Consider the following 57671-nt stretch of genomic DNA (forward strand, 5'->3'; position numbering starts at 1 on the left):
AAAATAAATATGAGCTCCCTATTTACTATCGAATAGCGGGAAAACTAAACATGCACAAGCTAATTCCACCTAGAATACTAAAAAGTTCAAATCCTTTAGCCGCCTATCTTTTTGGAGTAACTACAAAAGCAGAAAAAGCGCTATTAAAAACAATACTACACGATACAGATCCGCTCTTTCTAGCTTGGGCTATTGACCAAATCGTTAAATGGAAGCGTACTTCTTATTCGGATGCCATTATTCATATTCATGGTACTAAAGATAAGATTCTTCCCATACGAAATACAAAACCCTCCTATCGTATTAATCAAGGCGGTCATTTTATGACGGTTAATAAATCCATTGAAATTGAGAACCTACTCTTACAAATCATTGCCTAAACTAGCTCTACAAAGGCTTTATAGCAGCTATAGTATCGAATTGAACGTATAAGGCATCTAAAATTTGCTCGAATAAAGCTTTCAATGCTACAAGTTCTTCTAGTGTTAACCTAGATTGATCTAGATAGATCGAAATTTCATATTGATTTTTGGGCAAGGGATCCCCCCAGATTCCATCATACGTATCAATAAACATCCCTTCTATGGATAAATCAATTAGCTTTTGTCTAAGCGTAGAATGGAATAAACCTAGAATCTTAGGATGGGTTGCATGGATATGAAAGCAACGATCAAACTTACGATCCTTCGTTTTATACAATTGCCCATTGAATAAATTGACTAAACGATTGAATAAACTGGCTTTTTCTATTTTAGCCTTTAGAGGTTCACGATAGGTAAACTTAGCATATACCCTAGTTATAAAGGACTCATGACTTTTAGCCCCCACCGTACTCGTGAAATAATAAGTATCGAATACTACTTCCAATCCCTTGTATTCATACCTAACTTTGGGAGAATGCCAATACTTTCTTTCAACAAAATCGCCTTTAATCACTGCACCAAATGCACTCCAATAGGTATTGTCCTTTTCTGTAAACATACGTACTCATTTGAATCATTGTAAAAATAGGAACTCTTAGCCTTTATAGCAAAACGAAGTATTTAATTTTATGGGATGGGAAACAGAAACGGAGAAAGAGGGAAATAGGAAATAGGAAACAGGAAATAGGAGCATCCCATAACTTTTAACCTTCACTTTTAACCTTTTACCTAACCCCTAAAAATATAAAAGAGGATCTTGGGCTAACTAGATCCTCTTTTACTTGGGTGTTGCATTATTTAAACTCCTACAACAGGGATCGAAAAAAAATATCTTATTTCTATCTCTACCTAAGAAGAGTGAAATAGAATTAAAACAAAAATAACGTATCTTCTTGTTTAAATATTACGTAAGTAAAGGAATTAATTGCAATTTTAACAGATTAGGGTGCTACAATTTTCCACAATAAGGGTAAAATACGCTGCTAAGCTTGCGTTTGCGCGAAGTATCTGCAGTAAACTTGATACATCAAAGCTGTTTTCTATATTTCAAAGGCGGGATAGAAACATGTCTTTTAAAAAAATTACTGAAATGTGCTGTTTCAGAAAACCCCAAGCAGTAACTAATTTCTTTAATGCTTCGATTCGAATTATCCAGTAAAAATTTGGCTTCAGCAATGGTTTTATCGCGAATCCAAATAGACACAGTCTTCCCTGTTCGCTCTTTAATAACACTATTCAAATGATTAGCGGTAAGATTCTGTTCTAAGGCATAATCCAATACCCGAAAGACCGTATTTACCTTCCCTGAAACCAATTGGCGGTAATGTCTATCTAAAGTTTGTTTAAAATTCTTTACTATCTGTGAGCTTCTATCTTTGGTGTATAGAAAATCATAATCTTCTAAAAATGAATGCTTAATGCGATATAATAAAAGGGCAAACAAATGGCCAATCACTTTTAATTTATCTTTAGAATCACTTGCATACTCCTCTTGAATAGCCAGAAAAAGAGTGTTAATTATCGGATAGGTATTTTTATTTAATTTTTGTGGTGCAATAATTTCGGTTAGTAAAAATGGAAAAGAGTCATATACATTTTCTCCTACATACTTCAATAAGAATTTTTCATCAAACGCAATCAAGCATATATCTTCGAAATCTGTCCAACTAAACATGCTGTTTTTACAAGGAATGGTAAAATAAATGGATTTAGAAAATACTTCAAAACGATGTCCATCAACCACATAACTCCCTGCCCCTTTGCGAATTAAGGCAAAAGAGAAATAATCAGGATGAAAAACCGGCGAAGTGTAGGGTACAGTAAATCCCAATTCTTTAAGACTAAGTATGGTAAAAACCTCAGTGCTTAACATATTGTAATTAGAAAGCCCTAAGTATTCACATAACTCATAAAGAGATTTGATTCTGCTTTTTACTTTCGTCAAAATTTAACATATTTAGTTTATTTTTAATTTCTATCAAACAAAAATACTTACATTCAAACCTTATAGAATTGCGCCAATCAGGGTAATTATTGTAAAAATTAGTTATTCGAAAGTACTAGCAACCTAAGAATCAAATTCTATACCTTTACTTGGATTGAATTCAAACTTTAACAAAGTGGAATCGTTAGTTAATTGATTTGTGAGAGAGGAATTTTAACGATAGAGCATTCCTTAGGGACAAAAAAGAATCGGGGAGTTTAAAGGGAGTCTCCTTCTTAGCGAATGGCTAAATTTTACGGCTATTTTCTACTACAAAAAATGCCCCAAAAAGACAGAAACTTTTTGGGGCATTTTGGATTTATTTTTTGCTTTACTTGTTTTTAAGAGAAGCCATATCAATTACAAAACGATATTTCACATCCCCTTTCAATAAGCGATCATAGGCTTTATTGATATCTTGCATTTGAATAAGCTCTATATCAGAAGTAAGGTTGTGTTTACCACAAAAATCCAACATTTCTTGCGTTTCCGCTATTCCGCCAATTAGAGAACCTGAAAAGCTTTTGCGATTCATAATCAAACTAAAGGCAGCTACAGGTAAAGGATGTTCGGGTGCACCTACAAGGGTAAGTGATCCATCTCTTTTTAATAGGCCTAGGTAAGCGTTAATATCATGTTGAGCAGAAACACAATCTAAAATAAAATGCAAAGTGCTTGCATTCGCTTTCATTTGTTCAGCATCCGTGGATAAAATAACCTCATCCGCTCCTAGTCGTTTTGCATCCTCTACTTTAGACTGAGAAGTCGTAATTACCACTACATGAGCTCCCATGGCTTTTGAAATTTTTACAGCCATATGCCCTAAACCTCCAATTCCAACGATACCCACTTTTTTACCAGGTCCTACATTGGCATGGCGCAAAGGAGAATACGTCGTTACACCTGCACATAATAAAGGTGCCGTTGCTGCTAAATCTAAGTTTTCTGGAACACGCAATACAAAATCTTCATCCACAACAACGGCTTCAGAATAGCCCCCGAAGGTTTGTTTATTTAAGTGAATATCGAAACTGTTATAGGTTTGAATGTTGCCTTTTTCGCAATATTGTTCTACGCCTTCTTTACAGCTTTCACACTCGCGACAGCTATCAACCATACAGCCTACACCTACTAAATCCCCAACTTTGTACTTGGTCACTTGATCGCCTACTTGGGTTACACGTCCCACAATTTCATGTCCTGGAACATTGGGATAGGATGTTCCCCCCCACTCGTTTCTAGCAGTATGTAAATCGGAGTGACATACGCCACAATACAAAATATCAATGGCTACATCTTTTGCTGTTAACGCTCTACGCTCAATGTGCATCTGTTTTAAATCTGCTTCTGGTGCTTCTGTACCAAATGCTTTTACACTTGTTGTATTCATTTTCATCCTTTTTTATATTTGTACTCTATTCAATCTCTATGCTTATTTCTGCTAGCTATCCCTTGTTAGTTACCTCATCAAGAACTTCTTTTTCCTCTTGCATTCTCCTTTTCTTACGTTTTGTAAAATTAAGCCTTACACCAAGTAGTTGCTTTACTCCAACGTTCAACTTTCTTTACTCTAAAGCTCAAATACTTTAGATTGCTGTAGGGGGTAATCCATACTGCTTTTTAAAGGCTGTAGAAAAATGAGAGGGGTTTTTAAAACCAACTTCCCAATACACATCTTGTACTTTTGCTTTTTCTTCTTTTAAGCGCGTATAGGCCGCTTCTAAACGCTTTTTAATAATCCACTTTTGAGGCGTTAGGTTGCTTATTTTTTTGAAATCTCTTTTAAATGTGGCCAGACTTCGACCTGTATAAGTAGCGATTTGTTCAAGGGTTAAATCATCTTTGTAATGCTCATTTAGAAAATCGAAAATATCGACTTTCCACGGTTCCGTAAAATCGAAAAGCAAAGGATAAAAACTAGCGGAATTGTTTAATAAAGCATAAATCCCCTCTAATAGTTTGAGCTGAATCACCGCCTCACTAGGCTGAATATTTTGGTCAAAATAAGGCGTAAGCGATTCAAATAAACTGGTAATATCTACCTTTTGTTCAATTGGAAATACACTTTTATCAGAAACCATTACGGCTTTAGGTAGCTTTGTTTTATTCAATTTACTGTAAAATTCTCGGAGTACATTGCGATTAAAGGTGAGAGAAATTCCCTTGTAATGTTCCTCACCACAACTGTTTTTATGCATCGTTAATTGATGGTTGCGTCGAATAAATACACATTGTCCCGCTTTTACTACCGTACGTTTATTTCGGTCTTCAATAATTTGCTCTCCGGAATAGACATACACCAATACATGTTCAGGGGTAGCATGAAAACATTTCTCACTATAATCGGAATAACAAGAAAGGAAAATTCCCGAATAATTGAGGGTCTTTAAAGTTTTTTTGGGTTTCATTTTCGAATTATGTATTTGATATTTATAAAGATACATAATCGTGGGGTTATAATTTTACTGTAAGGCTCATTTTTATTTACTGAGAAGCTCATTTTTACCTCGAGACGCAGAGTAAAAACGACAGAAAGGGACCTTGAGCGAGGTAGGCTTCTGCCAACGCATAAAAAGTTTCTCGAATTTTATACGTTATAACCCTAATAAAATAAAGAAACCCTACTGCTATAGCAGTAGGGTTTCTTCTTTACTATATTGGACTTAGATTAGTCATTCGCTAGCCAATCTTCTTTTGACAAGCGACTAACGTAGGTTGTACGATAATCATTCATAAGTGAATTGAATTCATTTTCAACAACATGCGAATGTATAAATCCTCTTTTCTCTTGTACTTTTTTCGATTTCTCATTGCCTTCTAAATAGCCACACCAAAGCGTTGTAAGCTTTAAATTTTCAAAAGCATGGGCGAGAATAACCTCGAGTGCCTCTGGAATTAATCCTTTCCCCCAAAAGGGTACACCGATCCAATACGCTACTTCTCCTTGATCTTCAGGAATTGAAAAATTACTGTCCTTCCCTAGTAACAATCCTATACAACCAATAGCTTGGTTATTCTCTTGTAATGCTACCGCATAAACCTCTGGTTTAGAGAAAACACTTTCAATAATAGCTTTACTTTCTTCTACGCTTGTATGAGCAGGCCAACCCGCTACTGGGCCAATTCTTTCGTCTTGCGCGTATTTAAATAAATCTGCTGCGTCTGATACGTCCCATGGTCTTAAAATCAATCTATTAGTTATAAATTTCATGTGCTTGCTTTTTTATTTATTTCTTGAGACAAAAGTAAAGCGTCTTCTACGTTTTTCCTCTACACAAATTAGAGCACTTTGGGTACTTTTGAAAAGTATTTTAGATAGAAAAGGAGAATTATCTCTATTTTTGATTCAAATTCAAAAATAATTCAACATGGATATCTCCCTTTTTACAACTACTTCATTGGGTCTGTCGTATGGAATAACGAGCTTTGATCATCAATTGGGATATCCTTTACAACTTTCTTACCTCGTTGTACTTTTGGGTCTAGAAGGCGAAGCAACCCTAACCCTTAATTTTAAAGAATATGCGCTTCATCCACAGACGCTCTTGGTTTTATATCAAGATGATTTAGTTATACTCAAAAGCAAAACACCTAATTTTAAGATGCAAGTTTACAGCATTGAAAGATCCTTAGCTAGTGAAATAGCTTTTGATTTGCCGCATGCCTTGTTTGGGTACTTGCATGACTATCCTCTACAAGAATTAACGCAGGCAAAGCAACATCAAATTACCCTATGGGATGCACAGACACGCTATATGCTCACACAGGCAACTCCATATCTTCAAAAGATGATTTGCAATCACTTTCAAAATCTTTTTTTAGCTATCGCTGCGTACATGGATAAAAACACCACTTTTAAGAAAAGACAATTCAGTAGAAAAGAAGAGTTATGCTGGAAATTTTGGGACTTAATTGGTCAATACTCCAATCAATATCGCACAGTAGCTTTTTATGCGGAAAAACTTCATATTACCCCTTTTTATTTATCGCAAATTTCAAAGGATTTCTTAAATGATTCACCTAAGGATTTAATTCACAGACAAGTTATTCTCCAATTAAAAACCGTATTGAAAACAACGAATTTAAGCATTGGAGAGATTGCAACTCAACTCCATTTTGAAGATCCTTCGTATATGGGTCGGTTTTTTAAAAGAGAAACGGGGGTTTCTCTTACTGCCTTTAGAAAAAACTAACCCCTCTGAGCGCTGGTACAGGTATACGTCGAAAGTTCATTGTATTGGAAACTAGCAGTATAAAAGGGTAATTCAAGCGATTCTTATACTTTCCATTTCTCTTTTAGCAACGTTTGAAGTTGCGCAATCTCTTCTGCATACATTGTTTTTTTTCGGGTTCCGAAGTACAGTATATTTTCTAAAGGAGTCGTTCCCTCCCAGACTATCTTTATTTTATTTTGAGCATGCACATCCATACACAAAAAATCAGGTACAATAGCAAATCCTGAACCACAACTCAAACAACGCACAATGGAACTAATATTAGGCACAATATAATTCGGACTAAAATCAGGATGTACACCAAAATGAGTGAGCCAAAAATTCTTTAAATGCTCCATATCCGCGGCTGTACTATACCACAACTGTTGTTTTAGTGCTTCAACAACTTCTTTGATTTTATTTTCGGCAAGTAAATCTTCAATGACCTGGGTATCTGTTTCACTACCTGCAATTAGCACCAGTTTTTCTTTTGAAAAAGCTTTATATTCAAGGTTGGGTTGATTTCCTTTTTGTGGGGTAACGATTAAGTCTAACAAGCCATGATCCAAATCCTGTTGCATCTGTGGATATTCACCAAACTTAATAATTAGATTAAAAGGCAACTTGGCAATGTGTTCCTCTAGTGTATATTGAAAGGTTTCAAAACACATTCCTACACTAATTGTCGTGCGGTCTACTTGAGAACGCTTGTGAAAATGCTGTTCTGCTACTTCCATTTTAGTCAAAGGCTCTAGTACACAATTGTATAAGATCTTGCCTTTTTCTGTAGGTACCATCTTTCTTGCTGAACGATCAAAGAGTTTGTATCCGGTATAGGCTTCTAGAGAATTAAGATGCAAACTTACACCCGGTTGTGAGATAAACAATTCTTGAGCAGCCGCAGATAAGGTACCCGTTTCATATATCGCTTTAAATGTTCTAATCCATTCTAAGTTCCAACGCATATTCTATTCTTTTATTCCTACAAAAATAAGATTAAATTAAATAAAAATGAGTTTATTACTATAAGTATTCTAATACACACCTATTAGATAAGTTATTTAAATAATAGAAATAAATAATAGAACTTTGCCCTATCAATAATTAAAATAATACAAATGAAAAAGATATTCATCCTAAACGGTGGGCAGACCTTTGCCCATTCTGGTGGTTTATTCAATACAACCTTAGCCCAGTGGACCCAAGAGACTTTGCTGGAACTCGGGTATGAAGTTCGTCAAACTAATATCAATAATACCTATGATCCCGTCACTGAAGTAGAGCATTTTAAATGGGCGGACCTTATCATTTATCACACGCCAATCTGGTGGTTTCAGGTACCAAACAGACTCAAGCAATACATCGATGAGGTATTTACGGTAGGTCACAATAACGGTATTTATGCCAGTGATGGCAGAAGTAGAAAAACCCCAGACCTCAATTATGGTACGGGTGGATTAATGCACGGGAAACACTATATGGTTACAAGTTCATGGAATGCACCCAAAACAGCTTTTACCTTAGCCAATGAATTTTTTGATGAACATTCGGAAGATGAAGGGGTTCTCTTTGGGTTTCACAAAATGAATCAATTTGCAGGTTTGACTAAAATTGAGGGGTTTCACTTCCACGATTTAGAAAAGAACTGCACCGAAGAGCGATTAAATGCCTATCACCGCGACTATGTGCTGCACCTAAAAAATCAATTTACTAACTTAACTCATGCGTAATGAATATCTATATAACCGCTATCGTTCAAGCTAAACCAGAGTATCAAAAAGAAGTGCAAGCCTTCCTTCTGCATATGGTTGAGGAAACCCGCAAAGAAGACGCGTGTTTGCGCTATGATTTACACCAAGATCTCACCGATAAAAACACTTTTATTTTCTATGAAATATGGGAAAATCAACAAGGATTAGACGTGCATAATCAACAAGTCTATATCCAAGAATTTGGTGCCTTAGTAGAACGTCAATTGCAACAAAAACCCAACCTTTATATCACACGTAAAATTTAATACAATGGAATACAGAAAATTAGGAAATACAGATTTAGAACTATCCACCATCACCTATGGCGCTTTCGCCATTGGAGGAACGATGTGGGGGGGCAATGAACAAAAAGATTCTATTGCATCCGTAAAAGCCTCGATCGAATATGGGGTTACTACCCTAGACACCGCTCCTTTTTACGGTTTTGGACTGAGTGAAACCCTAATCGGACAAGCCATTCAAGGCTATGACAGAAGTAAAATACAGCTTTTGAGTAAATTTGGTTTGGTCTGGGACGGTAGTAACCAAGGCAAAGGGGATTATTTCTTCGACGCAGAAGAAGCAGGCAAGAAAATGCCCATTTACAAATATGCCTCCAAAGCGAATGTTATCAAAGAGGTCGAAGAAAGTTTAAAACGCCTGCAAACGGATTATATCGATCTATTGCAAATTCACTGGCCCGATAGCACAACGCCAATTGCAGAAACCATGGAAGCCTTAGAACTTTTATTACAGCAAGGTAAAATACGCACTGCAGGAGTAAGTAATTACAGCGTTGATCAAGTCAAAGAAGCCCGAAACACCTTAAATATCGCGAGTAACCAAGTTGGATATAGCATGTTAAATAGAGGAATAGAACAGGATTTGGTTCCCTATGCCTTAGAAAACAACTTGGGGCTTATTGTATACAGTCCCATGGAAAGAGGCTTGCTAACAGGCAAATACTTTACCGATGGGCGTCTGAAAGAGAACGACCACCGAAACGGTTATTTTCAACAATTTGACTTGAAAAAAGTAGAGGCCTTCTTACATACCCTCCAACCGATCGCAGAGGCTAAAGGAGCTACTTTAGCTCAACTCGTCTTGCGATGGACGAGTTTGCAACCGGCTATTACCCTTGTTCTAGCAGGTGCTAGAAATGCAGAACAAGCCATAACGAATGCCAAAGCCATGGAGATTCATCTTTCTGCGGAAGAGGTTAACTTCATTACTACACAATTGGCTCGCATTTAAAATAAATAAATTAAAATGTTCATCTTTAAAAAGTACGTCCCTATTTTTAAAAACTTCGCGATACACCTGATTTACAGATTACTTTTTTACATTTTGTTAGTAGTAGTGTTGTTTGTTATGCCAAACAACACTACCCTATTTTACAACCGTTTACGAATAGCATAATCTCCATGAATACCCTATATTTTGCCTCTGAAAGTCCAGTTGATATACTTTAACTGCAAGATTAAGACGCTTTATAGTTTTACAAGAGGGTACTGAAAACTATATTAATTACAAGAAAAGAGCATTTTTACAGTAAAAATGCTCTTTTCTATTTTTATCATCTCATTGAAAATCAACAATATGAATTCTAGTTAATTCAAAATAGTATTATATTTTCTTCCAAAAAAGACTTTTTCAGTGCCCTCATTTTACAACTTAATGTTTTTTACTTACTTAATTAAATACGAGCGTTCATATGGAGTAACTCCATAATCTACGTATTTAGGTATAAGAATTCTAAAATAACATATAAAACCTAGTGTTAATTTATAAAAAAAACAACTAAATATAAAGAATAACTAAAATAAACTTAAAAAACACTTTTAACATTTCATTTCCTAAAACAAAAAACTAAAATAAAAAATAAAATATTATAATTAAATATTTTAACATAATTTATGGTTTTTATTTTTAATATTAAATAATATTAATATATAAATATCAAATAATTAAAATATTTTAACTCAATTTATTATAATTATATTTGATTTTTCAGAACTTAATACACTGTAAATCAGTAAAAAAAAATTAGGTATTTATAAAGACAAATAATAATTAAAAATGAGTAGCTGCAAAACATATCTTCTCTTATTTATCTCGGTGTTTTTCTTAAGCAAGGTTACACATGCACAGCAGTATAATTTAAAAGGAAAATTAATCAACGATATGCATCTACCTAATGAATTTGCTTATACTTATTTAGTAAAGAATGATTCAATTTTAGTTCAACAGACTTATACAGATAGTCTCGGAATTTTTAATTTAATCGCTGAAGCAGGGCTTTACAAGCTCAAAATAGAACAGTTTGGGCAGGAATTGTTTACTAAAAATATTGATCTAACTAAAAATATTGATCTAGGTATTTTAAAAATTGATAAATCTATACTGTTAGAAGAAGTAACTATAAACACCGTTAGAAATTTTGTCAACCACGAAAGAGATAAGCTAATTTTCACTATAGAAAACAGCCCTCTTGCTAAGGGATATAATGGATTAGAAGTTCTTCGGAGAAGCCCTAAACTTCAAATCAGTACTGATGGTTCCATTCAATTGAAGAAAAAGGAAGTACAGGTTCTTGTAAATGGCCACAAAATTAATATGACTCAAGAAGATTTGAATAGCTATTTGGGAAGTTTAAGCTCCGAGGATATTAAAAGTATTGAGATTCAAGATGTGGGAGGTGCGGATGCAGAAGCCTCTAATAGCGGCGGGATAGTGAATATAGTGCTCAAAAAAAGAATCTATGGCTTCAGAGGGATTGTAAAAGCGGGCACTAACCATTATGACTCAAAATATAATATTTTTTCTGGAGATATAAATCTAACCTATGGGCACGATAAATGGAATACTTATTTCATCTCAGGAATTAGTAAAAGTAACTCTAAGGGGAGCTATAAGAATCAATTCGATTATTATAGTGAGTCACGTCGGCAACAACAGAATGGAACCTTTTTTCAAAAAAGTAAATCCTATAATCTAAGAACTGGAGCCATGTTTTACCCTAATGCAGAACATGAGTTTGGCGTTGAGTTCTTCTTAGGGCATGGAAAAGATAAGTTTACAGATAATCAATTACTTGAAATTTATAACCCCTCTTTAGATATAGAAGGGCAAACCAATTCACTAACTAATGATAAGACAAGTATTTGGTACTTTACAATCAATTACAAGTATACACTAGATACGTTAGGTAGCTATCTTAAGTTTATTGGAGATTATGGTAACAATAAATTGAATCGCAATAATACAGGAAGCATTAACTATGAATTGGGACAGATAGAAAATAGCACTTTTTTATTTGATACTACTGCTCCGTCCATCTATTATACAGGGCAAGTCGACTGGTTACAAAATCTGAAGTCAAATTGGCAACTATTCTCAGGAGTTAAACTTAACCGCATAGATCGCAATAATAAATTAGATAGTTTTGAAAAATTCAACCAAGATTGGCAATTGATACAGAAGGATATTCAAGATTTTAAAAATACTGAGAATATTTTTGCCATTTTCTCATCCGTAGAGAAATCGTTTAATGAAAATAACTATCTAAAAGTAGGACTAAGAGGAGAATTTACATCAATAACAGGGCTAAATAAATTAAATAGTGAAGATGTTACAAGGAATTACTTTAACTTATTCCCTTCCCTTTTCTATAAGTATAGCACGGATAGCAAACATTTTTTCTCGTTATCCTACCGGCGTAGTATTAATCGACCGTCATTCAGAGATTTAAACCCTTTTATTATAAAACAAAGTGATTTTTTGTATCAAAAGGGAAATCCGAATCTAAACCCACAATATAACCAACGAATCGATTTTACCTATGGGGTTAACAAAAATGAATTTTCTCTATTTACAAGGTTTTCTAAAGATATTATCCAACAAATTTACTTTGTAGAAAACAATATTAACTATGTGCAACCACTGAATTTTGGTAAAGAAAGTAATACTGGAATTGACTATACCTATTCTGGGAACATCAACAAGTGGCTTTATACCAATGTTTCGTCAGGCATTTATTACTATAGTTTTAGATCGGATAAATTACAAGAATCTCGTCCAACCTTTTATAACTACGTCTATTTACAAGCAAAGCTTCCTGAAAATTTCATACTCGAACTATTTAACAATTATGATTATAAATCCCAGTATAGAAACACGCTTGGAGCATATCAATATGGATTAGATCTAACTGTTCAAAAGACAATGTTAATAGAACAGCTAATTGCCAAATTTTCTGTAACAGATTTGTTGAATACACGTAGAGATAAAAACGTATCTGCTTATACGGATTTCACATTTAACTTTTATCAAAAACGCTTAACCAGAGGCTTCTCACTTTCTATCCAATATACCTTTAAAAATCAAAGCAAAACTAAATACTCCAATGTCAAATCTGATAATCAAAGCAGAAATAGACTATAATATATTGTTGGCCACAATTACAGGAGCAAGCCGAAAATCCTTAAAAGAGTAGGTTTAATTCAATAACTTTTCAATTATGAATCATTCAAAAAAAAATCTTGATCAATTAGCAAAGAAAATGGAATTGTTAAATGACATGGAGCAAAATCAATTAAAAGGTGGATTTGCTGCATTTGGAACTCAAAAAAGAAAAGAGCTAGAACACGAAGGTTCAGTTTCTGTTACCGTTTCTGGAAACTGCGGATGCTCATGTGAAGTGAGAAACTAATAATTAGCTCAAAGGGAAACCTAGTGAAGGGAGAGTATTCCACTCTCCCTTCTTTTTAATATTAACAATATTTTTTTGAATTATGAAATACAGTAAATTTAATACTATTGTCCCGTTTGAAGATAATTTTGTATACCACAACTCCTTTACACAACGTTTTTTATTGCTTAAACCTTTATTGATTGATTTAATTGAAGCTTCTAAGTCTGAAAACAATATTGAGGAGCTAAAAATAATACATCCTGATTTATTTAACTCTTTAATAGAAAATGGATTCCTTGTACCTAAAGAGCAAGATGAAATTCAGAAAGTTCAAAATATGATGCAAAAAATAGATGGAAGAGATGATTCTTTTTATTTAATCGTCAACACCACCATGAATTGCAATTTCAGCTGTTGGTACTGTTATGAATCTCATATTAAAAATTCTAAGCTTGACAAAATAAATATCAACAAAATAAAAAAGTTCGTAGAAATTACTTTTGCAGAAAAGTCCAATCTCAAATTGTTTACGCTTTCATTTTTTGGAGGTGAACCTTTATTATTTTTTGATGATGCAATCATTCCTGTAATTGAAAACACAAGTCGAACAGTTCAAAAATATGGAGCAACCTTACAAGTTGGATTTACCACAAATGGGCTTCTTATTAATGAAAGAATAATAAAAGCACTGTCGAAATATAAAATTAGTGGATTCCAAATATCATTTGATGGTAATAAGGAACATCACGATCAGACTCGTTTCGTTTCCAAAAGCAGAGGATCGTATGATGAAATCATGGCTAATGTTAAACTAATTGTTAGAAACGGTATGTCTGTCACCTTAAGAATTAATTATACCGCTAAAAATTTGCCTGAACTTAGTGGTATTCTCATTGACTTGGATGAGCTAAAACAAGTAGAAAAAGATCGAATTGTTATTTCTATGAATAAGGTTTGGCAGGAAGAGAACAGAAATCTCTGGGGATCAGTCAAAGAATTTTATCAAAAAGCAGAGCAATATGGACTTCATTCAACAGATGCTTTGGCAGGTGATACAGTTAGAAATTCTTGTTATGCTGATAAGATAAATGAAGCAGTGATTAATTATAATGGAGATGTATATAAATGCAATGCTCGTGATTTTAAAAGTGAGAATAGAGACGGTTACCTTGCTGATAACGGCTCGATAAGCTGGGGAAAAAATATACAAAACAGACTAAATATAAAGTTAAAAAATAAACCATGCCTAGATTGTACGATTATGCCCATATGTGGAGGAGGTTGTACTCAAGTGGCATGGGAAAATAGAAATAGAGATTATTGTGTAAACGACTTCGATGAAAGCCGCAAAAAAGAAATTGTCTTAGAGATGTTTCATTCTAAACGTTTAGAATATGTTTAAACTCATCCGTCAACATGATCAAATGGATTGTGGTCCTGCTTGCTTAGCAATGGTTTCAGCTAGTTATGGGAAAAAGTATAGCCTTCAATATTTACGTGATTTATCCTTTATTTCTCGTGAGGGAGTTTCTCTGCAATCTATAGGTCATGCAGCTGAACAAATTGGCTTTACTAAATTTCCTGGGAAACTTTCTATTGATGATTTAATAGAAAATGTTGATACATTACCTGCTATACTACATTGGAACCAAAATCATTTTGTAGTACTTTTTAAAATATCTAAAGGCGGAATGAATAAAAAAATTAACTTTAAAATTGCTGATCCTGCACATGGTATTTTGAATTTAAGCTATGAGAATTTAACTAAGCATTGGATAACTACGGATAATAAACGTGGAGTTGCATTATTTCTACAACCAACTTCGGATTTTTTTAATAAAGAGATTCCAAAAAAAAATACTCCTTCACTTAGTTATTTACTAGCGTATTTGGTTCCCCATAAAAAATCAATGCTATGGATGTTTATTCTTCTAATTATTGGAACTTGCTTATCACTTGTTTCTCCTTTTATAACGCAAAATTTAATAGATAAAGGTGTTGTTGAAAAGAATCTAAATTTTATCACTCTAATTTTAGTAGCACAATTAGCTCTATTTGTTGGAAGTCTAGTCGTTGAACTTTTTAGAAACTGGACGGTTCTAGTCGTCGGAACGAAACTAAATATAAATATTATCTCTGATTTTTTTAAAACCTTGTTAAAGCTACCTATAAAATACTTTGACACTAAACTTATAGGGGATTTTACTCAAAGAATTCAAGATAATGAGAGAATCGAACAATTCTTGACCTCTCAAAGTCTTATCACTTTATTCTCAATTATTACATCGAGTATTTTTTTTGGAGTCCTTCTTTATTACGATTACACTATACTCGTAGTATATTTTGTATTGACTTTTATCTCTATTCTTTGGACTTTTTTTTGGATGAAGAGAAGAAAATCTTTAGATTATTATAGATTTCTAAGACGCAGTGAGAACCAGGAAGCAATCTATGAAATTATAAATGGTGTTTCAGAGTTAAAACTAAACCAATTCGAAGAGGTTAAGCGTAATGAGTGGGAAAGAATTCAACAAAAATTATTTAAGACGAATATTCAGATTTTAAAAATTAACCAAATTCAAATGTCTGGATTCGAATTCATTAACCAAACAAAAAACATCTTGGTAACTTTTCTTGCTGCTACTTTGGTGGTGAAAAATGCACTTACCTTAGGAGAGCTTTTAGCGATATCCTACATTATAGGGCAGCTTAACTCCCCAATTAATCAATTAATCTCTTTTTTTCGCTCACTTCAAGATGCTAGACTGAGTTTATCCAGGTTGAATGAAATAAAACAACATCAGGAAGAAGAACAAGTAGATCAGAAGCAGTTGCAACTAAAAAACGATGACAATTTAACTAATGGAAGAAAAAGCGGAATTTATTTCAAAAACCTCTCATTCCAATATGGAGGTCCTAAATCATCATTTGTATTAAAAAATATCCATTTTGCTATACCAGAAGGTAAGATTACGGCAATTGTAGGAGCTAGCGGAAGTGGAAAAACAACACTTATGAAGTTACTTTTAAGATTTTATGACCCCAGTACTGGTAGTATTCTATATAATGAAGATGATATAACAAGCTTATCACCAAAAAGTATCAGAGAAAATTGTGGTGTGGTTATGCAAGATGGTTATATCTTTTCTGATACTATTGAACGTAATATTACCACTGGTGATGAATACATAGATCAAAAAAAATTAAATCATGCAATTAAAATAGCTAATATTGAATCTTTAATCAAAGAATTACCTTTGGGTTTTAATACCAAAATAGGGGTAGCAGGAAATGGGATTTCAGGCGGACAAAAACAACGTATCTTAATTGCTCGCGCAGTATATAAAAATCCTCATTACATTTTTTTTGATGAAGCGACTTCTGCACTCGATGCCGAAAACGAAAAAACAATTCACGACAACCTACAGTCCTTTTTCAGCGGAAAAACTGTAATGATAATAGCTCATCGCCTTTCTACAGTAAAACATGCAGATCAAATAGTGGTTCTAAAACTTGGTCAAATAGTTGAACAAGGAACACACAAAGAATTAGTTAGCTTAAAAGGAGAATACTATAACCTTGTTAAAAATCAATTGGAATTGGGATCCTGAATTTTTATAAAGTGTTGAAAAGAAACTATTTTTTTAATGATTCAATACTGAATAAAAATAATTTCCTCAACTGCTTTCTCTCTCTCTCTCTCTCTCTCTCTTTAAAAAAACTATTAGATCATATTGTAATCAATAAATTTTCCCTTGCCCCTGTCTCCCTTTAGAGTCCAACTAAAATTTCCATAAACATACATATCCCTCAAAATTTAAAAGAGATAAACCCTAAAACTAGTTGGTTGCGTTTCAAGAGCAATTGCCAAAAGGCAAAAAATGAGGGTTGTCAAAAAACAACCCTCATCAAAAATACCTTATTGTTTTTTTCCTTCAAAGAAAATGCGTTTTTGATTTTCCATTATTTTTTTTCCAGAAAATTTAAGCGTTTTCGAATCGGCTGAATAAACCAACACACCCGCTAATTCTCCTGTTTGATGCATTACATCCTGATGGTCTGTATATTCAGATACAAATTGAACGTTCATTTCTATTGGTGTTCTATCATTACCACTCATTCGAATCTTGTTGTTTCCTAAATCTTCAACAAGTAAAAGCTTATTAAATTCACTTGAATCATAGGCTCCCATATAAGATCCCGCCACTGTAGCAGATGCAGATCCCTTTTTTATACCTCCACCACCATTATTGTCATCACTACTACTACAGCTTGTTCCTATTAACAGGCTACCCATTAATACGAAAGAATAAATTGCAATTTTTTTAATCATGATTTCCTTTTTTACTATTAATTATAAAACAAAAGTAGTAAAAGAACTTATCCATATTAAAAAAAACTCAGTAAAATACCTACTAATAATACTATTATTCAATAAATTTACTACATTTAACACAATATAAAAGAAAACAATACTTATATTCACTTTTAAAATATATAGAAATTTTAAAACGAAAGTCTACAAGCCTCATACTGTAGCTAAACAATTTCATTTATTCCAAAATTTGAGATTTAAGTACTTTAATTTCTAAATAAATTCACTTAATTGGAATTTTAATTGCTATTTAAATCAAACGCATATTGATCTAAAAATTGCATTTTTCGCAATTCCTCATCTTGTATTCTCTAGCCATCACCTGTAACAATTGCCCTGCAAAAATACCATCGTCATTATCGCAAAAGACACATCCTATTTTTGTGTATAAATGAGGGAAAATATAGGTTAACTCAACTCATTGTGCAGACAGAGGTTACTTATCTCAAGTAAATCTGTTTCAAACGGTATATATCTAAATTAGAAACACCAAAAGAGCGAATCAAAAGATTATAAAACACAACCTTATACCTTTAAGAAATTAGGAAAAAGAATAGCAACGTTATTTTCACAAGTATATAATCCATTCAAAATAATTATGCTAAACGTTTAAAAGTCTTAAAATCCGAATTTTAGCCAAAAAACAAACTAGATCATCTATATTAAAAAAAAGACTATTGGGTAGCTTTTTTGTTTTAACGAAATACAACCGTCTCGATTACCTCTTTGCTTTTTCGCTCCTTTAAGAGCACTGTTTTTTTGCTTACTTCTTGCTTATCCGTTCCAAAGTATTTATACACTTCTATATACGCTTTGGCTGCCGATTTCGTACGTCGATCACTTTCTGCAAAATAATTCAGTGAAATTTCATATTTTCCTGCTTTCGCTTGAGGTAAAATATACATTTCAGGACCAAATCCACGGGTCACATCTTCAGATAGTATCCCACCTAATTTGGTTCGTTTATTGTTATAGGAACACTCCTCATTCGAAGCCTCTTTGATGTGCAAATCAATATCCGTACTATCCAAATTCCAGTACACCAAAACAACGAGGTCGCTGGTATAATTTGCCTCATAGTACGAAGCATAATCCTTTTGCGCTTGGGCTTGCAGCTGCTGGAAAAACATCTTTTCCTTGACCGATTCGCGTTTATTTGTCTTGGCCATCTCTTGGAGAAATCGGTTTGCAAACAAGCCGTTAATTGCGCGAATACTGCCGTAGTTTGTTGTTTTAAATACAGCCGAACTACTGATATAATAAAAAATGGCCGCTAATTTTGGATTGCTTTGCTCTAAAGCGCGTGCCATATTGAAATAAACCAAGCAATCGTTAATTCGCGTATCCAGTATCTTTTGTCCTAAATAATAACTGTCATAGCCATAGTTGAGATTCAAGGTATTGGTTAGCAAATCACGTAAAACATCCACATCACTTCCATTTCTTTCTATGATAGAGCTCAATAATTTTAAAGCATCTGCTTCAGCATGCGTTTTAGCGCGTTTTGCTGCTAAAACCTGTAAAGCATCCAAGGTCATTTCTTCCTTAGCAAGCAAATCAAGTTCTTCTTTGGTTTGTTTTTTCTTCTCCCAAACCTGGAATAGCGATTGTGGCTGAATCACAAAATCTGCATCCGTCATTTCACTGATAAAATTCGCCAATACAGCGTCCCCACTTTGGAGAATCTGTTGTTTTTGCAACAGCGTAATCCACTGTTCAAAGCTCTTTTTAGCCGTTAAAGCCTCGGTTTGTATAAATGCTTTCAACAACTCCGTTACTGTAAATGCTTTGACAAATTTTTCCGCTACATCCAGGCTTTTTACTTGGTACCTATCGTAGTCGGCTTGTGTTTCTAGCATTAAAAAAGAAGTATACGCACTCAATACCTGGTAGTAAATGGAGTAATCTACACTCGCTGATTTTAAATCTGATCCAATCTGATCCAATTGCGTTAAAGCAATCTTTCCATACATGCGCGAAGCTAAGGCTGAGTTTACCTGATGTACGGGCTTAAATTCAATTGTTTTCGCTTCAGAACCCGCAGTTACTTTCAGTTGAATCGGTTTATCTAAATTACCCCTTGCTGCCAATTGTAAAATTTGTCCATCATAGAGTTGAGTAACCCCTCCTGCTAATAAAATATCCGTTGCTGTTTCGCCAAAAACGCTGGCTAACTTCCACGTTTTATAGCGCAAGGCTTTGGCACTTTCAATCAATTGAGCCTCACTATTTGCGGTAAACGAACTTCCACCAGTTAAGGTGCTTAAATAGTCAAGCAAATCCGTATTGGTACCAGACATTCCCGTTTTATAGGTATATACCTTATCCCCTTTATAGAGGTAATTGGCTAATAGCTCACGGTGGTTAACCCCCCAATTCAAATCGCCATCACTCAATAAAAATAAACTCTTCGCCACCTGAGGCTTGAGCCACGTAGGATGAGAGGCCTCTTGCAAGGCTCTTCCTAAATCGGTTGCCCCTTCCAAAGCCAAAGTATTCATATAGCGCACTAAATCATCCCTGTTTTTAGCGGTATTGCTCATCCATTTTTCTTGGTACCACTGCGTTCCCATATTGAAGTTCAAAAGGGCAAATCGCTCAATGACCCCTTCATTTTGCGCTAATATTTCTTGCACTAAATTCACCCAAACCCCAAATAAAACAGGATTTGAACTCAGAGAAGTATCCAGCATAAAAACCGCCTCTTTGGCCATCGTTGCATCTACTTCACGCGGCAATTGAATGCGCATTGTTCCCGCAAAATAGTCTCCTTCTTTGTCTTGTTGAAGTAAAGCCAAAGGCTTTGCGCTATTCCATTTTACATTGATTTCTTTTGCCGTTGGATTGAAATACGTCAGGTATTGTTTTTCTTTGTTTTTTTGGCTAATCGCCTCTTGCTTGGGTGTAATTACATACGCATTATCATCCGCCACAACAAGATCCACCCGCAATTTGTTTTTTGCATCAGGCAAACCTAAGGTAAAGGTTCTAAAATCCATCCCCTCAATCATATCCACATCATACCCAATAACGATGTGATGCAGTTGATTGGCTTGAATTGGAAAAACGCGACAGCTAAACATATCAGCTCCCGACCACTCCATCAAAGCGGGATCTATTTTACGTGCAATTGTAGTAAAATAAGCATCCGCAGCCGTTTCTTTCTCTGTGATCTTCGCCTGTTTCGTTGCTTTTTGGTCGTTTCTTTGTTGAATACCCACGGCGGATAAATCAAAATTGTCTTTGCTATAATCATGCAATTGCGCGACTGGAATTGTATTTTTCCCTTTTTTATCTTGATCAAATAACGCAGTTCCTCCAAAGGCAAAGTAATACGGAGAGGCATCAACGGGAAGTTTTAGTTTAAAGGTTCCCTCTAAACCACTCTGCGATTTGTCGTTGTAGAAATACGCATCAATTAAAACGCGTATGCGGTTACCCTCTATTTGCAGGGCAATTTGTGCATCTTCTAAAGGCAAAAATTCATTATCGCCAATTTCAAGACGCATGGCATTGTCTTTTAACGTAGACTTCTTCCAAGTTTCCGTAGAACCTTCAGGTGTCTTTTTATTGCTTTTTCCATAAACGTCTTGTATTACTGATATCGTACCTCTATCAGCGTCCCCTCTCATTTCGCTAATTTCAATGCGACTTACAGCTCCTGTTTCTCTTCTCCTCTCATTCCTTTCATAGCCTGTACTAGTAATTATTACTTCTTGTAGTTCACTTTGATCGTCTTCTAATTCAATCAAATAATAATCTTTGTTTTTTTCAAGTTTTATACGCTTGGTTTCCATTCCTATAAAGGAAATCTCCAAATAAGTATCCTTCTTTGTGCTTACGGTAAGCTCAAATTCCCCATCAAAATTGGTAGATACGCCATTGCGTGTACCAACTTCTAGTACTGTTGCACCAGGCAAAGGAAGGTGATCACTCGCACTTGAAACAACGCCTTTGATAACTCTAGTACTAGCCATGACATTCAAACTGCACAGCAATAACAAGCAATACAACAAAATTTTCCGCATACAATCTATTTATTAGTGGTGATTCTTTACTAAAATAGTGAATTATCCCTTGCATTCACCCCCCTAAAGAACAAATAAACGGTATTTTTACTTCTTTCTAAATAAAAGTTAGGCTTCTATCTTCTGCCTTGATTTTTCCTGCTTTTCTCCCTACTTCTGCTTAGGAAATACCGACTGCACTTTTGCTGTTAGCAACCTAAAATTATTCTCTGTGCAACGTTCGATACTGAGAGGGGGTTAAGCCTTTGTATTTTTTAAATAATTTAGACAGGTGACTTTCATCGTTAAAATCCAATTCAAAGGCAATTTCCTTCAAACGCATCGCACTGTACTTCAAGCGGATTTCTACTAATTTTAGTTTATAATCTAAAATATACTCCTGCAAAGACACCCCAACTTGTTTTTTGAAATATTCACCTATATAACTTTTGGCAATTCCAAATTCTGCCGAAAGAGCTTCTATCGTTAGTTGCTTTCGATCCGTACTATGCTGTTGCACATACGTTATCAACTTCATGACATCTTGTTCCTTTTTATTTTCTTCCAGCTGTTGGTAATCGCTGTGAATTAAATTACGTGCAACCAGATTGAGAACAATGGCAATACTTTGTCGAATAAGGAGATAATCCGGCGTTAAAGCAGCATACTCTCTTGCAATAGCTTGTAACAGTTGCTCTGCAAATACCTCATCTTCCTTTACGCGAAAAACACAACCCGACTTCGCCTGATAATTATGCGTGATGTACGTCAACTTATACAGGTTATCACAGGTTTCAATCCGATCAGATTCCATGCGAATTTGCGTGATAAAACGCTGTGGGCATTCGATAATTAAAAGGCAACTGGTTTTTTCGCTTTGAAAGTGATAAGAGATACCAAAGGGAATCAAAAAGAGTTTTCCCTTTTCAAAGGGGATTTCTTGCCCATCAAAACGAGTCATGCCTTTGCCTTGTTGGATATATACCAAGGTTAGTTCAGCTTTAGAGTGAAGGTGTAAAGCTTCTTCGGTTGCTTCTATTTGTCTCACCAACAAAGGATCTAAGTTCGTATTTCGCATGTATGGAGCAGTAAAAACCTTTTAGGATACAATTTATTTTGTATCCATAGTGTTTCCTTTGCAAAGAAATAAAAAAAAACATGAATGCATATAAAAATAGATGGGTCATTTTGCGCTATTTAGTTGCAGGTGCCTTTTTATCACCCTTGGATTACTTTATTGTCAATATGGCTTTACCTGCGATAAAAGCCTCTTTGCAAGCCACAGACAATCAACTGCAAATGGTCATTGCCATCTATGGATTAACCTATGCCTCTTTGGTTGTATGCAGTGGTAAACTGGGGGATAGCTACGGACGAAAGACTATTTTTACCTTAGGCTTGTGGATTTTCCTCTTTGCTTCTCTTGCCTGCGGCTTAGCCCCTACTATTAACTGGCTCATCTTTGCACGATTTATACAAGGTATTGGTGCATCCCTATTAGCTCCACAAGTATTGGCTTCAATAAAAATATATTTTGATGAAACGGAACGCGCCAAAGCCTTGGGTATTTTTGGGTCTGTATTTGGTTTGGCCGCTATTTTGGGTCAATTAGCAGGTGGAATCTTATTGGATTTGCAGCTTTGGGGGCTAACTTGGGAGATTATATTTTTGGTCAATGTTCCTGTAGCAGCTATTTGTCTGGGTGGAATTTATGCGTATATGCCAGCAGAACCCAAGCAAAAACAAAGCTTAGACTACTTAGGGGTACTCCTGATTATCAGTACCTTACTTTGTTTCATAACGCCTCTCATCTACGGTAGAACCTTGGGTTGGCCTTGGTGGATTTTTGCGCTTATTGGCTTGAGTTTTCTACTACTCGCTCTCTTTATAACGTATGAAAAGTACAGAGAAAAACAACATAAAAACGGCATACTATCCATGCGTCTATTTCAGAATAAAACGTTTGCAGGTTGTCTACCCCTTATTTTATTTTACAATTTCACTGCGGGGCTTTTTATTTGCTATCCCTACTATTTACAGCTGCATTTACACTGGGGCGTTTTGGCTGCGGGATTGGCTATATTACCCTATGGGATTGGCTTTTTTTTAGGTCCTATTGTCTTTGCCCAAGTCAAACAAAGCCCTTCGTTTTGGATTCACTTGGCCTTAGGCTTATTGTTCTTCTCTTTTGTAGTACTGGGACTCCTTTTTTATTGGCTACACACCCCTAATTTTGCCACGCATCTCTTGTTTTTCTTCGCGGGCTTAGGGCATGGTATACTCCTACCCGTCCTGATGAGAGAGAGTATTCGAACCATTGCTCCTTCACAAGCAGGACAAGCTTCGGGAATCGTCAGTACCAGTATACAAGTAGGTAGCGTATTGGGGGGTGCGCTTATCGGAACCTTATTTTTCAGTCTCAGTGAAACAATTGGTTTCCCTCCAGCATTAGCTTTAGGTTTTGCCGCTATTGGAGGAGCTCAAGTGTTGGGATTTAGCTTTTATAAACTTTCTTTAAAAAACAACTAATTTACACGATATGAAAACATCAAACAACGTAGAACTAGGCAAACAACAGGTACTCGATTTCTGCAAAAACATCGAAATATGGTTCAACGGTACAGCGTCAGATCCTAAATTACTATATCAAGCGATCTTACATCGTTTTGATCCTGCTTTTACCCTAGTTAATGGAGATGGAGATACGATTGATTTCAACCAATTGTCCCAATGGTTAGAAAAAGTATATGGTCAGTTCCCAACGCGAAAAGTAGCTATCCAACAGCTTGAAGGTTATGCTACTTCACAGCATATTTTACTTACTTATACGGAAATTCAATACACCGAGGGTCTTCAAAATACCAGACATGCTTCTGCCGTATTTGTCATTCGAGAACATCGAGCTTACTGGTATCACTTAGTGGAACAATGGGGTAACTAATTTAAAAAGTACTTTTTACTAACTAGGTGTCACGCATCTATTTACTTCGTAAATACAAATTTATTCCTAATTTTGTTCCTTCACAGGAAAAGAATAAATCATGAACTATCAAAAATTTGATATAGAAACGTGGAATCGAAAAGAGCATTTCTATCATTTCAAAGACCAACTTCGATGTGGATTTAGTTTAACTACCAAAATCGATATTAGTAAAGTTATTCCTTTTATTAAAGAACACGAGTACAAATTTTACCCTACGATTATTTACCTAATTTCAAAAGCCGTAAATAAACATTCCGAATTCAAATTCGCAATGAAAGAAGGTGAGTTAATTCAGTGGGATACAGTGAATCCTGCCTATACAGTAATGCATCCCGATACGGAGACTTTCTCGGAACTATGCACAATTTATACGGAAGATTTCCCTGTTTTTTTACAGGAATATAATCGCGTACATGAAAGCTATAAAGATGATTATTCCCTATCTCCTCAACAAGGGATAGAAAACATCTTTAATATCTCAATGATTCCGTGGGTGAGTTTTGATGGTTTTAACCTCAATGTACCTGGTTTTGGCGATTATTTCGCACCTATTTTTACTTTGGGAAAATACATCGTACAAGGAAATGAGATTCTAATGCCTTTGTCCATACAAGTACATCATGCCACTTGTGATGGTTTGCATGTAGCCAAATTATTACAGAGTCTACAAGAAATATGTGATGGCGTAGAACAGCTAAAATGACTTTTTAATCCAAATAACCTAGTTTCCATCGCCTATATTCAATCCCTCTGAATAAATAAAACAAAAGCTATCTAACGGTAGCTTTTGTTTTATCTATTCATTACTTACCAAATTCTCATCCTTATACCTCAAATACCTAAATAATTGTCCTTTTAGTTCTTATGCAATTCATAAACGCTACATCAAAATTAACGGATTCTTTCTGCTTCATATCAACTTTATCGTCTTTACACCGAATAAAAACAGCTTCTCCCTCACATCAAATAGAACGCATACAACCATAGAATTAACCGATAGATCCATTTTATACAGCTATAGCCTTGCCATATACTCCTTTTTTAGTCCTGACCAACTCCGTTCGTCATATTTTTTTGTAACTTGATTAGCAATACGACTATGTTTGTCCGTAAAAACGAAATAGGATGACTCAAACACCAAAATGGTACACAAAACCGTACATAGAAGAAGTGCTTTTCTTCTGTTCTCTGTTTGTGCTTATCATGCTTCCCGAATTGATGAAATCCATCAACCCAACGGATTTGCTAAAAACTTTTTTCTTCTTTGCTATTTTATATGGACAAGCCCTATTGTATCGTTATTTTATATTTTCTTTATTTATTGCCAAGCGCTATCTCCTCTATGGTATTGAAACTGTCGTTTTTATGCTTTTGGGAACGGCTGTTTTATTAGTGGCAGATTATTTTTGGCTTGATCCCTCCTATTATAAAACAGAGGAGGATACACTTCTAGATCATTATATTTCTCATCTGGTTTTGAGTGTTATTAGTACCTCCGCTATTCTCTCTATTTTTTTGATACGCAAATATTCCACTGAAGTTCAAAAACGCAATGAAGCCCAATTAATGCTCAGTGAAATTAACATCAAATACCTTCATGCTCAATTGAATCCGCATTTCTTTTTCAATATGTTCAACAACTTATACGGAGTGAGTTTAACGGACCCTACAAGAACACCCGAGCTAATTTTAAAACTCTCTAATTTAATGCGTTATCAATTAGAGAATGTCAATAAAGATACCGTAACCCTACAAGAAGAATTGGCTTTTATAAACAATTACATCGCCGTCGAAAAAGAACGTGTTGGTCAGCGTTGTGCTATCGAATACCACATCGAAGATGCGGAACAGTGGGCTACTCAATATTCCATTGCGCCCTTATTACTCATTACTTTGGTAGAAAATGCCTTCAAACACAGTTTAACAATTAATCGTCCTTGGTTTATACAAATACACGTTCAAATTGAAAAAGGCAAATTACAAATGCAGGTTCAAAACTCACTTCCTGATGAAATTTTAAAAACCAACTCAACGGGCATTGGTTTAACTAATAGCAAGCAACGCTTGGAATTACTCTATCCCCGTCGGTATTCTTTAACGAATCAAAAACAAGAAGAAACCTATTGTACAACCTTAGTTTTACAGCTAAAATAAGCCGTTTATGCGTAAAATTCTCAAATGCATTATTATAGATGACGAAGAGGGAGCACATTTAGTACTTCGTCATTACATCCACGAATTAAAACAACTCGACCTACAAAAGTCGTTTTACAATCCTATTGAAGCCATGGACTATATGTACCATACGCCCGTAGATTTAATTTTCTTAGATATCAATATGCCTGGAATTACAGGTCTACAAATGCTCAAAGCTTTAAAGAATCCTCCGCTTGTGATTCTAACAACCGCCTACAAAGAATATGCCCTCGAAAGCTATGAATATCGCGTGGTGGATTATTTGGTAAAACCTTTTGATTTAGCGCGTTTTATGGTAGCTATAGATCATGTTTTTTCTCGATTTACACCTATTGAAACTACTGCTAAAACGCCACACACGGACTCCATACTTCCCATAGCCCCCGTCGCCCAGATAGAAGAACCTTCTTCTATTGTACTTCGCGTAGATGGAGATGTTGTGAAATTTCAATACAGCGAGATTACACATATTCAAAGTTGGGGGAATTACATCAAAGTTTTTACCGCAGACAAAACCTATTTAAGTGCTATTACAACGAGCGAAATTGAAAAAAAACTAGACCGAAAGCTATTTTTGCGCATCCATAAATCCCACATCATCGCTTTAAGTCAAATTAAAAAGATTTCTGGGGGGCAAGTAGAATTAGAATCGGGGATCATCCTACCCATAGGTTCTACGTATAAACGAGAGCTCCTCGACGCTTTTAAATAGACCCGATTTTCAAAAAGACTAATTTTAGGCTAATACAAAGCATGACTACCCTATTTGGTCATTAACAAAGACCGTTTCATCCTTTTTTTTTGTTCTTACTCTAGCAGTAGTAGACCTTTGCGCTATAAAAAAATAGCTCATTTGATTTTAAACTAACTGAAATATGAAAAAGAAACGAATACTCCTTCCTCTTTTAAGCGTCTTTTTTTTGGGAATAATCTCCCTAAATAGCTGCTCAGATAAATCCGATGCACCTGCTAAAAAAGAGAAAACTATGGCTGCTAAAATAGAACAAATCGTACAAAAATATGGACAAGCTAATAAACCAGGCTTTGCGTATAGGGTTCACTTTGAAAATGGCATTCACTATGAAGGTGCAGTTGGTTTAGCCTCAGTAGATCCCGTTCGAAAACTAGGGGTTGAAGATGTTTTCAATATAGCCTCTGTATCCAAACAGTTTACAGCCTTTGCAATACTCTTACTAGAACAACAAGGTAAATTATCTATTGATGATTCTCTTTATAAATACATGCCAGAATTAGGGGAATATGTAAAGCCTATTACAATCGCTCATCTACTTAGTCATTCTAGTGGATTAGCCGATTATATGGAACTCGCCAATCAAAAGGGAATCGATGGTCAATATCCTTTGAGCCGCGAGGAGAGTTTACAGCATTTAAGTGAAGTAACGCAAACTAATTTTGAAGTGGGTACCCAACAAGACTATAGCAATACTGGGTATTTCCTATTGGCTCAAATTATTGAAAAAATAAGTGGAATGCCCCTCAAAACTTTTAGTAAGCAATATATCTTTGATCCACTTGGTATGTCTCATACCTTTATTGCAGATCAATACCCTATTGAAACGGCTTACGTCTTATCCTATAATGAAATGGATCAACCAGATGAAGTATTCTGGACCCATACTGGAGATGGTCAAGTACACAGTACTGTTGGCGATTTAATGCTATGGGGGGAGAATATGCATACAGGAAAAGTGGGTGGATTGGCTTTAGTTCAAAAATTTGCAACTGCTTTTCCTTCCCATACCCCCAAGGGAAAAGAAATTCTTCATTATTCACCCTATGCCTATGGTATTGCGGTAAACCAAATAAATGGCTTGGATGTCCTCGAACACTCAGGGGGATGGATGAGTTATAACTGTAATTTTATTCGCATTCCCAGTAAAAAAGTAACGATAGCCGTACTCAGCAATAGTGCGAATATAGATGCAGTCGAAATTAGTCAGGCTATGGCTCAAGCCTTAGTAAAGTAAGTACAACACCCTATTTTTTCTCTATTCAAACAAAAAAATGAAATCAATCCATACCATACTACTCCTACTCCTAAGTATGATGAGTATCCCACTTTGCGCCCAAATAGAACTAAAAGGCACAATTAAAGATCAACAAAATGCTCCTATTGGATGGGCAACCTTAGTTTTACAAGCCACAACAACTCCAAAAGAAGAATTTGTTGCGATGAGTGACGAAGCGGGTAACTTCAGTTTCAACACCCTTACAAATACAGGAAGCTATAAACTTACAGCAAGTTTTATTGGATATAAAAATACAGAACTAATTATTGCGGTTTCTAATCCAAACAGTCCCCTAACTTTACGCATGGACCTCGATGAGAATGTCTTAGATGAAGTACAGATTATAAGCCATAGAAAAGCACTAAAAGTTACGCCTGGAAAGGCCACCTTAAACATTGAACAAAGCAATTTAGCCCAAACTCAAACTGCCTATGAGGTATTAAAAACATTACCCGGCGTAACGATTAGTCAAAAGGGAGAAGTAAAAATTAAAGGAAAATCAGGAGTTACGGTTTTAATGGATGGTCAACCCACTCAATTATCTGCTGAACAATTAAAAACCATCCTCAAAGGAACGCCTGGCTCTACCTTGCAATCCATTGAAATTATGAACCTTCCCCCAGCGAATATAGATGCATCGGGTACCGGCGGCGTAATTAATATCATCTCTAAAAAGAAATTGGTTCAAGGTTTTTATGGAACCGTTAACTCTACCTTGGGTATGAGTCATCAAATAAGTACCGATCACGCACTAAATCTGGGCTATGGCAATGACCATTGGAACTACAATTTCCTCTATTCGTATAACTACACACCTGATCGATTGAAAGAAAACTATGAAAAAAGAGAATTAACCTCCCCAGACAAAGCCTGGTTAGATCAAGTGGAACGCGCTTTTTTAACTAGTCGATCGCATTTGGTTAAATTCGATATCGCCAGAACCTTTGAAAAAGGCAATGTTTTGCGCCTGGCTACTTCATTGGATTACAACGATACACCAAGTACAATCTATACTACAACAACGGAAGGATCTCTTCAAGTCGCTCCTTGGCAATCCCTACAGAAAAAGGATAGCAAAAGCAAATTGACAACCTTTAAGGCAGATTTACAGTACACCCTAAAACTAGCAGAAAAAGAAAGCTGGACCACATCCATAGGCATGCAATACGTCAAATCAGAAGCAAGTGACTGGCTTGTAGGCCATAGCATTCCTGTACTTGATCCTCAGGCTTGGTTAACCAAACAACACAATGTATACCCCGCAGATCGAAAGGAATTTAACTTTAAATCCGATTATCAAAAAACACTGTGGGAAGAAGATCAGACAACGGCCAAGATTGAATTTGGTGTGAAGAGTCAGTATGCGAGTCTACAAACCAATGAGCGCATACAAACATTCGCTTCAACTAGCGTAAATCAAAGTCAATTTGAATATCAAACAGGCGTACATGCCTTCTATGGATCTTTGGACATAAGCTATGACAAATGGGCTCTTACAGCAGGTCTACGAGGAGAATACACGCATATAAAAGGAGATACTTTGGGGCATAAAAAATTAGTAAAACAGGATTATTTCTCTTTATTTCCTACGGTACAAATAACCTATACTCCTAATGAGAACTATGCCTTAATGGCCTCGTATGCGAAAAGAATAGATCGTCCAGAATTTGATAAACTCAATCCCGCAGTACGTTATTTGAATAGCACAACCCGCACCATGGGGAATCCCAATTTGCAACCTGAATTTTCTACTAATATAGAGGTTTCACAGCAGTTTTTGGGTTTTATTGACTTGACATTAGGGTATAGCCGAATCAAAGATCCAATGTTATACAGCTATTTCAACGAAGGAATAAACAAATCCTATTTTACAAGTATCAATGGCAAAAGTAGAAGCGAATGGCAGGCATCTCTTGCTATGCCAATTCCTGGATTTAATTGGTGGGAAAATTACCACGGTGTTTATTTTTACAATACAAAATTTGACAATAACCGAATCAAAAAAAACAAAAATAGTATCGGAGTCTTTACCTACAACAACTTTAAATTACCGCAGGATTTCAGTTTAGAATTAACCGCTTGGTACCAAAATGGAGGAATCGACTCTAACTTTAAGTATCGTTCATTGGGAGAAGTAAGTTTGGGAATAAGCAGAAAATTCTTCGAAGATAAATTCACTGCAACGTTTGCAGTTAGTGATGTGTTTAAAACAGGAGGTCTAAGAACCACAATCCTTGAACAACCGAATCAACAAACAAATTTTACGGCTAAAAATGATATGAGAGTCTTCAAATTGGGTATTACCTACAATTTTGGAGGAAAAAACAAAAAAACAACGATACATGAGGATGACCCACTGCAAAATAAAGTGCATCCTACTATAAAGGTTATCAAATAACGATTAACTATGTTTAAACGGATCAAAGAAAACAAAGCGGTAGTTCATTTCTTAGTGTACCAGCTACAGCTTATGCGTATTTGATCCAAGGGGAACCCAAAAGGTTCCTCTTTTTTTATAACCGTATGCGACTACCCCACCCTGACCAAAATAGTATATCACGCCTGCTCTTCGATTCATCCTCTTTTTTTTATAAAAGCGTACAAGCCAACTACTTTGCACCGCTAATTCGACAAGTAAAAACAAAACACATTTACCTATCAAACTTGCACGCACTCGTTAAGCTACTCCTATGAACAAAAACATTCTCTCCAATTATTCGAAACTCAATTTTTTGCTTTTTGTATGGCCGATTGTACTTTTACTCAAAATTGCAATTATCTTATATAGCCTAGATTGCCTCTCTGTACAGGGCTATATTCAGATCCAAAAAGACAGCTTCTTTTTTATCAACTTCTATTTAAAACAATACCCCGAAATTCTATTTAACCTCACTCAATTTGGTGATGCGCTTATTTGCTTATCCCTACTTACCCTCTTAATCCTTTATGCACCGAAAATATGGGAAGCCCTGCTTACGGGTTCACTTATTTCTTTTTTATTTGCTGTATCCATCAAAGCGTTCTTCTCCATACCAAGACCAGCAAAAGCTTTTGATTATACAACGTTTACTATCATCGGCGAAAAATTAACGGGCTCAACTAGCTTTCCTTCGGGACATTCCATAACCGTTTTTACGGTACTTACTATTTTGATGTTTGCCTTTATGCCTCAAAACAAAAACTATAAAATTCCCTATTTCTTTGCTGTAGTTACCTTGGGACTGTTATTCGCTTTTACTCGAGTGGCCGTTGGTGCACATTATCCCTTAGATGTAGTGGTTGGTTGCTTATTGGGGTATATTTCGGGACTTCTTGGTACGTTTATTAGTCGGCACTACCCTTTATGGCCTTGGATTTACAATAAAAAATATTACCCCATATTCATTATTTTATTTATAAACTGCAGTATTCTTCTGATTGTTAAAATAATAAATGAAAATCTATTCATATATTATTGTGCCCTACTAAGTTTATTTCTCTCACTTTATAAAATCACAAAGGTTTATGTTCAAAAATAATCGTAAAACAAGTTATGTCGCTCTTTTGATCAGTGTTATAAGCGTATTTTTATATCATATCCCCTTTTTTACTTTCGTATTTAAAAACACGAACTCTTCTGATTTTAGTCGCTTATTTTTAGTATTTAGTTTACTACTAATCATGATATTAGCTAATTTTTTTACCTTTTATCTCTTGCTGTCGATTTCCCGTCCTTTGGGGAAATTTCTGTTGTTTTTATTTTTTATGCTCAATGCTCTTTCTGTTTATTTTATCCATACCTACCAAGTCATTATCGATGAAAGTATGATTGGCAATATATTGAATACCAAGTACGAGGAATCAAGTAGTTTTTTTTCCTTTAAGTTGGTGTTATACCTTCTTTTTTTGGGACTACTGCCGAGTATAGTCCTTTTAAAAACCAAATTACAAAAAGAAGCATTGAAAACATTTATCGGTAAAAGTAGCCTCGCTTTGGGAGTGATACTTGTTCTTGTAGTTAGCAATGCACGTCATGTACTTTGGCTAGATGATAATTCCAAGCAATTGGGAGGACTAGCTATGCCTTGGTCTTATACCGTAAACACGGCTCTTTTCTATACGCATCAAGCTCGAAAAAACAAGAAAGAAATTGCATTACCTGATGCTGCGATCAAAGACCAAGAAAAAACAATCGTTGTATTAGTTATCGGTGAATCCGCACGAAGACAAAACTTCTCCCTATACGGGTATAAAAAAAACACCAATCCCTTTCTTTCCCAAACAGCCAATGTATTTCACTTCGATGCAAACTCAACCGCAACCTATACCACAGCAGGTGTAAAAAGTATACTCGAACATAAAGAATCTAATAATTTATATGAGATCTTACCTAATTACCTGTATCGCAATCAGGTAGATGTTATTTGGAAAACCACGAATTGGGGGGAACCTCCTGTCCATATCCAAAACTACCAAAGTAAAGAAATACTAAGGCAAAACTGCACAAGCGGCGATTGCAACTATGACGAGGTTTTACTAACAGGAATCAAAGATGAAATATTGGTTAGTACCAAAAATAAAATCTTCCTTGTTCTGCATATGAGTACAAGTCACGGGCCAACCTACCATACGAAATATCCACCACAATTTGAGCATTTTAGTCCCGTGTGTACGAGTGTAGAATTAGCGCAATGTACCTCAGAAGAATTGATCAATGCCTATGATAATACAATTGTCTATACTGATTATATCCTGCATCGTGTTATTGAAGAGTTAAAAGAAGTACCGAACTTTAAAAGTACCCTTCTCTTTGTTTCGGATCATGGCGAATCCCTAGGTGAACATGGGGTATATATGCATGGTTTACCCCTGCAAATTGCACCTAAAGAACAATACGAAATCCCCTTTATTGTATGGATATCAGAAAATAGCAGACGGCTAAAACCCAATAAAGTACTATCTCAACATCACGTCTTTCACAGTGTTTTAAATTTTTTAGCCATCGAAAGTCCTATTTATGATGAAGAGATGAATATTTATGAATAATGGGCGTAAACCAGATCATTGCGATTCTACTGCTGGATGCTAGTAATCATGAAATACTATCCCTTGGTCAAAGAAAATTGATTCATTTACAAAACTGCGAGTTATTTGCTTCATTAATTTAAAATTTTAATATGAAAGCAACTATCGTTTGTTTAGGTGTATGTACTCTTGCTCTGTTTAGCGGAGATATGCAAGCCCAAAATCCATTTCAACTAGGAGTAAAAGTAACTTCTAATCATGCCAATATTGCAGGAAACTTAGCCAATTTGAGTAAATCAACGTCTTTCGGTTTTTCAGCAGGAATCACTACAAAATACAACTTCGACCGTCTTTTTATTCAAACAGAACTCTTATATAGTGAATCCAAATCGGAGGTAGATAACGGGGTAGTTCATCAAGTAAAATGGAAAAGTATAGACCTTCCCATTTCTCTTGGTTATACTCTTATATCCTTTGACGCAATCCAAGTTCATGTATTAGCAGGGGGAATTTATTCACAAATTATTGATGACCAATTAAGTTGGAATGAAAACGCAAGGGCTGTACAAAGTGACTTCAATAAAAACAACATCAAAGCAAAAATTGGCGCCGGTGTAACTTTGGGCAAATTTGCGGTTGAATTAACTTACTCCCGCAGTTTAAACAACCTTTCTAAAGATTTCAAATCAAAGTCAAACAACGTACAAGTAGGACTTAGTTATCTGTTTTTATAATACCCAATAACGTTTAGCATAGAAGAATAAAATCTTCTATGCTTTTTTTTGTTTCAATTTGCTTGCTGTACAAATAATCCATTCATCAAATAATACCTACCCCTTATCAAATACAACTACTATATGTCAAATGATTATGCTTTATTTACCTTTGTAAGATCAATACACCGGCTATGAAGACCAATATACTCAAACACAAACGCTTCTTTTTTATTATTTTTTGGTCCATACTTGCCTTTTCGGTATGGCCTTATATCCACCGAGATAATCACCCCCTTTATTGGCTTACCCAGGCCTTAGTGGTCATGCTGTGCTTTATTACAATTGCTCATTATTTAAGTGATATTGAGCTACCTAAGGCTTTAAAAGAGGGGAAAATGAAGCGCTTTTTCTTGTTTTTCTTTTTGGGTATTCTTTTTCTCAATGCTTTAGTATCCTTCTTTTTTATGTTATTTCCGTATTTAATCAATGATACTAAAGCCCTAGTTGAAGTTCACGCTACTACCTGGAGAGAATTTTACATCCATAAGCTATTTAGTTCTCTTCCTTCTGCGATGGCCATTGTTACTACTACCTGTGGGATTCGCTTTTACGAAGAACACCATAAGATTGAACAAGTAAATGCTCGTTTAAAACAAGAACATTTAGAAGCACAGATCAAATTATTACAAGATCAAATCAACCCGCATTTGATGTTTAATATTCTCAATCACATCCACATCCTCATGCAAAACAATGTGGAACTCGCCTCAACGGTATTATTGAAATTTTCTGATATCTTGCGCTATCAGCTGTATGAGTGTAATCAAAACACCGTATTCTTACAACAAGAAGTGCAATACCTACAAGATTTAGTCGCGATAGAACAGATACGCTGGCAAGAGGAATTAACGGTACAATGCACCTGGGAAATTGAAAACAAACAACTTCAGATTGCTCCTCTATTACTGGTTCCTTTAATTGAAAATGCCTTTAAACACGTATCTCGATTACCTCATCATCAAGGTTATGTTTCGATACAATGTGTTGAAAAACACAATACACTGCGGTTATACATTGAAAATTCCTACAGTGATAAATACAAAAAAAAGCAACAACAAGGAGGAATTGGTATTCTCAATGTAACGGAACGATTAAAAATACAATATCCCGATACCCATACCTTGCACATTGAGCAAATAGATGGTAAATTCACGGTATTGCTTGAAATAACATTAACAAATACCCATGGCAGCAGATAAACATCCAATTCAGCTAAAATGTTTAGTGATAGACGATGAGCCTCTAGCAAGAAGAGCGATTGTCGATTATATCGCTAAAATTGACTTTCTAGTAGCCACCGCTTCCTGTGCATCTGCCTTAGAAGCACAAGAACTACTCAGTAAAGACAGCTATGATCTGCTCTTCTTAGATATCAATATGCCTTATTTATCAGGTATTGATTTCTTAGAATCAATCAGTAACCCTCCGATGGTTATTTTTACAACCGCTTATTCTGAACACGCTTTAGAGGGGTATCGCTTGCAAATTGTTGATTATCTACTTAAACCCATTGCGTTTAAGCGCTTTTACCAAGCTACTCTCAAAGCCAAAGAGCTCTATCTACTCAAAAACCAACCCAAAGAAGAAATTGGTGTGTCTGATTGTTCCATGTATATTAAACAAGACGATAGTTTTGTCAAAATTCAGTGGACGAATATCTTATACATTGAAGCCATGCAAAACTATGTGAGAATTCACCTAGATCAAAAGAGTTATGTCATTCATCAAACCATGGTTGCACTCGAAGAATTACTATCCAAAGAACACTTCTTTCGAATCCACAAATCCTACTTGATTAATGTCAACCATATTTCTTCCATATCAAGTAATAAAATAGTAATTAACAACACTCAATTACCCCTAGCTCGCTTGCGCAAAGAAGCCTTACTCAATACTATTATTTACAAAAATTTATTAAATAAATAAAGAACTATCATTTAGTCTATACCTGTCTTTAGGAAGTCTTTCCCTTCCTACACGCTATCTTCTCTTCTCCCTTAAACAATTTTTTTTGTATCAAGTTAAAGCGCATTTAAAAATAGATTCAAACCCAAAAAAGCACATTCTTTTTTTATAACATACAATAAAACAATACCCTGATTTAAAACACTTTAAACATCGAAACTTTTTTAAATTGTATACATTAAAATTTATTTAAACCCCATAAATCCAAGACTTCACGTCGTTTTGTTCAACAATTCTTCAACATTAGCCCCAAAATACGTTTGTTAAACATCCTTTTACTGAAGGAATGTTGACGTAATGTTGGTGGATAATGGTGAAAGTGATGGGTTATGGGTTAAGGGTTATGGGTTATGGGTTCAAACCGCTCCCTACTATCTACTCCCTACTCCCTACTCCCCATTCACTCCCATTCACCCCCTTTTACTCCCTTTTACACCCTTTTACACCTATACACGCCCCACTTTACTTATTGAACATTTTTCGTTTTGTATTTTAGTGAATTACTTCCAATCATTTAAATACGAGATACTATGGCAGAAATTAAAAAAGGGCTTTTAGGTCCTATTACTGGAAAGGTAGGCCCTGTAGTAGGGCTACAATACAGAGGTAAGAATATCCTACGAGCAGCACCCAAAAAAAGTACAAAGCAGGCATCGCCCAAACAAATTCAACAACGCAACAAACTGATTTTGGTGGTACAATTCTTAAAAGACATCCGCACTTTTATCAATGCGCATTATCCCAACCAAATAATCAACGGTTCTAGTAAAGTAGGATATGATCAAATTCGCTCTACCTTAATGAAAGAAGGGGGGGTATGGGGCAATGATTTACTATATATCCAAATAGAAAAGGTGGTAGTGTCGATGGGATCTTTACCCCCAGCAGCGATTAAAAAAATCGCCTTTCTAAAAAACAGAAAAATAAAAATTCAATGGGACCCTCTTATTTTTAGTGGACTCAACTCTTCTGACGATACCTTAACTGTGTTAATGTATAACGAAAACCTCAACCAATTCGAGCAAAGTGAAACAATTGGAAAAAGAGAAGATAAATACAGTACCCTTGTTATTCCCCAACACTGGGAGTATGGAAAAATTCACTTTTGGAGTGTGTGGTCAACCGCAGATAAAACGATGCACAGTACGAGTTTATATCATGCACCACTCGATTTAGCAGCAATGTAACCCGAAGAAGTAAGCGGATACGTGGTAAAATAGTCCCCTTTTAAACTCTATTAAACGAGAAAAAAAAAGGATTATTACTCAAAAGATAAAACGATGTACTTTCACTTTTGAGTAATAATCCCTTTGGTTTTTACTAGATTTATGCTAGCTTAAAGGCGATACTTACAAGCTCCATTTAATCTTTACGGCACCATAAAAAGTACTCGTAAATCGAGGATCTGCTTCTTTTTTTTCTTTAAATATATTTTTAATCTTGCGTTCATTATACGAAAAAGAACGCACCAACGAACTTCCTGCGGTCAAAGACAGCGTAAGGTTGTCATTGAATTTAAATTCAGGTCTAAATCCGGCGACAATTTGTTGAAATCCCAACAACATATTTTTATCATCCTTTTTAATTACGGCGGTCATCCCTTGCATATCTGCCGCAAGTTTTAGATCTACTTTTTCATTTAACTTATAGCCGAGTTCTGCCCCTTGTGGGAAAGCCACTCGAACATAAAAATCGCCATAGGTTTCCCAATTGAAGTAAATACCAGGTAAGACCATAGGCACACCAAAACTATTCGTCAGTACTGGGCCAACCCCCAAAGACACTTTTTTGTTAAAATGCTTGATAAAAAACACCCCTCCTTGCGCTAAAATTGCCTCTTTATTAATCAATTCCATATCGGTATATATCCCAACTGTCCCCATAAATAAAAGAGACCATGAATCGCTAATAGAGCGAAAATGCTTGATTCCTATCTGTGCATTTAACAATTCGGTTGGAAACAAATCTTCCTCATATAATTTATGTTGCATTTTGGCATAAGCACCTTGGGCAATAATAGACCATATACGAGGTTTATTTCTCTTGTCTGTAGTAACAGATAAAGGGATTTCAATCGTTGCCTCTACCCTTCTAAAATCCGTTTTTGCAGGCGTTTTTACACTGTCAATTGGTCTGACATAATTTGAAAAAGGAACATAATCAACTTTAAACTCACTTTGAAACTTTTCTTGAGACCAAAGGGTGAGTGTACCCCATAACATCGAACAACAAACTAAAAATACACGTACTTTCATTTCTTTAATTTTGATGCAAATCAAGTGCAAATCACCCGTTCTAACGAATCAATTTGACCATTGGACCATTTCCATTGATGAATGACACACTCAGCATGCTAAAAACAGTAAAACAAGTCGAATTCTCTCCGAAATAACCCACAAATCGCTATCTTCGCTGGGGTTACTTCTTACTTTAAGTTGCAGTAAGGCCTACTTCAATACACATCCTATGAAAAACTATATTGCTTTGCTTAGAGGAATAAATGTAAGTGGTAAAAATAGCCTTAAAATGGCTGTTTTAAAACAATTGGCCACTGATTTAAACCTAGTCAACGTGCAAACTTATATTCAAAGTGGCAATCTTATTTTTCAATCGGAGGAACTAGACCCGACTTTGCTCTCTCAGCAAATACACCAAGCTATTTTTCTGGAACTGGGTTTAACTATTCCTATTCTAACTTTTACAGTAGACTCGTTTAAAACCATACTCCATCAAAATCCGTTTGCAAAAACGGAAGAACAGGAACAACTGTATCTTACTTTTTTTGAGGCTATACCTCATTCTCCCAACCTCGAAGCCATCCAAGCAAAAAAAGCGGCGGAAGAACTGCTGCACTATTCCGATTCAGCCCTATACTTAGTGGCTGCTTTAGGCTATGGAAAAACTAAACTTTCCAATACTTTTCTTGAAAACCAACTTAAAGTTTCCGCTACCACCCGAAACTATAAAACCTGCCTCAAATTAATTGAGCTGGTAGAAATGCGCTAATCCCCTCTATTTTCCCTTTACACAGAAACAAAAACAACCCCAACTTACTCTTCCTTTTTTATAGATTAATCTACAAGAAACTTTAAGTTACTCTCTAGTTATCTTCAAGCGCTTTTTGCGTTTTTCATCCTAAAACCCTCCTTTAAGTGAGTACTTACGCTATGCTTCTTTGTCATTTTAATTCTTTTAGAAGATGTACTACTGGATAAAAGATGTTTTTGTCCTTTATATCTAGTTTTGTGATTTAAATCATAAAATAAACCTTTCTCTAGCGGTAACTTTGGGATAAAATAACACCTAAATAAAATCAAGATGAAATCAAAATCACTATCATTTATGCTCCTTGCAGGCTGTTTAACCCTCCTATCCTGTGGGGATAAATCAGCTAAACCTACTTCAGAAGAAAGTGTAATAACAAATGAAAGAAAAATAGAAACTTCTGCAGCGTCAACAGCTAATTCTGCGACAGGTTCAACTGCTGATGCCCCCCCATCAGAACGCATTGACCTCATCAATAAAGGAAAAGGACCAATCAAAACTGTAGTCCTTGGAACTATTGATCAAGCGATGGCTGCAAAAGGACAAGAAGTATTTAAAACCATGTGCACGGCTTGCCATAAAACGGACAAGCGCTTTATCGGGCCAGCTCCAAAAGGAATCTTAGAACGCCGTACACCTGAATGGGTGATGAATATGATTCTAAATCCAGAAAACATGATTGAAAATGATCCCCTAGCCCAAGAACTTATCAAAGAATTCAACGGTGCTCCTATGGCCAATCAAAATCTAACGGAAGAAGAAGCTCGCGCTGTATTAGAATATTTCAGAACCTTATAACCTTTAAAACACATCGTATGAAAAAGTATATCAAGCTTAGTTTAGTCAGTTGCCTGGCTGGTTTTGCCATGCTGAGTTGTGGCAAAGCAAAACAAAGCAACAAAGGTGCACTCTCGTCGAATGCTGCCGAAAAAGTATATGTTGCTCCTGGAGAATATGATGAGTATTACGGCTTTTTCTCAGGGGGATTTAGTGGTCAATTATCCGTTTATGGTTTACCATCGGGAAGGCTTCTAAAAGTAATTCCTGTCTTCTCTCAAGATCCTGAAAAAGGATATGGATACAGTGAAGAAACAAAACCAATGTTAATGACCTCTTATGGTTTTATTCCTTGGGATGATTCGCATCACCCTGATATTTCACAGACCAATGGAGAATTAGATGGTCGTTGGATTTTCATCAATGGAAATAATACCCCGCGTATTGCTCGAATTGATTTAGAAGATTTTAGTACCGCTGAAATCATAGAAATCCCAAATAGTGCCGGAAACCACAGTTCTTCTTTTGTAACTGAAAATACGGAATATGTAGTAGCAGGAACGCGTTTTTCTGTGCCTATTCCCCAACGGGATATTCCAATTAAAGAATACAAGGGCAATTTCAAAGGAACCCTTTCTTTCATTAAGGTGGATGACAAATCCGGAGAGATGGATTTAGCCTTCCAAATTCAGATGCCGGGATTCAACTATGATTTATCTCACCCTGGACGAGGCAAATCCCATGGTTGGTTTTTCTTTACCACGTATAATACGGAAGAAGCACATAGTTTACTAGAAGTAAATGCTTCCCAAAATGACAAAGACTTTATCGCTGCGGTGAACTGGAAAAAAGCAGAAGAATACATCAAAGCAGGTAAAGGAAAAAAGATGCCTGTCAAATATGCGCATAATAAATTCGATACCAATACACACATGGCTACACACACCTTAAAAGAGGAAGTGTTAATCTTAGATGCCAGTGAGTTTCCTGATTTAGTGTACTTATTACCCACGCCTAAATCGCCTCACGGCTGTGATGTGGATCCCTCAGGCGAATATATTATTGGCAACGGAAAACTATCGGCTAATTTAACCGTACACTCCTTTACTAAAATGCTAGATGCCATTGAAAAGAAAAAATTTGATGGGGAAGCCTATGGTTTACCTATCTTAAAATTTGAAGATGTATTAGCAGGAGTAGTTGAACAACCGGGATTAGGACCTTTACATACCGAGTTTGATGGACAAGGAAATGCGTATACGACTTTCTTTATTTCATCCGAAGTAGTTAAATGGAAATTGGGCACTTGGGAAATTATCGATCGCAAACCGACGTATTATTCAGTTGGACACTTAATGATCCCTGGAGGAAACTCAAGAAAACCGGATGGCAAATACTTGGTGGCGATGAATAAAATTACCAAAGATCGATATCTTCCAGTTGGACCAGATATGAATCACTCGGCGCAACTGTATGATATTTCTGGGGATAAGATGGAGTTATTACTCGATTTTCCAACCATTGGAGAACCCCATTATGCGGCGGCCATAAAGGCAGATAAGATCAAAGATAAGTCTAGACAGATTTATAAGCTCAACGAGAACAAACACCCGTATGCAGCCAAATCACCTGCAGAAACCAAAGTGACCCGCAATGGAAAAGAAGTTCATATTTACATGACCATGATCCGCAGTCACTTCACCCCTGATAATATCGAAGGAATCAAAGTGGGGGATAAAGTGTATTTCCACGTTACGAACTTAGAACAAGACTTCGACGTTCCTCACGGAATTAGTATGTTAGGTGCTAATACAACCGAATTGTTAGTTACACCTGGAAAAACGGAAACCTTTGTTTGGGAGCCGAAACAAGTGGGGGTATGGCCTTTCTATTGTACGGATTTCTGTTCCGCTCTGCATCAAGAAATGCAAGGGTATGTTAGAGTATCTCCCGCAGATTCTACCTTACCACTTTCGTGGTCTTTAGATGATGAGTAACCGCTAAATTACTAGTTATATCAACGTATTCGCTTTTTAAATTTTAATTCATTAAAGGACAGTTTTTGCTAAAGAAACTGTCCTTTATAAAAGTATACCTATGAAAAAATCCTCTATTCTAATAATAGTGGGCGCTAGTTTACTCTTATCCTTATTCTATTTTCCGCTTTGGAATATTGAATTAGGAGCTCCACAATACCCTATTCCACTGGGCATGAATATCTATATTGATGGAATACAAGGAGTAGAAGAATTTGATATTCAAAATATAGATGGTTTGAACCATTACATTGGAATGAAAACAATTCCTCAAGCAGATCAAATGTGGGAATTTACCGTTTTTCCAATCGTCATTGCTACGATGGCTTTTTTGGGAATTGCCTTGGGCATTGCCGGCTATTTCAACAAAGTAAAGCCTTCGGTTTATCTAGCATGGTTAATCGTCATGGTTGTCCTTGGTGTTGCTGGTATGTATGATTTTAATCTGTGGTTAATTGAATATGGCAGTGATTTAGATCCGCATGCCATCATGAAAATGGTAGATGCCAACGGAAATCCCCTTACCTATGAACCTCCGTTATTTGGCCATCGAAAAATATTAAACTTTGACGCCTACTCCTACCCCCATATTGGGGCTTATCTAATGACTTTAGGTCTATTACTGACCTTCATTGCTTATCTAGTAGGAATTAAATCCAAAAAGAACTAACATGAAACTATTCGCTCCTTTTATCTTTCTTCTGCTCTTTACCTCTTGTACGGTAAAAATTCAACCCATCGAATATGGTACAGATTCCTGTGATTTCTGTCAGATGGGGATTGTAGATACGAAACACGCTTCTCAACTGGTTACGACTAAAGGCAAAAATTACAAATTTGATGCCATTGAATGCATGGTGCATTACCTGGATCAAACCGATACCTCCCTCACCGCATATCAACATATTCTCGTTGCTGATTTTCTAAATCCAGGCGTACTTCTTCCCGCAGAACAAGCGAGTTTTATAATCTCCAAGCAAATTCCAAGTCCGATGGGTGCTTTTCTATCTGCCACCCAAACCCAAGAAAAAGCGGATAAACTCCTTACAGAATATACGGGTGAGCGATATACTTTCTCTACCCTGCGTCAGAAATTAAGTAACCACTAAAAGCTCCTTCTTTACACCCTTACTTGTTATGAAAAAACCACTTCAAATAGTATGCTTTCTTCTTTTACTTTTACAAGGATGGGGTATCCTAGCAAAAACCATTACCGTTCATCCAAAATCGGCGATTAACAGCATAAAAAAGGCTATTGAACTTGCGGATGACTATGACCTTATTGTAGTTGAAGCAGGCACCTATAAAGAAACGGATATACACATCAACAAGCCGTTAACGCTACTAGGCAAGGAGGCTATTGTTGATGGGGAAAATAAAGGGGAGATTTTCATTGTTCAATCCGACTATGTAACGATCAAAGACTTTACTATTATCCATGTAGGAACGAGTTACATCAAGGATTATGCAGCGATACGCGTTCGTGAAAGCAAGCATTTCATCATTGAAAACAACACCATCAAAGACTTATTTTTTGGTATTTACCTCGAGAAATCGAAAGAGGGTAAAGTGTTATCCAACAAGATTTATGGCAAAGCAAAAAGTGAATTTAATTCAGGTAATGGCATTCAATTGTGGTATTGCAACAACATCGAAATCAAAGACAATTATGTGGAAAGAGTCAGAGATGGGATTTATTTAGAGTTTTCAAACTATTGTACGATTCACAACAATATCAGTCAACACAATGTGCGTTATGGGTTGCATTTTATGTTTTCCAATCACGATGTGGTAACGAATTGCTCCTATACAAAGAACGGGGCTGGTGTGGCTATTATGTTTTCGAAATTCATGACGATGAAATACAATATTTTCAGCGATAATTGGGGATCAGCAGCGTATGGTATTCTTTTAAAAGAGGTTAATGATACCGAAATAACCCACAATATTTTTAAAAATAATACAACAGCTATCAATATTGAAGGTTCAAATCGCGTCAACTACTTCCACAATGATTTTATCAGCAATGGATGGGCCATTAATTCGAGAGGTGCTAATTATCAGAATATAGTGAATCACAATAATTTTTTAAACAACGCTTTTGATTTACTCTATCACGGGCAAATCAATCAAAATAATTTTGACTCCAACTATTGGAGTAATTATTCGGGCTATGATTTAGACAAAGATGGCATAGGTGATGTTCCGTACAGACCCATAAAACTCTTTTCTTACATTGTCAATAAAACACCTGAATCTATCCTTTTTTTACGCAGTTTATTTGTAGATATAATCGATTTTTCTGAGAAAGTATCTCCTATTTTCACCCCTGATTATCTCGTGGATTCCAAACCCTTTATAAAACAAATAAAACATGATTACGATAACTAATTTACATAAGAAGTTTGCTGAAAACGAGGTTCTAAAAGGAATTGATTTGACCATTAACCAAGGGGTAATGGCTATCTTAGGGCCTAATGGAAGTGGTAAAACCACCTTGAATAAATGCATCCTATCCATGGTATATCCTGATAAAGGAACCATTGAAATCAACAATCAAAACATTGAAAACCAATGGGAATACAGAAAAAATATTGACTATTTACCTCAAATTGCCAATTTTCCAAATACGATAACGGTTAGTGAATTAATTCTGATGATTAAAGATTTGCGAAAGGAGAAACACAGAGATCCTAGCGATTTACTTGCGCTTTTCAAACTGACGCCATTTCTCCATAAAAAACTCAACAAACTATCTGGAGGAACTAAACAAAAAGTCAACTTACTACTGACATTCCTGTTTGATAACCCCATCTTAATTCTCGATGAGCCAACCACAGGATTAGATCCCGCAGCGATGATTACCTTGAAGCAATTAATTTTTAAAGAAAAACAAAAGGGAAAAACTATTTTGGTAACCTCACACATCATGAGTTTTGTAGAAGAGATATCCGATGAGATTATCTTTATCCTCGAAGGAAAAATATACTTCAAAGGAACCATTGAGCAACTCAAGGAAACCACCCAACAGACGAATTTTGAAAGTGCAATTGCTAATCTTTTAATCGATTAATATGTTTAAAATTCTAAAATATAGCTTTTATGATTTGATGCGAAGTAGATGGAGCTATTGCTACTTCTTCTTTTATCTTGCTTTAGGATTCGTCTTGCTATTCTTAAATCACGATATTGGAAAGGCCATCCTAACTTTAATGAATATCATTATTGTTCTCGTTCCTCTAATCAGTACGATTTTTGGTATTATGTATTATTATGATTCTAAGGAATTTACAGAGCTCTTATTGGCCTTGCCTATCAAGCGATCTTCTATTTTTATTGGCCAATACTTAGGGGTAGCCTTATCCTTATCCATGAGCTTATTACTCGGTTTGGGTATCCCCTTTATTTGTTATGGCTTATTTGAATCGGACATTCAGCTTGAATTTTTTTTACTGTTGGGTATTGGTACATTTCTAACCTTTATATTCAGTGCTTTAGCTTATTATATCGGATTGAGAAATGAAAACAAGATCAAGGGCTTTGGGTTTGCCATTTTACTTTGGTTGTTTTTAGCCGTTATATACGATGGAATCTTCTTGAGTATTCTAATGATTTTTGGCGACTATCCCCTCGAAAATATCGCATTGATAGGTACCCTTTTCAATCCGATCGATTTATCGCGCATTCTAATTCTACTCAAACTGGATATTTCAGCTCTTTTAGGGTATACTGGGGCGGTATTTAAAAAATTCTTTGGCAGTAGTTCAGGTAGTATCTTTTCCTTTGTACTATTAGCCTTATGGACCCTACTCCCTATTCTACTTATCTATAAGACAGCAAAGAAGAAAAACTTTTAATCTAAATTCCCGTTTTGCACCATCCACTAAGCACAAATAGTGCGATCAAAAGCCTTGTAACTAACGATTAAAGTGTAGCAAAACGGGGCATTTAGGATAATCCTAAATTAGCCCTAAAACACAATACCTTCTCTACTAGATAAATAACTTTCCTTTTTCTATTCGGATTTGTTGTTTTGCTTCTATTTCTTTAATGGTGCGAATCACTGTTTCTACACGGAGTCCGGTCATATCTGCAATTTGTTGTCGAGTCAAATCAATTTGAAACTCTTTTTGGCTCTTATTTTGTTGGGCTTTCAGATAGTTTAGAAGCGTTAAAATTCGCTTCTCAGAATCATTGGATGAAATATCTGGCGCCATAATGGATTTATAATACAAACGAGTAGATAAAGCTTTTAATAGCTTAAAACAGCTTTTCTTTTCGTTTTCCAATAAAGTAAAAAAATCGCTTTTAGGGATCAAGATAATACGACTTGGAGCTAAAGTAAGCGCATTAGCGGGGTAATTTACTTCACAAAATAAAGGAGGTTCACCAAAGCTCTCTCCCTCGCCAAATAGGCCCTGAATGAACTCTTTCCCATCTTCATTGTAATTGTTCATTTTTACTTTACCACTGATAATCTGATAATAATAACGAGGTTCGTCACCTTGGGAAATAAGGGTTTCATTTTTATCAAATTCTTTGATAAATCCATTGTAATGCAGCAAGAGTTTGGGATCAATCATAGAAAAGTCATATTACTTTTTTCTAAACTAAATTTACAACTTATTTTAGGAATAGGGATAAAATCCAACGAATAATCGACTACATTCTGCTACTTTTTGTTCTCGAAATCCTTTTTATCCATGTGATACCAATTGTGAGGAGTCCCCTCTAAATCAAAGGTTTCTTTACGTGTAAATCCCAACTTGGTCAAAATCTTATTTGAGCCTTCGTTAGCACAATCAGCCGTAGCAAAAACATCCTTAAAACCCAGTTGATCAAACCAGTAATCCAAGCAAGCAATTGCACTTTCTGTTGCAATGCCTTTGCCCCAATATTTTTTTCGCAAGCGATACCCTAAATCATAATAGTTTTGATGGTTATTCGTTACTTCTGTTTCAAATTTAAACCCGGTCCAGCCAATAAAATCTTGGGTTTCCTTATCAATAATGGCCCAGCGTCCAATCCCATTATCTACATACTGTTGTCTGATGAAATTAATCACCTCGACGCTTTGTTCTTTGGTTTGCACCGGATGATTTCCTAGGTATAGGTGAACCTCAGCATCAGAATCCAAGTCAAACATTCCCTCAAGATCCGTGGGCAATAATTCTCTAATAATCAAGCGTTTTGTTTCTATAAATACCTTCATTTTTTGTGTTTTTTGATGTAAAAGTAGTATTCGTTTCTATTTTAGGTAGAATAGAATAGGCTAAGTGTCAAATATAAAAGCAATTCCTTTAACTTTGAGCATTATCCTATTATTTCTTAGTATGCTTAGAAAAGCCCAGATCAACGACTTCCCAGCCTTACAAAATTTGTATGAAATTCTCTTTCAAAATATAGCAGCTTTAGAGCCCAACTATATGAAAGAAGCTAGACAAGAAGAAGCTTTTGTTCAAAGTGCCATTCGAGAGGAAAATGACTTTGTTGTTTTTGTGGTAGAAGACAACGGAAGCATACAAGGATTTGCCATTGCCCAATTGCAAAACAGTCCGCCGTATCATGCCTTTGTACAACAACGCTGTGTTTATCTTATGGATTTAGTAGTTCATCCTATAGCCCGCGATAAAGGATATGGAAAAGCATTAATTCAATGCGTAAAAGAATGGGGCATGGAAAAGCAGGTCGATTATTTCGAATTGAATGTTTTAGCACAGAACAAACGAGCGATTGAACTTTACCTTCGAGAAGGTTTAAGTACCTTTAGTTTCTCTATGCGTATGCGTTTAGATGGCAAAGAATAAATCCAAAAATTGCATTCAAATACAACAAAAGGCACAACTATACCCTAGCCATGCCTTTTGCTTAAAAATCAAAATACTATAAAAAACAATTATAAATTACCTAATACTCGATTCAAATTAGCTCGATTAACCAAATACACTATTTTGGCCTCTATGACTTTACTATAGGCTTCTTGCCAAAGGGCATTAGCTTCTAAGACATCTTTACTTACAATCGTCCCTGCTTCAAATCGATCTTGCACAATTCGCCTGTTTTCGGCACTTTGATCTAAAGCTAATTCCGAAGATTGAACATCTTGTGAGGCTTGATTCACGATTATTTCAGCGTTTCTAATTTCAAGATCCAGGAGTTCTTTTGTTTGTTCTAGCTCTTCTTGAGCAGCTAAGGCTTTTAACCGTTGTTCTTTTGCCTTTGCTCCTCTTTTACCCCAGTCAAACAAGGGAATTTCTATACTTACAAGGCCCACATAAGAAGTCAAATTATCTTTGCCATTCGCAAAATTAATTCCTTCACCGAAACCCGATAGGCCAATCATACGAAGGCCAACCGTTGGATAGTAATCTGATTTCAACATTTTAGCTTGTATGTCCTCTAAATGAGTCACTTCCTCTAAAATCTGTACTTCTGGACGCTCCAAAATAGACGCTTCTCTTTGTTGGGATGAAATAACGCTCATGCCATCAAATCCTTGTAATTTTTGATTTACTTCTAGGGTTTGAGCTTCCTCCATTCCTATTAGCTGTTTTAAAGCCAGTACCGTCATAGCCTTCCCATCTTGCACTTTTTTTAATCCAAATCTCGCATGAGTCAATTCGACCTGTACTTTTAGTAAATCATTCTTATAGATTAACCCAACTTCATAACTATTTTTCACATCTTTCTCCAGAGCTTCTAACAAGAGGATGTATTCCTGTGCCAACTTTTCTTTTTCCTGTAATTTCACAACTTCATAATAGGTTTTTTCTGTTTCAAAAAGCACTTCTCTTTCTGTCATTGTAACGGTTTGTTGTGCAATATTTTGTTGAGATTGACTGGCTTTTACTCCATTTCTTATCTTGCCTCCTGCATACAAAGGGACACTTGCAGATACGCTTGCATTAACCATTTTTACAGGAATTAATCCCTTCATAGCACCTCCCAAAGGATCGCCTAAATAAGCTCCTGATAGGGAGGCATCGAACATCGGATATGCTCCTAATTTAGCAGCTTTTACCTCTTGATCTGAAGCTTCCAACTGTCGTTTTACTTTTGTTATTCTCTTATTATGATCTAGGGCTAACTGCTTACATGTTGCCAATTCAAGTACTATAGAATTTTGAGCAAAAGAAGTTAGGGTAAACAGAAAGCCCAGACCTAAGCTATATCTACTATTTATTTTCATACTTTTTCATTTTTAAAAATCAAATTCATTTCACGTTCCTATCGAGGTACATACTTCGTAAATCTGTAATACAATACCGGTACAACAAACAAAGTGAGTACCATAGATACAATTAATCCGAAAGCCAATACACTACCTAAAGGCGCCCACATGGGTGATTTACCAATAATCATGGGTAATACAGCTACAGCGGCAGCAGCTGAGGTTAAGAAGATAGGTCTCATTCTTCGCTTTGCAGCAGCTAAAGCAGCTCCACGACGACTGTATCCGTGATTGTGTACTAGTTCATCGGCATAATCCACGATAATAATCCCATTGCGCACCACAATGCCTATTAGACTAATAATCCCCATAAAAGCGGTCATACTCATGGGATTTCCAGTTACCCATAGACCGAAAAAGGCACCTAATAAACTCAAAGGAAAAGTGGCTAAAACAAATAGCGATTTACCAATTGTTTTAAATTCTAACATTAAGATTAAGAAAATCAAAACAAGACTCACGCCTAAAGCTTTCATCATGGCAGGGCCATTTTCTTGCGAGGTTTCCCTATCTCCACCATACTGAATTCTTATCCCCTTAGGTCGTTTGATTTGATCGATTTCTCCTTTGACCTCTGCCATAATAGAAGCAGCCTTCATCCCTTTTTGGGTTTCACTATTCACTTCTAAGGTACGCAGCCCATTGCGGTGTGTAATTACACCCGGTGTCCATTGTGGTTCTATTTGAGCTACTTCACTTAAAGGCACTGAACTACCAAAGATGGATGGCACATATATTTGCGCTATATCAGCTAAATCGCTTCTATTTTCTTGTACAAATCGCAACTGTACATCTACGGCTTTATCCCCTTCATAAAATCGGGTGATAGGCGCGCCTTTTGTACCGGTTCCCAATGTTTGTACCAGAGAAGAGTTTAGAACGCCATATCGCTCTGCTTTATCTTCTATAGGGGTAATGCCAATAGAAAACAGATCCTCTTGATAGCTGTTGCGCACCCAATTGGTTCCTTTATGGCGCTTCAATATTTGTTCGATCTGATCGGCCACTCGTTTTTGATCTTCAATGTCATCCCCAATTACCCGAATAGAAATAGGTGCTCCCTCTTGCAAACTCAATTGTCTCAAACGGACATAGCCTTGTTCCAAATACGTGTCAAATTGAGGCAAATAATCTTCTACCACTTGATTGGCCTCTTTTGCATCATGTGTAGTAATAAAAATTTGGGCGTAATTTTCTCGGGGTATTTCTGGAGAATAGGTCACATTAAATCGCGGTGAACTCATTCCTATAAAACTGGCTATTTCCACAACTCTTTTATCTTTTCTAAAGAGGGCTTCTACTTCTTTTGCTACGCGATCTGTTTCTTCTAAAGAGGTTCCTGTCGGCAACCACAACTCTACATTAAACTGCTTGGTCTCACTAAGGGGATAAAACTCCTGTTCTACTTGAGTAGCAATACCTAAAGCTAAGATAACCGAACCAATAGCAAGAATATAGGTATATTTAGGATACCTAAAAGCGAGGGCAATTCCCTTATTAAAATAATGTTGTAGGTAATCCAAAAGATTCCTCTTTTTCTTTTTATTCTTTTGTTCTTGAGCGGAATGTAATCCTTTCTTAATAAAGACATAACAAGTCAAAGGGGTAATAAAAAACGATACAAAAAGCGAGGAAATTAGCGCTAAGGCTATCGTCATAGGCAAAGCCATTAAAAAGTCTCTGGCTATTCCATCCATAAAAAACGGTATGGGAGCAAAAGCACAGATAATTGCTGTTGTAGCAGATAAAACAGGAAGGGTCAACTGTTGAGCGGATTGCCAAGCAGCTGTCCACGGTTTAATGCCTTCATCGAGCTTTTCTACATAATTATCTACTATAACAATGGCATTATCAATCACCATGCCCAGAACAATTACCAAGGCTGCCAACGATACTTGATGCAATTCAATGCCAAATAGATTCATCACACCAAACGTAATGATAAAAGAAATCGGGGCTGCAACAGAGGCTACAGCTGCTACTCGAAAGGGAAGTAATAAGACAACCACAAGTACACAAGCGCCAATGGCCATCACAAATTCCTTCATAAAATGAGATACACTCAAATCAACCGCATCCGGTTGGCTGACAATCGTATCTATTTTTACATCTTGAGGTAGTGTTTTACCTATTTCAGCTAACTTTTTTTGAATCAAATTTCCAAACTCTACGAGGTTATTTCCACTTTGCATTTCAATCGCCAACATCAAAACTTTATCCTCACCCATTCGAATAAAAGAGGTTTTATCTGTATAAGTTCGCTGTATTTTAGCAACCTCATTTAATCGGACAACCTCACCTGAAGGATTCGTATACACAATCAAGTTCTCTAGGTCTTGTTGATTTGTTAATTCACTATTTGCAAAAATAGGAATCGTAGTATTAGGCATATTAACTTCTCCAGAATACATCGTTAAGTTCTGAGCTTGGAGTACTGATACAATATGTGAGGATGTAATGCCATAATCAAGAAGCTTTTGGTTGTTAATTTCAACACTAATCTGGGCTTGTTGCAATCCTGAACGATTAATTTTTGCAACCGTTGGAATGGTTTTCAATTCATCCTCTACCTGATCCAAATAACCTTCTAATTCACTATAGTCTCTAGTTGGAGAGGATAACGATAAAATTAAAGCCGTTACATCACCAAAACTACTATTGACGATTGGGCCGATACTTCCTTTGGGTAAAGTTGGCATAACTTCCGTGTTCATTCCATGTTGTAGTGTTGCCCAAAAGCGCTTCCTATCTTTTACTTCTGTACGCAAACGCACCGTTATAAAAGTCTGGCCTGCTTTCGTTTCTGATGTGGTCTTCTTCTTGTCAATTTCCTCAAAAGTGAATAGGTATTTTTCAATTTTTTTGGTAATTTGTTGTTCCGTTTGATACACATCCGCTCCTGGATAAAAGGAAACAATCATAGCGATGGGCATCTCAATAGTAGGATTTTCAGCTCTAGGCATGGTCTTAACTGCATAAATTCCCAATCCTAAAAGTATAGTTGCAAATGCTAACGTCACTTGACGATATTTCATCGCAGCTTCTATTAAATTTATCTTTTTCTTTTTTGACATAATTATCTACTTTTATTGTGCTACTACAGCTCCTTCATATAACTTAGCACTAGAAGTAATCACAAGGCGATCGCCTACTTCTAAGCCACTTTCAATCACTAAATCGGTAGCCCCACGTACATTTGATACTTTTACTCTTTTCTTTACTACACCAGCGGAACTCCCATCGAGTACATACACATGGGTTACGCCATTCTCTCCTTTGTGGATCGCACTTGCAGGAATGATAATTTCCTCTCTTTGCTCTTCTTTTAACCATACATCACCTAGCATTCCCCCCAATATCTCGTGGTCAGTATTTTTGATGCGAGCTTTGACCCTATAAGCTCTGGTTATTGGGTCTGCTTGTGGATTGACTAAATCAATACTCCCTTGGTATTCTTTTTGTAAAGAAGAAATATAAAGACTAGCTAATTGGCCCTTTTTAAACTGATTAATTTCACTTTCTGGAACGTTTATATTAGCCAATACCTCATCTAAATTAGCCACGGTAAGTAAAGGCTGGCCTGGAGCAATGACCATCCCCTTTTCCAACGATTTCATTGTAATAACACCGTGAAAAGAAGCTTTCAAATGGGTATCTTGAAGTTGTTTCGCACTGATATTTTTACTTGCATTTGCCTGGGCTAATTTGGTTTTTATATCCAAATAATCTCTTTCTGGTAAGCTCCCCTTTTCATAAAGGGTATGCAATCGATGGTACAAATCCTCTACTTGTGCATAACTCGCAGCAGCAATCTGATATGCATTAGCAAATTCTTGATTATCTAGCTTTGCCAATTGCTGACCCGCTAGTACGTACTGCCCTTCTTTTACATAGACGCCTGTTACCCTACCAGGAACAGAAAATCCAATTGTGGCTATTTGTTGCGGCTCTAAAGTTGCAGCGTAGGATTTAGAATTGACAACCCTCACTTTTTGGATTACCTGACTTTTTACTTGAATGACAGATGAGGGTTCTCTAAAATTAGATTCTTTTTTTGCACAACTAACCAACGTTAGTAGTAAGGCAGATAAAACCGTGCCTCTTAATACATTCTTTTGCATAGTACTTGATTATTGATTCCTTAGCAAAGGTCATGGAAACATCAAGTCTATAGAAGGGGAAAAATGCTTGTAATTTGGTATAAATTTCTGTTTTAAATAAGATACAACAGAAATAACAGCTTTATATTGGTTGAATTATCCTTTTTTGAAGTTCATCTCTATATGCTTTTGGAGATAAACCCGTAGCATTTTTAAAATATTTACCAAACATAGATTGGTCATTAAAGTTTAGCTCACTTGAAACTTCATAAATGGGAACTGTTCGATCAGCTAATAAGAATTTAGCTTCGTGAATGACAAGATCTTCAATTAACTTTTTGGCAGAAGTACCATAGTATCCTTTTACTACTTCCGACAAATACTTAGGGGTAACAAAGAGTTGTTCACTGTAAAACGACAAGTCTCGGTTATCTTTAAAGTGTTTTTTAACGAGCATAAAGAAGTCAATAAACAACTTTTTCTTCACCGTGGGTTTCTCATCAATCAGCTGTGCATATCTAGAAACCATGCGAACCAATTCATAAAAGAATACTTTAAATAGCGCTTGTACACTCTCCGAACGATAGGCATAACTGCTATCGAGTTTTAAATAATTTTCCATCAATTGGATTACCTCTTTGATGCGGGCAAGTTCTTCTTCAGGCAAATTCTTTATAGGGTAAAACTTCCTCGCAAAATAATAGGTGATTAACGGAGTAAATTCATTGCTAAAATCTAAGGGAATAGGCATATTTGATGCAAAAGTTAGCATCGTTAGCTCAAAGTTTTTTGAATAGCGGGGATAAACTGCCAAAGGGATGAAAGAATTGACAATGAATACAGAATTTTCTTCAAAATCATGCGTTTCATCATCATACAGAATAGAAATCCTTCCTTTTTGCAAAATACACACTGAATAGGTATCCATACTCGAATCTAAATAATTCAAAATCTCATCGATGACATATGTATTATCTTGATTTGCTTGTAAAACACTAATTCCTAATTCTCTGAGGTGTGTATCCAACATAAAGGTAGACTTAATCAATCAAAAGTAAACACTTTAATTGAATATATAAATCTACCACTTGAATTATAGCGAAAATTACTAAGCGCACTTCCAAAAAGAGGAAATAGAAGTAGGACAAATCAAATTGGCCGTAAAAAAAATAGACTAATAGGGAAATTCTAAATTCTATCTTCTACATTTGTTACAACTGAAATACGCCCATGATGGATTCATTACCTACCTTTGAAACACACAACACGAAAAATTATACTTTACTTCAGTTAACTGCTGAAAACTACCAAGCTTTTTTAAAAGTAGCAAGTAATCAAGAGATAATGAACTTAATAGGGCTTTCGGAAGATCAAATGGCAAACGAAAGAAAAAAAGGAGAATTTGGCTTTCGAACACATAATAAATCCTATCTTGTCTTTCTCATTGTAGATCCAAAGACTGCGAAAACCATTGGATTTTGTGGTTTTCACGTCTGGTATCTAGAGCATAACAGAGCTGAAATAGGCTATGGACTATACTGTGACCAATACAAGGGTAAAGGGGTCATGTCTGAAGTTATTGCTAGCGTTATGGCGTATGGGTTTAATGAAATGGGACTCGAAAGAATAGAAGCTTTTATTGGTCCTGAAAATCAAGCTTCCTTAAACTTAGTGGAGAAATTTAATTTCCAACGAGAAGGACATTTGAGAAAACACTATTTTACAAATGATGAATTGGAAGATTCAGTCGTTTATTCCTTATTGAAAACGGAATATGCTGTTGCACCTTGATTGATGCAATAGCAAATCTATACATCTCATGTATATTAAAGTATATTGATCCTATGACTCATAAAACGGTATAAATACAACAAATTCCATGACACAAAGGGACATCCAATACGATGAAGGCATAGAAAACTTCAAGAAAACTATTCCTATTAAAAACCCGTACTATACCGTTTTAGTTTGTCTTAGCGGATCAGCGGCTATTAAAGTGGGGTTTCACCATTTTGAATTGCAAGCAGAAACCATCGCTATTATCCCGCCTAATACGTTATTTTCAACGGATCATTCTTCCATTGACTTAGCCGTAAAGCAAATTTACTTTCACAAAAACTTCCTTCAAAAACTGTTTTTTAAGGAAGAAATTATAGAGGAACTCTTGTTATTAAATAGCAACTATCCCCCTTTTTATGAGCTCTTCGGCCGCTTTCAATTCGTCGAAGATCGCTTTATCGCTATAGCCAGAGAGATTGAATCACAACAAGCCTATCACCTGGATGTCATTCGGCTCATTCTATTGGAAATCCTATACGAATACAATCGAGCCTGTGAATATTGCTTGTTGGGTTTTGAAAAAAATATGAACCGAAACTATCAAGTAACCTATGCATTTAAAAAATTGGTAGAAGAACATTTCGCTACGTGGAAATCCCTTGGTATTTATGCTTCTCATCTCAGTATATCAGCCAAACACCTAACAGAAGTAGTAAAAGAAGAAACGGGTTATACAGCGTTACAACTGATTCACGATCGCCTACTATTAGAGAGTCAGTACCTCTTAAAACACACACCACATTCTATTAAAGAATGTGCTGCTATATTGGGATTTGACTCTGCTTCTTATTTCTCTAGGTTCTTTAAAAGTCACCTCCACATGGCTCCACTTGATTTTCGAAAACGCCCTGAATAGGTAAACAAATAGGTTAATATAAACTAATAAATAAGAACATTGGTTTGCTTGCTATTCAAGCTGTATCCTTCCATTTCCTCTTCCTTTGCAAAGGCTAAACTTTGTTCTACGAATTGACAATTCAACGGTTTTATCTCAACCCTCCTCTTATTCATACGGCCTATACATCCGTAAAAAGTGAATTTTTTGCCGAAGATTCTCTATTGCTACACGTTGTGTTCTGATGGAACTTTGTCCTTTAATTTAAATTCACTCCTTATGGATACGAGTCACGCAACTTGGCAAGCTCTTTTTTCTAAACCCAATGCCTTAAAAGCCCTTGTATTAGCGCTAGGTGTTATGCTTCACGCCACCAATGTTTATTTAGCAACCACGATAATGCCTTCTATTGTCAAAGAAATCGGTGGCCTGGAATATTACGCTTGGAATACCACTCTATTCGTAGTGGCCTCTGTTATAGGTTCTGTTATTTCAACGCATCAAATGGCTTTATTTGGCCCTAGAAGAGCCTATCAAATTGGTATTGTGCTTTTTTCTTTGGGTACTTTATTATGCACGCTCGCACCAACGATGTACCTACTCCTACTCGGTCGATTTATTCAAGGGTATGGAGGTGGATTGCTCTTTGCCTTATCTTATGCGATGATTCGCCTCGTTTTTGCACCCAAATTATGGTCTAGAGCCATGGCTTTAATTTCGGGAATGTGGGGAATTGCTGCCTTTTCGGGTCCGTTTATCGGAGGTGTATTTGCCACCTATGGGCATTGGAGATGGTCTTTCGGTAGTTTACTCTTCTTCTGTCTTTTTATTTTTATTGTTGCCTCTGTGGTACTTCCAAAGCAAAAAAATAGCGCTGTCGCAATGCCAATCCCTTATTTAAAGTTAGTATTACTCAGCTTCGCAATATTTGCCGTATCTATTGGCAGTACACAAAAAGAAATAGTAGCCAATTTTATTGGACTTGCAATAGCCTTTTTCTTTTTGTTGTTGCTCGTTGCTTCAGAAAAAAACAGTTCAACTCGCTTGTTGCCAACGGGTGCGTATAAAATCTCCTCTACTCTGGGTTCTACTTATGCTATCATGGCTTTGCTTACCCTTGCAACATCCATTGAAATTTACGTTCCTTATTTTGCTCAAATGATACATAATTTCACTCCGCTAGAAGCTGGTTACCTCACCGTTTTAATCGCTATCGGTTGGACGCTATCCTCTTTGGTATTTTCAGGTTATAAAAGGGATGCTGTCTATAAAATCAGCACAATAGGCACCTGTCTAATGCTGTTTAGTTTAGTGGGATTGGGCTATATAAATCAGGTGACTTCCCTCTCTTCCCTCGTGCATTTGCTGTTAACTTGCCTTTTTCTTTTTGCGATTGGCGCTGGAATTG

50 protein-coding genes (2 of these 50 cut by a window edge) are annotated in these 57671 nt (G+C 35.9%); 34 read left to right on the forward strand and 16 right to left on the reverse strand.

Annotation, left to right across the window (positions count from 1 at the left end; genetic code table 11):
• Positions 1–380, forward strand: the 3' portion of a protein-coding gene (locus ACMHJ2_RS04315) for an alpha/beta hydrolase (protein WP_413511730.1). It extends 262 nt beyond the left edge of the window; the window shows 380 of its 642 coding nt (coding positions 263–642); its start codon lies off the left edge, out of view; it ends in the stop codon at positions 378–380.
• 7 nt (positions 381–387) lie between these two features.
• Here the strand turns inward: ACMHJ2_RS04315 and ACMHJ2_RS04320 are convergent, their stop codons facing one another.
• The 5 genes from ACMHJ2_RS04320 to ACMHJ2_RS04340 all read right to left on the reverse strand — a co-directional run bounded on the left by ACMHJ2_RS04320 (position 388) and on the right by ACMHJ2_RS04340 (position 5617).
• Positions 388–981 carry a hypothetical protein gene (locus tag ACMHJ2_RS04320; protein ID WP_413511731.1) on the reverse strand — a complete coding sequence of 198 codons (594 nt, stop codon included), beginning with the start codon at positions 979–981 and terminating at the stop codon, positions 388–390.
• A gap of 468 nt (positions 982–1449) precedes the next feature.
• Positions 1450–2367 carry a helix-turn-helix domain-containing protein gene (locus ACMHJ2_RS04325; RefSeq protein WP_413511732.1) on the reverse strand — a complete coding sequence of 306 codons (918 nt, stop codon included), beginning with the start codon at positions 2365–2367 and terminating at the stop codon, positions 1450–1452.
• A 370-nt stretch (positions 2368–2737) separates the two neighbouring features.
• On the reverse strand, positions 2738–3796 hold the full coding sequence (locus ACMHJ2_RS04330) for an NAD(P)-dependent alcohol dehydrogenase (RefSeq protein ID WP_413511733.1): 1059 nt from the start codon (positions 3794–3796) through the stop codon (positions 2738–2740).
• A gap of 196 nt (positions 3797–3992) precedes the next feature.
• Positions 3993–4814, reverse strand: coding sequence for a helix-turn-helix domain-containing protein (locus ACMHJ2_RS04335; protein ID WP_413511734.1), 822 nt, complete (start codon positions 4812–4814; stop codon positions 3993–3995).
• Between the two features lie 260 nt (positions 4815–5074).
• The gene (locus ACMHJ2_RS04340) at positions 5075–5617 is read right to left on the reverse strand and encodes a GNAT family N-acetyltransferase (RefSeq protein ID WP_413511735.1); all 543 of its coding nucleotides are present in this window, start codon (positions 5615–5617) and stop codon (positions 5075–5077) included.
• Positions 5618–5774: 157 nt separating this feature from the next.
• Between ACMHJ2_RS04340 and ACMHJ2_RS04345 the strand changes: the two genes are divergently transcribed.
• The gene (locus ACMHJ2_RS04345; protein WP_413511736.1) at positions 5775–6599 is read left to right on the forward strand and encodes a helix-turn-helix domain-containing protein; all 825 of its coding nucleotides are present in this window, start codon (positions 5775–5777) and stop codon (positions 6597–6599) included.
• Positions 6600–6682: 83 nt separating this feature from the next.
• Here the strand turns inward: ACMHJ2_RS04345 and ACMHJ2_RS04350 are convergent, their stop codons facing one another.
• Positions 6683–7585, reverse strand: coding sequence for a LysR family transcriptional regulator (locus tag ACMHJ2_RS04350; RefSeq protein WP_413511737.1), 903 nt, complete (start codon positions 7583–7585; stop codon positions 6683–6685).
• A gap of 153 nt (positions 7586–7738) precedes the next feature.
• On the opposite strand from ACMHJ2_RS04350, the gene ACMHJ2_RS04355 reads away from it, so the two are divergent.
• From ACMHJ2_RS04355 to ACMHJ2_RS04385, 7 genes are all read left to right on the forward strand, one after another.
• Entirely contained in the window at positions 7739–8350 is a 612-nt protein-coding gene (locus ACMHJ2_RS04355; protein ID WP_413511738.1) for an NAD(P)H-dependent oxidoreductase, read from the forward strand.
• Entirely contained in the window at positions 8350–8637 is a 288-nt protein-coding gene (locus ACMHJ2_RS04360) for a putative quinol monooxygenase (RefSeq protein ID WP_413511739.1), read from the forward strand. Before ACMHJ2_RS04355 ends, ACMHJ2_RS04360 begins: the two co-directional genes overlap by 1 nt.
• Positions 8638–8641: 4 nt before the next feature.
• Positions 8642–9625 (forward strand): aldo/keto reductase, encoded by a 984-nt coding sequence (locus tag ACMHJ2_RS04365; RefSeq protein ID WP_413511740.1) that lies wholly within the window; start codon positions 8642–8644, stop codon positions 9623–9625.
• Between the two features lie 825 nt (positions 9626–10450).
• Complete coding sequence (locus ACMHJ2_RS04370; RefSeq protein WP_413511741.1) at positions 10451–12814, forward strand: outer membrane beta-barrel protein; 2364 nt, start codon at positions 10451–10453, stop codon at positions 12812–12814.
• 76 nt (positions 12815–12890) lie between these two features.
• Positions 12891–13082, forward strand: a complete 192-nt coding sequence (locus tag ACMHJ2_RS04375) for a hypothetical protein (protein WP_413511742.1) — start codon at positions 12891–12893, stop codon at positions 13080–13082.
• Positions 13083–13164: 82 nt separating this feature from the next.
• Positions 13165–14466, forward strand: coding sequence for a radical SAM protein (locus tag ACMHJ2_RS04380; protein ID WP_413511743.1), 1302 nt, complete (start codon positions 13165–13167; stop codon positions 14464–14466).
• A complete protein-coding gene (locus tag ACMHJ2_RS04385) occupies positions 14459–16675 on the forward strand; it encodes a peptidase domain-containing ABC transporter (protein WP_413511744.1) in 2217 nt (738 codons plus the stop codon). The genes ACMHJ2_RS04380 and ACMHJ2_RS04385 overlap by 8 nt, the downstream gene beginning before the upstream one ends.
• Before the next feature lie 308 nt (positions 16676–16983).
• Here ACMHJ2_RS04385 and ACMHJ2_RS04390 read toward each other — a convergent pair whose 3' ends face one another.
• From ACMHJ2_RS04390 to ACMHJ2_RS04400, 3 genes are all read right to left on the reverse strand, one after another.
• A complete protein-coding gene (locus ACMHJ2_RS04390) occupies positions 16984–17397 on the reverse strand; it encodes a hypothetical protein (protein ID WP_413511745.1) in 414 nt (137 codons plus the stop codon).
• A gap of 737 nt (positions 17398–18134) precedes the next feature.
• On the reverse strand, positions 18135–21467 hold the full coding sequence (locus ACMHJ2_RS04395; RefSeq protein WP_413511746.1) for a carboxypeptidase-like regulatory domain-containing protein: 3333 nt from the start codon (positions 21465–21467) through the stop codon (positions 18135–18137).
• Positions 21468–21669: 202 nt separating this feature from the next.
• Positions 21670–22524, reverse strand: a complete 855-nt coding sequence (locus tag ACMHJ2_RS04400) for an AraC family transcriptional regulator (protein ID WP_413511747.1) — start codon at positions 22522–22524, stop codon at positions 21670–21672.
• 80 nt (positions 22525–22604) lie between these two features.
• Here ACMHJ2_RS04400 and ACMHJ2_RS04405 point away from each other — a divergent pair, with 80 nt between their 5' ends.
• The 13 genes from ACMHJ2_RS04405 to ACMHJ2_RS04465 all read left to right on the forward strand — a co-directional run bounded on the left by ACMHJ2_RS04405 (position 22605) and on the right by ACMHJ2_RS04465 (position 37587).
• Positions 22605–23975, forward strand: coding sequence for an MFS transporter (locus ACMHJ2_RS04405; protein ID WP_413511748.1), 1371 nt, complete (start codon positions 22605–22607; stop codon positions 23973–23975).
• A 10-nt stretch (positions 23976–23985) separates the two neighbouring features.
• Positions 23986–24387 carry a hypothetical protein gene (locus tag ACMHJ2_RS04410; protein WP_413511749.1) on the forward strand — a complete coding sequence of 134 codons (402 nt, stop codon included), beginning with the start codon at positions 23986–23988 and terminating at the stop codon, positions 24385–24387.
• 100 nt (positions 24388–24487) lie between these two features.
• On the forward strand, positions 24488–25132 hold the full coding sequence (gene catA, locus ACMHJ2_RS04415) for a type A chloramphenicol O-acetyltransferase (RefSeq protein WP_413511750.1): 645 nt from the start codon (positions 24488–24490) through the stop codon (positions 25130–25132).
• 422 nt (positions 25133–25554) lie between these two features.
• On the forward strand, positions 25555–26583 hold the full coding sequence (locus ACMHJ2_RS04420) for a sensor histidine kinase (RefSeq protein ID WP_413511751.1): 1029 nt from the start codon (positions 25555–25557) through the stop codon (positions 26581–26583).
• 7 nt (positions 26584–26590) lie between these two features.
• Positions 26591–27337 (forward strand): LytR/AlgR family response regulator transcription factor, encoded by a 747-nt coding sequence (locus tag ACMHJ2_RS04425; protein ID WP_413511752.1) that lies wholly within the window; start codon positions 26591–26593, stop codon positions 27335–27337.
• Between the two features lie 163 nt (positions 27338–27500).
• Entirely contained in the window at positions 27501–28613 is a 1113-nt protein-coding gene (locus tag ACMHJ2_RS04430) for a serine hydrolase domain-containing protein (protein WP_413511753.1), read from the forward strand.
• A gap of 37 nt (positions 28614–28650) precedes the next feature.
• Positions 28651–31053 carry a TonB-dependent receptor domain-containing protein gene (locus tag ACMHJ2_RS04435; protein WP_413511754.1) on the forward strand — a complete coding sequence of 801 codons (2403 nt, stop codon included), beginning with the start codon at positions 28651–28653 and terminating at the stop codon, positions 31051–31053.
• A 292-nt stretch (positions 31054–31345) separates the two neighbouring features.
• Complete coding sequence (locus ACMHJ2_RS04440; RefSeq protein ID WP_413511755.1) at positions 31346–32173, forward strand: phosphatase PAP2 family protein; 828 nt, start codon at positions 31346–31348, stop codon at positions 32171–32173.
• Complete coding sequence (gene eptA, locus ACMHJ2_RS04445; RefSeq protein ID WP_413511756.1) at positions 32160–33680, forward strand: phosphoethanolamine--lipid A transferase EptA; 1521 nt, start codon at positions 32160–32162, stop codon at positions 33678–33680. Before ACMHJ2_RS04440 ends, eptA begins: the two co-directional genes overlap by 14 nt.
• Before the next feature lie 131 nt (positions 33681–33811).
• A complete protein-coding gene (locus ACMHJ2_RS04450) occupies positions 33812–34393 on the forward strand; it encodes a porin family protein (protein ID WP_413511757.1) in 582 nt (193 codons plus the stop codon).
• 173 nt (positions 34394–34566) lie between these two features.
• Complete coding sequence (locus tag ACMHJ2_RS04455; RefSeq protein WP_413511758.1) at positions 34567–35634, forward strand: sensor histidine kinase; 1068 nt, start codon at positions 34567–34569, stop codon at positions 35632–35634.
• Entirely contained in the window at positions 35621–36361 is a 741-nt protein-coding gene (locus ACMHJ2_RS04460) for a LytR/AlgR family response regulator transcription factor (RefSeq protein ID WP_413511759.1), read from the forward strand. The genes ACMHJ2_RS04455 and ACMHJ2_RS04460 overlap by 14 nt, the downstream gene beginning before the upstream one ends.
• Before the next feature lie 569 nt (positions 36362–36930).
• Entirely contained in the window at positions 36931–37587 is a 657-nt protein-coding gene (locus tag ACMHJ2_RS04465) for a DUF6266 family protein (protein ID WP_413511760.1), read from the forward strand.
• Positions 37588–37749: 162 nt separating this feature from the next.
• Here ACMHJ2_RS04465 and ACMHJ2_RS04470 read toward each other — a convergent pair whose 3' ends face one another.
• A complete protein-coding gene (locus tag ACMHJ2_RS04470) occupies positions 37750–38622 on the reverse strand; it encodes a DUF6268 family outer membrane beta-barrel protein (protein ID WP_413511905.1) in 873 nt (290 codons plus the stop codon).
• 244 nt (positions 38623–38866) lie between these two features.
• Between ACMHJ2_RS04470 and ACMHJ2_RS04475 the strand changes: the two genes are divergently transcribed.
• The 8 genes from ACMHJ2_RS04475 to ACMHJ2_RS04510 all read left to right on the forward strand — a co-directional run bounded on the left by ACMHJ2_RS04475 (position 38867) and on the right by ACMHJ2_RS04510 (position 46115).
• Positions 38867–39406, forward strand: coding sequence for a DUF1697 domain-containing protein (locus tag ACMHJ2_RS04475; protein WP_413511761.1), 540 nt, complete (start codon positions 38867–38869; stop codon positions 39404–39406).
• A 312-nt stretch (positions 39407–39718) separates the two neighbouring features.
• Entirely contained in the window at positions 39719–40243 is a 525-nt protein-coding gene (locus tag ACMHJ2_RS04480; RefSeq protein ID WP_413511762.1) for a c-type cytochrome, read from the forward strand.
• A gap of 17 nt (positions 40244–40260) precedes the next feature.
• Complete coding sequence (gene nosZ, locus ACMHJ2_RS04485; RefSeq protein ID WP_413511763.1) at positions 40261–42219, forward strand: Sec-dependent nitrous-oxide reductase; 1959 nt, start codon at positions 40261–40263, stop codon at positions 42217–42219.
• A 100-nt stretch (positions 42220–42319) separates the two neighbouring features.
• The gene (locus ACMHJ2_RS04490; protein ID WP_413511764.1) at positions 42320–42928 is read left to right on the forward strand and encodes a hypothetical protein; all 609 of its coding nucleotides are present in this window, start codon (positions 42320–42322) and stop codon (positions 42926–42928) included.
• Position 42929: 1 nt separating this feature from the next.
• Positions 42930–43367 carry a nitrous oxide reductase accessory protein NosL gene (locus ACMHJ2_RS04495; RefSeq protein ID WP_413511765.1) on the forward strand — a complete coding sequence of 146 codons (438 nt, stop codon included), beginning with the start codon at positions 42930–42932 and terminating at the stop codon, positions 43365–43367.
• Positions 43368–43395: 28 nt separating this feature from the next.
• Positions 43396–44649, forward strand: coding sequence for a nitrous oxide reductase family maturation protein NosD (gene nosD, locus ACMHJ2_RS04500; RefSeq protein WP_413511766.1), 1254 nt, complete (start codon positions 43396–43398; stop codon positions 44647–44649).
• The gene (locus ACMHJ2_RS04505) at positions 44633–45331 is read left to right on the forward strand and encodes an ABC transporter ATP-binding protein (protein WP_413511767.1); all 699 of its coding nucleotides are present in this window, start codon (positions 44633–44635) and stop codon (positions 45329–45331) included. The genes nosD and ACMHJ2_RS04505 overlap by 17 nt, the downstream gene beginning before the upstream one ends.
• Position 45332: 1 nt before the next feature.
• Entirely contained in the window at positions 45333–46115 is a 783-nt protein-coding gene (locus ACMHJ2_RS04510) for an ABC transporter permease (RefSeq protein ID WP_413511768.1), read from the forward strand.
• Between the two features lie 135 nt (positions 46116–46250).
• Here the strand turns inward: ACMHJ2_RS04510 and ACMHJ2_RS04515 are convergent, their stop codons facing one another.
• Together ACMHJ2_RS04515 and ACMHJ2_RS04520 are read right to left on the reverse strand one after the other, a co-directional pair.
• Entirely contained in the window at positions 46251–46841 is a 591-nt protein-coding gene (locus tag ACMHJ2_RS04515) for a Crp/Fnr family transcriptional regulator (protein ID WP_413511769.1), read from the reverse strand.
• A gap of 89 nt (positions 46842–46930) precedes the next feature.
• Positions 46931–47470 (reverse strand): GNAT family N-acetyltransferase, encoded by a 540-nt coding sequence (locus ACMHJ2_RS04520; protein ID WP_413511770.1) that lies wholly within the window; start codon positions 47468–47470, stop codon positions 46931–46933.
• A gap of 121 nt (positions 47471–47591) precedes the next feature.
• Here ACMHJ2_RS04520 and ACMHJ2_RS04525 point away from each other — a divergent pair, with 121 nt between their 5' ends.
• Positions 47592–48065 carry an N-acetyltransferase family protein gene (locus ACMHJ2_RS04525; protein WP_413511771.1) on the forward strand — a complete coding sequence of 158 codons (474 nt, stop codon included), beginning with the start codon at positions 47592–47594 and terminating at the stop codon, positions 48063–48065.
• A gap of 89 nt (positions 48066–48154) precedes the next feature.
• Here the strand turns inward: ACMHJ2_RS04525 and ACMHJ2_RS04530 are convergent, their stop codons facing one another.
• The 4 genes from ACMHJ2_RS04530 to ACMHJ2_RS04545 all read right to left on the reverse strand — a co-directional run bounded on the left by ACMHJ2_RS04530 (position 48155) and on the right by ACMHJ2_RS04545 (position 54619).
• Positions 48155–49447 (reverse strand): TolC family protein, encoded by a 1293-nt coding sequence (locus tag ACMHJ2_RS04530; protein WP_413511772.1) that lies wholly within the window; start codon positions 49445–49447, stop codon positions 48155–48157.
• Between the two features lie 38 nt (positions 49448–49485).
• Positions 49486–52563: an efflux RND transporter permease subunit gene (locus ACMHJ2_RS04535; RefSeq protein WP_413511773.1), complete on the reverse strand. Its 3078-nt coding sequence runs from the start codon at positions 52561–52563 to the stop codon at positions 49486–49488.
• A 12-nt stretch (positions 52564–52575) separates the two neighbouring features.
• Positions 52576–53610 (reverse strand): efflux RND transporter periplasmic adaptor subunit, encoded by a 1035-nt coding sequence (locus tag ACMHJ2_RS04540; protein WP_413511774.1) that lies wholly within the window; start codon positions 53608–53610, stop codon positions 52576–52578.
• A 121-nt stretch (positions 53611–53731) separates the two neighbouring features.
• Positions 53732–54619, reverse strand: a complete 888-nt coding sequence (locus ACMHJ2_RS04545) for a helix-turn-helix domain-containing protein (RefSeq protein ID WP_413511775.1) — start codon at positions 54617–54619, stop codon at positions 53732–53734.
• A 200-nt stretch (positions 54620–54819) separates the two neighbouring features.
• Between ACMHJ2_RS04545 and ACMHJ2_RS04550 the strand changes: the two genes are divergently transcribed.
• The 3 genes from ACMHJ2_RS04550 to ACMHJ2_RS04560 all read left to right on the forward strand — a co-directional run.
• Entirely contained in the window at positions 54820–55380 is a 561-nt protein-coding gene (locus ACMHJ2_RS04550) for a GNAT family N-acetyltransferase (protein WP_413511776.1), read from the forward strand.
• A gap of 88 nt (positions 55381–55468) precedes the next feature.
• Positions 55469–56284, forward strand: coding sequence for a helix-turn-helix domain-containing protein (locus tag ACMHJ2_RS04555; RefSeq protein WP_413511777.1), 816 nt, complete (start codon positions 55469–55471; stop codon positions 56282–56284).
• 258 nt (positions 56285–56542) lie between these two features.
• Positions 56543–57671, forward strand: the 5' portion of a protein-coding gene (locus ACMHJ2_RS04560; protein WP_413511778.1) for an MFS transporter. It continues 269 nt past the right edge of the window; 1129 of the gene's 1398 nt are visible here — the first part of the coding sequence; its start codon is at positions 56543–56545; its stop codon lies off the right edge, out of view.

It is taken from the genome of Myroides odoratus (assembly GCF_965118575.1).
Classification (GTDB): Bacteria; Bacteroidota; Bacteroidia; order Flavobacteriales; family Flavobacteriaceae; genus Flavobacterium; species Flavobacterium odoratum_B.

Coding starts and splice junctions, on each gene's coding strand:
- ACMHJ2_RS04535 (WP_413511773.1), bottom strand. CDS start 52,563: ATGTCAAAAAAGAAAAAGATAAATTTAATAGAAGCTGCGATGAAATAT.
- ACMHJ2_RS04390 (WP_413511745.1), bottom strand. CDS start 17,397: ATGATTAAAAAAATTGCAATTTATTCTTTCGTATTAATGGGTAGCCTG.
- ACMHJ2_RS04540 (WP_413511774.1), bottom strand. CDS start 53,610: ATGCAAAAGAATGTATTAAGAGGCACGGTTTTATCTGCCTTACTACTA.
- ACMHJ2_RS04520 (WP_413511770.1), bottom strand. CDS start 47,470: ATGAAGGTATTTATAGAAACAAAACGCTTGATTATTAGAGAATTATTG.
- ACMHJ2_RS04465 (WP_413511760.1), top strand. CDS start 36,931: ATGGCAGAAATTAAAAAAGGGCTTTTAGGTCCTATTACTGGAAAGGTA.
- catA (WP_413511750.1), top strand. CDS start 24,488: ATGAACTATCAAAAATTTGATATAGAAACGTGGAATCGAAAAGAGCAT.
- eptA (WP_413511756.1), top strand. CDS start 32,160: ATGTTCAAAAATAATCGTAAAACAAGTTATGTCGCTCTTTTGATCAGT.
- ACMHJ2_RS04375 (WP_413511742.1), top strand. CDS start 12,891: ATGAATCATTCAAAAAAAAATCTTGATCAATTAGCAAAGAAAATGGAA.
- ACMHJ2_RS04350 (WP_413511737.1), bottom strand. CDS start 7,585: ATGCGTTGGAACTTAGAATGGATTAGAACATTTAAAGCGATATATGAA.
- nosD (WP_413511766.1), top strand. CDS start 43,396: ATGAAAAAACCACTTCAAATAGTATGCTTTCTTCTTTTACTTTTACAA.
- ACMHJ2_RS04470 (WP_413511905.1), bottom strand. CDS start 38,622: ATGTTATGGGGTACACTCACCCTTTGGTCTCAAGAAAAGTTTCAAAGT.
- ACMHJ2_RS04320 (WP_413511731.1), bottom strand. CDS start 981: ATGTTTACAGAAAAGGACAATACCTATTGGAGTGCATTTGGTGCAGTG.
- ACMHJ2_RS04410 (WP_413511749.1), top strand. CDS start 23,986: ATGAAAACATCAAACAACGTAGAACTAGGCAAACAACAGGTACTCGAT.
- ACMHJ2_RS04455 (WP_413511758.1), top strand. CDS start 34,567: ATGAAGACCAATATACTCAAACACAAACGCTTCTTTTTTATTATTTTT.
- ACMHJ2_RS04435 (WP_413511754.1), top strand. CDS start 28,651: ATGAAATCAATCCATACCATACTACTCCTACTCCTAAGTATGATGAGT.
- ACMHJ2_RS04355 (WP_413511738.1), top strand. CDS start 7,739: ATGAAAAAGATATTCATCCTAAACGGTGGGCAGACCTTTGCCCATTCT.
- ACMHJ2_RS04430 (WP_413511753.1), top strand. CDS start 27,501: ATGAAAAAGAAACGAATACTCCTTCCTCTTTTAAGCGTCTTTTTTTTG.
- ACMHJ2_RS04525 (WP_413511771.1), top strand. CDS start 47,592: ATGCTTAGAAAAGCCCAGATCAACGACTTCCCAGCCTTACAAAATTTG.
- ACMHJ2_RS04495 (WP_413511765.1), top strand. CDS start 42,930: ATGAAACTATTCGCTCCTTTTATCTTTCTTCTGCTCTTTACCTCTTGT.
- ACMHJ2_RS04510 (WP_413511768.1), top strand. CDS start 45,333: ATGTTTAAAATTCTAAAATATAGCTTTTATGATTTGATGCGAAGTAGA.
- ACMHJ2_RS04340 (WP_413511735.1), bottom strand. CDS start 5,617: ATGAAATTTATAACTAATAGATTGATTTTAAGACCATGGGACGTATCA.
- ACMHJ2_RS04360 (WP_413511739.1), top strand. CDS start 8,350: ATGAATATCTATATAACCGCTATCGTTCAAGCTAAACCAGAGTATCAA.
- ACMHJ2_RS04545 (WP_413511775.1), bottom strand. CDS start 54,619: ATGTTGGATACACACCTCAGAGAATTAGGAATTAGTGTTTTACAAGCA.
- ACMHJ2_RS04335 (WP_413511734.1), bottom strand. CDS start 4,814: ATGAAACCCAAAAAAACTTTAAAGACCCTCAATTATTCGGGAATTTTC.
- ACMHJ2_RS04395 (WP_413511746.1), bottom strand. CDS start 21,467: ATGCGGAAAATTTTGTTGTATTGCTTGTTATTGCTGTGCAGTTTGAAT.
- nosZ (WP_413511763.1), top strand. CDS start 40,261: ATGAAAAAGTATATCAAGCTTAGTTTAGTCAGTTGCCTGGCTGGTTTT.
- ACMHJ2_RS04505 (WP_413511767.1), top strand. CDS start 44,633: ATGATTACGATAACTAATTTACATAAGAAGTTTGCTGAAAACGAGGTT.
- ACMHJ2_RS04420 (WP_413511751.1), top strand. CDS start 25,555: ATGACTCAAACACCAAAATGGTACACAAAACCGTACATAGAAGAAGTG.
- ACMHJ2_RS04530 (WP_413511772.1), bottom strand. CDS start 49,447: ATGAAAATAAATAGTAGATATAGCTTAGGTCTGGGCTTTCTGTTTACC.
- ACMHJ2_RS04345 (WP_413511736.1), top strand. CDS start 5,775: ATGGATATCTCCCTTTTTACAACTACTTCATTGGGTCTGTCGTATGGA.
- ACMHJ2_RS04480 (WP_413511762.1), top strand. CDS start 39,719: ATGAAATCAAAATCACTATCATTTATGCTCCTTGCAGGCTGTTTAACC.
- ACMHJ2_RS04330 (WP_413511733.1), bottom strand. CDS start 3,796: ATGAATACAACAAGTGTAAAAGCATTTGGTACAGAAGCACCAGAAGCA.
- ACMHJ2_RS04450 (WP_413511757.1), top strand. CDS start 33,812: ATGAAAGCAACTATCGTTTGTTTAGGTGTATGTACTCTTGCTCTGTTT.
- ACMHJ2_RS04515 (WP_413511769.1), bottom strand. CDS start 46,841: ATGATTGATCCCAAACTCTTGCTGCATTACAATGGATTTATCAAAGAA.
- ACMHJ2_RS04400 (WP_413511747.1), bottom strand. CDS start 22,524: ATGCGAAATACGAACTTAGATCCTTTGTTGGTGAGACAAATAGAAGCA.
- ACMHJ2_RS04405 (WP_413511748.1), top strand. CDS start 22,605: ATGAATGCATATAAAAATAGATGGGTCATTTTGCGCTATTTAGTTGCA.
- ACMHJ2_RS04550 (WP_413511776.1), top strand. CDS start 54,820: ATGATGGATTCATTACCTACCTTTGAAACACACAACACGAAAAATTAT.
- ACMHJ2_RS04490 (WP_413511764.1), top strand. CDS start 42,320: ATGAAAAAATCCTCTATTCTAATAATAGTGGGCGCTAGTTTACTCTTA.
- ACMHJ2_RS04460 (WP_413511759.1), top strand. CDS start 35,621: ATGGCAGCAGATAAACATCCAATTCAGCTAAAATGTTTAGTGATAGAC.
- ACMHJ2_RS04370 (WP_413511741.1), top strand. CDS start 10,451: ATGAGTAGCTGCAAAACATATCTTCTCTTATTTATCTCGGTGTTTTTC.
- ACMHJ2_RS04385 (WP_413511744.1), top strand. CDS start 14,459: ATGTTTAAACTCATCCGTCAACATGATCAAATGGATTGTGGTCCTGCT.
- ACMHJ2_RS04440 (WP_413511755.1), top strand. CDS start 31,346: ATGAACAAAAACATTCTCTCCAATTATTCGAAACTCAATTTTTTGCTT.
- ACMHJ2_RS04475 (WP_413511761.1), top strand. CDS start 38,867: ATGAAAAACTATATTGCTTTGCTTAGAGGAATAAATGTAAGTGGTAAA.
- ACMHJ2_RS04365 (WP_413511740.1), top strand. CDS start 8,642: ATGGAATACAGAAAATTAGGAAATACAGATTTAGAACTATCCACCATC.
- ACMHJ2_RS04425 (WP_413511752.1), top strand. CDS start 26,591: ATGCGTAAAATTCTCAAATGCATTATTATAGATGACGAAGAGGGAGCA.
- ACMHJ2_RS04555 (WP_413511777.1), top strand. CDS start 55,469: ATGACACAAAGGGACATCCAATACGATGAAGGCATAGAAAACTTCAAG.
- ACMHJ2_RS04380 (WP_413511743.1), top strand. CDS start 13,165: ATGAAATACAGTAAATTTAATACTATTGTCCCGTTTGAAGATAATTTT.